Origin of the sequence: Methylobacterium sp. GC_Met_2 (assembly GCF_026540795.1) — a bacterium.
In the GTDB taxonomy this organism is placed as follows: domain Bacteria; phylum Pseudomonadota; class Alphaproteobacteria; order Rhizobiales; family Beijerinckiaceae; genus Methylobacterium.
Genome location: NZ_JALNUM010000019.1, coordinates 1 through 57,671 on the forward strand (window position 1 = coordinate 1; position 57,671 = coordinate 57,671).

A 57,671-nucleotide genomic window follows, 5' to 3' on the forward strand; every position below is an offset into this window, starting at 1 on the left:
CCGAGAATCGGCGCGGCTCAGGCCGCGCCCCTGACCTGACGTTCGGCGAGGCCGCTTCCGCAAGGGAGCGGCCTCTCCCGTCATGGCCCGCCGGCGAACGCGCCCGCAACGACCATGATCAGCGCCTCGATGTCGATCCGACCGTCGATCCGTGCGTAGCCCGACTCCGACAGGTCGATCGTCGGCGCGGGATCGTCCGCCTCCGATTGGCGTTTCAGTTCCGCCAGGATGGCGTCCCGCACGGTGGTGTTCAGATCCATCGAGTTGGCTCCCCGTCAGCCGCGTAGCGGAGAGCACAATCCTCTGGTGGTTCCGCCTGCGACACGCGGCTAACCGCCGGTTCGCAGGGGGCCGCTCAGGCCACCGAGGGTCGGCGGGCGCCCGAGCCCGGTTGCGAGGCGCGCCCCGGCACCAGCGACAGGCCGGCCGAAAGCAGGGCGAAGACCACCAGGGGCAGGAGGCTCAGGGTGAAGCTCCCGGTCCCATCCTTGATCGCGCCGATCAGGTAGGGCCCGAGGAAACCGCCGAGGTTCCCGACCGCGTTGATCGCCGCGATGCTCGCCGCCGCGGTGGCGGGGAGCATCTGCTCGGTGGCGAGCGCCCAGAACGGACCCTTGAGCATGTAGACGCCGACTGCCGCCACGGCCAGCGCCGCGACAACCGGGCCGAGGCCCGTCAGCACGGTGCCGCCCGCGAGCCCGAGCGCCAGGACCAGGAAGGAGAGCGCGAGGTGCCAGCGCCGCTCGGCCATCCGGTCGCTGTGCCGCCCCCAGAGGATCATGGCGACCGACGCGAAACCGTACGGGATGCTGTTCAACAGCCCGGTCTCGAAATTGCCCAGGCCGAAGCTCTTGACGATCTGCGGGGTCCAGAACGAGAGCCCGTAGCTGCTCGCCGTCGAGCCGAAATAGATCGCCGCGAACAGCGCGAGACGCCGGTCGCGCAGGATCTCCCACAGGGGCGGCTTGGCCGCCTGCCCGCGCTTCGTGTTGCGCGCCGTTTCGGCCTGGAGCTGCCGCTCCAGCCAGTCGCGCTCGGCCGCCGGGAGCCAGGCCGCGTCCCGCGGGCCGTCCGGCAGCAGCCACAGGACCGCGCCGGCCATCAGCACCGCCGGCAGCCCTTCGAGGATGAACAGCCACTGCCAACCGGCGAGCCCCAGACCGGTCACGTTGAGCAGCGCCCCGGAGATCGGAGACCCGAGGAACGACGAGATCGGGATCGAGATCATGAACACCCCGATGATCCGCGCCCGGTAGGCCGAGGGGAACCAGTAAGTGAGGTAGAGGATCACGCCTGGGAAGAACCCGGCCTCGGCCAGCCCCAGCAGGAATCGCAGGCCGACGAACGACCATGGCCCCTGCACGAGCGCCATGGCGGCGGAGATCACCCCCCAGGTCACCATGATCCGGGCGATCCACAGCCGCGCCCCGAAGCGTTCCAGCATCAGGTTGCTGGGGATCTCCATCAGGAAGTAACCGAGGAAGAAGATCCCGGCCCCCCAGCCGAACACGGTCGCCGAGAGGCCGACATCGTGGTTCATCTGAATCGCCGCGAAGCCGACATTCACGCGGTCGAGGAAGGAGATGAAGTAAGCGAGGATCAGAAACGGCACGAGCCGCCAGCTGATGCGTCGGATTGCCGAGCGTTCGAGGGCGGCCTCCTCGGGGGAGCCGGGTGTCGGGTCGGTGGTCGCAGAGCCAGTTATGGGGCCGGTCATGGGGCCTGTCCTCGTCGCGCGTCGCGGGGTCCGCGCGGATTCGAGGCAGGCCGAACAAAGCCGCGACGGCGGCGTGACGGACCTCTCGGGCTTCCTCGCGGGCCGGTCATCTCTGGCGGTGACCTGTGCCGGTCCTGCTTAACCCGATCCCGGCGCGGCTGGGAAGCGCGCGCGATACCGTAACAGATCGGATTTGTTGATGGTTTGAAGGTATTCGTAAGCCAGAAGAGCTTCGAAGATCGCGCAGGCTGAGCGTTTCCCGTCGCCAACGCGTACAGCGTTTCGCGGCAGGCCCTGTTCCGCCAAGGCTCTCCGGACCGCCCGCTCACACGGGCCATTCCGCCCTTCGCCGGATCCGCGGGGCAAGGCCTGAGGACCGATCGTGTCGCTGGCCTCGACAGCCAGCGTCGGTGATCTCATTCCTGATCGGGATGCGGATCGGATCTCCGGACCGTGATCTTTCCCGCATGCTCGCTATTCGGAACTGCAGCCCAGCCATAACGGGCGGCTGCGTCCGCCTGCTCGGGCGTGACAGCGAGTTCGCCATGGACGAGCCGATCACCCAGAACATCGAGCCAGAGATCACCGGACTGATCGGCGACGTCACCCGGCGTCACGATCGGGGCCTGAACCATCGGCGCGTCGAAACCCGGCGCCGTCGGAAAGCCCAGAGTTCCGAAATCGGGCGCTTCGATAATCTTCCGCGTCATCGCTTGTCCTCGCCTTTCGAGGGGCGACGTGCCCCACATCCGATACGCCACCCCCTGCGTACCGCAGGCCGCGCCCCGTCATACCGCGGTCTTGGCATGCGCCCGAACCGAACGCTGATCCTTCATCGGCAGGGCCCATCGTATCGATAAGTCGCGTCGGGGGAATCTCGCGCGTTTCGAGGGCCATCGCCGAGGGATCGGGGAACGCGCATCCGACCGGGCGGCAGCGGCGAGACGGAACGCCTCCCTCAACATACGGTCGGCCTGAAAGGATCCGAGCCCAGAAGCCGGTCGCTGCCAGGCCGGGATGACCCGGATCGGGCCCTAGCCCACGGCGCGGTACCGAGAGGCGACGCAGGCAGCCCGACCACAGCGGTGAGGCTGCAGCGGCGTGGCGTCCGTACCATGCCGAGGCGCGACGCACCGCCCAGAACGCTTCGTTAGTCGTAATCCCGGATTCGCAGTCCGCCGCCTCGGGCCGGCGGCCTTCATCAACCCGGATGATACGAAAAACTCCTAGTGGTTTTGTCGAAACTATTCAGTCTTTCGCCTGAATTCGTGCCGTGCCCATCACCGTGGATTCAGGTCCGCTGCCCGGCCCAATTAGGAAGTTGAGCATGCCCGAAAGCTTACGAGCGGGTGAGATGAGCGTCTCGCTGAAGCGCAGTTCCACCGCGTTTCTCGCGGTCGCCGCGATGAGCGGCCTGGTGAACCTGCTTACCCTGACCGGCTCCTTCTTCATGCTGGAGGTCTATGACCGCGTCATCCCCAGCCGGTCGATGCCGACGCTGGTCGGTCTGTGCATCCTGGCGCTGACGCTGTTCGCGGCCCAGGGCCTGCTCGAAGCCTCGCGCGCGCGCATCCTCTCGCGCATCGGCGCCGCCCTCGACCTCGACATCCGCGCGCGCATCTTCGGCCTGAGCCTGCGGGCGCCCCTGCGCGGCACGCGGGCCGAGGAAGCGGGGCAGCCCCTGCGCGATCTCGATCAGCTCCGCTCGTTCCTGGGTGGGTCCGGGCCGGCCGCTCTCTTCGACCTCCCCTGGTTGCCGGCCTATGTCGCCCTGTGCTTCCTGTTCCATCCCCTGATCGGCGCTGCGGCGGTCGGCGGGACTTTGCTGCTCGTCGCCCTGACCTGGATCACGGAAGCCAACACGCGGCGGCCGATCCGCGCGGCCTCCGCGCACGCGGCGCGGCGCCAAGCCCTGTCCGAGGCCGCGCGGCGGAACGCCGAGGTCGTCGCCGCGCTGGGCCTGCAGAGCGCCCTCGCGCGCCGCTGGGAGGAAAGCCATCAGGATTACATCGAGGCGCAGCTGCGTGTCTCCGATGTGTCGGGCGGTCTCGGCTCGATCCTGAAGGCCTGCCGGATGGCGCTCCAGTCAGGGGTTCTGGCGCTCGGCGCGTGGCTGGTGATCAACAACCAAGCCACCGGCGGCATCATGATCGCCTCGTCGATCCTGGTCGCCCGCGCCCTCGCACCGGCGGAACTCGCCATCGCCAACTGGAAGGGGTTCGTCGCCGCGCGTCAGAGCTGGGCGCGGCTCACGCTCGCCCTCGCCCAGCTGCCCCCCGAAGCCGAGACGCTGGCATTGCCGCCGCCGCGCGGAACCCTGGCGGTGGAGGCCCTCGACCTGATGCCGCCGGGCACGCGACGTCTGACGGTGCAAGACGTGAGCTTCCGCCTCGCGGCCGGTCAGGCCCTCGGCATCATCGGCCCGTCGGCGTCGGGCAAGTCGAGCCTGGTGCGCGCGCTCGTCCGCGTCTGGACCCCGGCACGGGGCGAGATCCGGCTCGACGGCGCCTCCCTCGACCAGTGGTCCGCGGAGCGGCTCGGCCCGCATATCGGCTATCTGCCGCAGGAGGCCGAGCTGTTCGCCGGGACGGTGGCCGAGAACATCGCCCGTTTCCAGAGCGGCACCGAGTCCGGGACGATCGTTGCGGCGGCCCAGGCCGCGGGGGCGCACGAGATGATCCTGCGCCTGCCGCAGGGCTATCAGACCCCGCTCGGCGACGGGGGTGCCGGCCTCTCGGCCGGCCAGCGCCAGCGCGTCGGTCTGGCCCGGGCGCTCTACGGCGATCCCTTCCTCGTGATCCTCGACGAGCCCAATGCCAACCTCGATGCCGATGGCGAGGCCGCACTGACGCGGGCGATCCAGGGGGTGCGAAGCCGCAGCGGGATCTGCATCGTCGTCGCCCACCGACCGAGCGCGCTGGCCGCCGTCGATTCCGTGCTCGTGATGGCGGACGGACGCCTGCAGGCGTTCGGCCCGAAGGATGACGTCCTCAAGCGTGTTCTGCGGCCCGTCGGGGCAGAGCGTGCCGATCAACAGAGGGTGAGCGCGTGATGTCGGCAGGATCCCCCATCCTCACCGGATCCGGCATGGATCTGACCGCACGCACGCGGCCGCGACGCCATCCGCGCGCCTCCATACGGCGCCAGCTCGTCTTCGCCGGCGTCCTCTCCGTGGCGCTGGTGCCGGGTCTGGCCGGCTGGGCCACCATGACCTCTTTCGCGGGCGCGATCATCGCCCCCGGCCAGCTCGTGGTCGAGTCCGAAATCAAGAAGGTCCAGCATCCGACCGGCGGCGTCGTCGGAGAATTGCTGGTCAAGGATGGCGACCATGTCAGGGCCGGCGACGTCCTGATCCGCCTCGACAAGACGCAGGTCCAGGCCAATCTCGACATCACGCTCAAGGCGCTGGACGAATTGGCGGCGCGCCGCGCCCGCGAAGAGGCCGAGCGGGACGGTTCCGCGGCGATCCTGTTTCCGCAGGATCTGGCGATGCGAAAGGGATCGAGCCCGGAAATCGCCGCCCTTCTGGACGGCGAAAGCCGGCTGTTCTCGGCCCGACTGGCCAGTCGGGATGGACAACGCGCGCAGATGTCGGAGCGCATCACGCAGCTCGAACAGGAGAGCGGCGGCTTGACCGAGCAAGCCTCCGCGAAGGCCCGGGAGATCAGACTGATCGGCGAGGAGCTGCAGGGCGTCCGCAGTCTGTACGCCAAGAACCTGGTCCCGGTCACCCGGGTGAGTGCGCTGGAGCGGGATGCGGCGCGCCTGGATGGCGAGCGGGGCCAACTCGTCGCCTCGATTGCCTCCGTGAAGGGCAAGATCTCGGAAATCCGATTGCAGATCCTGCAGGTCGACGCCGAGATGCGGACGGAAGTCGGCAAGGATCTGGCCGACATCCGAAGCAAGTGGTCCGAACTGGTCGAGAAGCGGATCGCGGCGGAGGATCAGCTGCGGCGCGTGGAGATGCGGGCGCCGCAGAACGGGGTCGTGCATCAGATGAGCGTGCATACGGTGGGCGGATTGGTGGTGCCCGCCGAACCCGCGATGCTGATCGTACCCGATGCGGACCGGCTGGCCGTGGAAGTGCGCATGCAGCCGCAGGACATCGACAGCGTGCAGCAGGGACAGGCTGCGGTCCTGCGCTTCCCGGCCTTCAACGTGCGGACCACGCCCGAGATCGAAGGCCGGATCTCGCGGCTGTCCGCCGACGTGACCAGCGATCCGAAGACCGGACAGAGCTTCTATACCGTGCGCGTCGAAATCCCGGCGGACCAGCTGGAGCGGCTGGGAACGGTGCGGCTGGTGCCCGGGATGCCGGTCGAGGCCAATCTCAAGCTCGGCGAACGTACGGTGATGAGCTACCTCCTCAAGCCGCTTCAGGATCAGGTGTCGAAGGCATGGCGTGAGCGCTAACGGATTTGCTCTGGCGAACCGCACGGTACACGATACAAGACCGAACGCCCCCGGCCGTCCCACCCGACGCCCTGATCCTGAGGCGTCGAAGCGCAGCGGAGGCCCCGAAGGAGGCCTCCGGGGCTCGTGCGGCTGGCTGGCACCCTCCTTCGAGGCTCTCGCTGCGCTCGGATCTCAGGATGAGGGAAATTGGGTGGGATCGCCGATGACCCGGCAACGGGATACTGTCGTGTATCGCGATCGGGCGCGGCCCGAAGAGCGCCCAAGAGCCGAAGCAAACGCCGAACGCGTGTCCGGCCTTTGACTGGCTCATACGGCCGCCGGAGATCAACCGTGCGTCCGCGCGGGCCCGGGTCGGCCTTCGAGCGTTGGAGGGTCCGATCACCGCCCACCCCATCGCCCGGCGGCAAACTTGCGCGGCGAAGGCAAAAATCGCTGCTCGTTCCAGCGACTTGGCGCACGTGTCATCAGCGACTTAGTACATAATCACTCAGCAGTTTTCTGTTCGATCTGAATATGAACGCGTTAGCGCGCGAAGAACGGCGGCAGACCTCTCTTTGTCTCGTCGCATACGCGACGGATGATCGGACGCCAGTAACTATTGATAAAAACGCGGAAATCAGCAGACGACGTGTCTGGATGCGATCACGCCAGCCTAAAAGCCGACGCCCAGACTGAAGACCTTATCCCAGACGCCTGCAAAGTGTCGGTATCGAGAAAAGAATTATAGCGCTCCACTTGAAACGGGCAGAGCCTCAATTCGCTCTAAAATATTATTACATACGAGCCGTCACCGCCATCAATTAGGTTTATTACTTGTGTCAAGCTTAACGCCGAGCTAAACGGCAAAGCTGTGGCAGCGCGCGGACTGGGACTCGGTTGGCTTCGCCGTCTTCAGGTACCCGGCGGCTACGCCCACCCAGCCGGATCTGTATAGGGGCTCATCGCATGAACGCTGCAGAACGCAGCTTGGCTGCGGACGAACCGTTGGCGCCCATGACGTCCGGCAGCCAGCAGCCAAGCGCGACTCTGCGAACCGGGTTGGATGTCGCTGCCGCGGCCTTGGCGCTGGTCCTGCTGGCGCCGCTTCTGGCGCTTGTCGCGCTGCTGGTGCGTCTGGACAGCCCGGGTCCGGCGCTGTTCCGTCAGACGCGGACCGGCCTGAACGGGCGCTCGTTCCTGATCTACAAGTTCCGGACCATGCACGTGCAGGAGGACGGGGCGGTGGTCTCGCAGGCGCGCCGGGGCGATGCCCGCCTGACCCGGCTCGGCGGGCTCCTGCGCAGCACGAGCCTGGACGAGCTGCCGCAGCTGATCAACGTGCTGCGTGGCGAGATGGCGCTGGTCGGCCCGCGTCCCCACGCACTGGCCCATGACCGCCATTACGGCGCGCTGCTGAGCGCCTATTCCGGCCGCTTCGCGGTGCGGCCCGGCATCACCGGCTGGGCTCAGGTCAACGGCTCGCGCGGCGGCACCCCGCAGCTGGCCGACATGCAGCGCCGGGTCGAGTTCGACCTGTGGTACATTGAGAACCAAAGTTTCGCTTTGGATCTCAAGATCCTGGCCGCCACGGCGCTTCACGTGCTCCCGGGCCGCTCCAACGCCTACTGATCCGATGCGCTGCGCGACGGCAAGTGTTGCGGGGCGGCCGTCAGCCCGGACAGAGCCGGATCCGACGGGTCATGCCGGGGAGCTTGAACGGTGTCCGATCCGTCGTCCTCAATGATCGGGGCGCTTAACGCCTCATTCAGGAAGTAACCGACGCATGCCAGCATCATGATGGCCCAGCCAAGCATGCGCCCCCCAATGGATCGGTTTGCCGTGGTGGTCCTGATGCCTCGAAGCAGCATGCACGGACAGATACCAAGTCGCACACCAAGCTGAAGCTATCATTAACTGCGGTCTCCTAACTGAGCGATCCCCTCTCTAGGCTCGATCGCGCGGCCGCGGTCTTTGAAACACCCGCTGTCGGATCTGCGTGTCTGTTGCACTGCGCCGGCCTGCGCACCTCGGATGCGAACGATGCCGCACGCCTGGATGGTCGCGATCGGTCCGGCTTGGAGCCAACATCCACGACTTGGCTCGCGCGGGTCGTTTCAGCTCAAGACCCCAGGCTCAGACACAGCGCGGGTTGGCGCAGGCGTTGAGCCGCGTCGGGGTCGATCATCCCAGATGAATTTCCGTTTGCGCGATCGCGAGGCGGCTGCGTTGCTTGGACGACGACCGACTCCGCTGATACGCCAGGAAAAACCCGATCGAAATCGCCAGGCCACCCGCTGCCAAGGAGCCGATCAGGATGGCGTAAGGGCCAAACCAGGGCCAAGTCCCGATAACGGCAAGTAGGCCACCGATCACGGCGGGCATGAGTACAGCGATCATCTGAGTGTTCCCTTGACGACAGATATGGATTTCAACGACCCTCACTGCACGATCGTCGCGACAGCGCGTGGGTCAAGCTGCCTTGATCAACCCTGCTCTTTCATCATGAACCGCAAACGACACGGGCTACTGTTTCAAATACTCTATAATATTTTATCAAATCGCAATATGAACAACCTGATCTAAACTTTCTTGGTCACTTGTCGAGGATCGAACGATCTGCAGGGCGCCGCCTTGAACGATCGATATGCGCAGCCGGCCCGGAACGGCATGCAAGAGCACTTTGCGCCGAAGTGAACTCCGGTTCGGCGCAAGACAGTACGTCCCGACAAAGGCTTGGAGCCGGGCACGCTTATATCTGTTGCAGGGCGCGGCGCGGCGCGGTCGTCGCCGACCCGGCGTCGAAACGCGATGGGGCGTTCAGGCCATCTGTCCTATCCGCAGGTTGAGCACGGCGATCGGACAATCAGCTTTCGTCAACGCGTCTATTGATTTCAATTCGCAATCTCAAGGAAGATCCATTCCGCTTCCCATTTCTCGAGTCATCTTGATCAACGACATCCGGATTTTGCACGACGTGTCGGAGACCACAAGGATGTGTTTTTACGCAGTCGCCCGATTAAGCAATTTTCTGACGTCATGAGATCTCGAAAATCTGCACATCCTGGCAAGCCAATAGATTTCCTTGAAGGCTAAAATGAATCTTCATGACCTCAAAAGATATGTTTTAATCGAAGAGCTTGAATAAAATTCTCTAATTCCATGATTGATTGATAGACAAAGGATGATCGGCGTTCACCGAGGCTAGACGTGAGAACTACGTCGCGTCACATCGATGGGCCCTGTGGCCTCACTTGGGCGGTGCTTGGATCGGAACGACGCTCGCAGGCAGGACTTAACCACGTTCCCGCGTTGTGGCGCCCGAGACCGGGACGTCTGAAGGCGAGGCCCCATCCTGCTCGGGCCCGCGCGCTCCACGGGACATCAGACCGAAAAACGCGCATGCGCCGGAACGCCGTGAGGGACGGATAGCCTCGATCGATATCGAGGCTTGCGATCGGGGGGCCGCCGAAACCCCGCATGATCATCAGGAACTGATCGCGAGACGCAAACTTGGACGACACGCCCCGCCCGTCGCCGTCACCCTCGGGACCGTGATCGCAGCCCTGCGCATCGTCAGCCTTGCCGGGCTGACTTGCCAAGTTGGCTTGCTAAGTTGGCTTTCTAAAACGCCGGCTAACCAGTTTGCAGAAACAAGGACGGACGCGTCACTCTATCCAGTTCAACACTGTCGACCCGATCCACCATGCGGCATAGCCCCAAGCGCCGATCACGGCCAGCGTGGCGGCGGCCAACACACCGACCGACAGCCACTCTGTCGGGCTTCGATAGCGCGGTCTGCTGGTCTTCTCTGGGATGCTCAACGGCTTCTCGTCACTGCCCATCTCTATAGAACCGAAACGAAATCTGGCTTCAGGGCAGGACTTGCTTCAACCTAAATCGAAATATTTTTGATTGATAAAGGAAACTCAAAACTTCACCAGCGGAATCTACTTAGGTAAATCCGGCAGAACGCTAGGGTTCAGCGCCAGGAGCGGATCTCTTGGATTGCGAGCAGACTGAAGCGTGACCAGACACGCAGTCGCTCATGAACACGGACAGGCGCAAGGGCTGGCCAGACCTTGTTCAGGGCCAAGTACGCCGTCGCAGCAGCAATAAGAACTGCTGCGATCACGCACAGACAGGCAACGATCGATGCGTCGCGCAGCTGGATCACGCCGGATTTTGCTTTTCGCCCTCTTTCCTGGATTTGGAGAGTGACGTGAGCTGTTTCCGCCATCGAGCCTTCCGGTTTCAACCGGGCGTGAACTACGCATATCCGGGATCCTATGTCGATGCGGCGAACCCCGGAGCGCCGTGTGATCGAGCGGCTGTGATGAGCCGCGTGCGTGCCGTGCGTCCCGGCCTGCGGCCGAGGAGGGCGACGCGCTGCAGCCCCGTCAGAGCGCATAGCCGATTCCGGACCATCCCTTGCAGAGACCGAATGGTCCAGGAACGGAGGGACGCGATGGCTGTTCAGAGCGGAACACTTTTGGCTCGGACCAAGACCCTGTGTCCCCGACGGGGGGGCCCGACCGATCTCCGTCTCGCACGATCCGCCCTGCGGATTGCCCTCCCCGCCTGCATTGCCGTCGCGAGCCTCGGCACCGCGCTGGCCAATCCCTCCCAGGTGCGGCCGGCTGCCGATGTGACCCGGATGGCCAGCGGCGCGACGTTACGCGCGAGATTGTCTCCTGCCGCTGCCTTTGCCCGCACGGAAGCCCTCGCCCGGCGCGCGCTCGGCTCGATCTGCGCGGGGTGCGGGTCCGGTCCAAGCCGGAGGGCCGGCCCTGTGCACGCCTCCTCCACGTCCGCCCGGTTCGGGACGTCGACCAGCAACCCGGCGATGGCCGCCCGCGAGCGAAACGTGATGGCGCGGTAAGGCACGCTCCGCACGAGCCGAGACCGGTCTGGCCGAGATCACGTCAAAACAAAGCCGCAGAGCCGTGGTCGATGGCTATGCGACCGAGCACGGGTCCAGCCATAGGGCGGTGGGAAGCCGGTGCGCGAGCTCTGCAACGCGCGTCTGCGCCCTGCGTATGCCCCGCTCCGCGGGTCGGGCCGATGGCCGGACGCTTGCGACAGCGATCCGGCCCACACCACCGTGCCCGGCATGATTCGAACATGGGGTAATCAATGATCAGAGGCGCTCGGCCGCTCATGATTGTGCTTGGAACGATGCTGCTCCATAGCTCCCTGCACGCGCAGGACGGTCGGGCACCCTTCCCGGCCGCTGTGACGACCGCCCCCACGGTCACGTCCAGGACGACCCCGTTCAGGACCGGTCCCGAGACCGCCTCCAGGAAGGCCGCGCCCAAGACGACCACATCCGGGGCGGTGCGGAAGGCCCACGGTTTCAGCTTCCGCAAAGCGGAGGCCGGCAACGCCCTCGCGATGCGCTGGACCTGTGTCGGGTGTACCGCCCAGAAGCACCCCCGCCCGGACTCGGACGATCGGTCCGGCCGACCCAACGTCCCCGACGAGCCGGTGATCTTGGACCCGGCACAGGCGCCCGTGATCGAATAGATGGGATCGACCGTGACGCGCACGGCACCCGGGGATCAGATGTAGCTTGAAGCCAGCGCCGGTGAGCCCTCCAGCGCGTGGGCGAGCATCTCCAGGCCGTTCGTGATCTGCTGCCGGGTCGAGGGCCCGCCGAGGCAGAGGCGGACCGCCTCCGGGGGCGTGCCCGTCACGCAGAACGGATCGCTGCCGACGACGCCGAGGCCGGCGGACCGCCCCTGGCTGGCGAAGGCCGAGCGGGTCCAGCCCGCCGGCAGGGTAATCCACGCATGGAAGGCGTGCGGATCGGCCGTGTAGGTCTCGGGTGGAAGCAGCGCCGCCGCGAGGCGCTGGCGGGCGGCCGATTCCGAGCGCACGAACTGCACGATCGCCTCCGCGGTCCCATCGTTGATCCAGCGCGTCGTCAGCGCCGTCGCGATCGGCGAGGCCATGACGGTGGCAGCTCGCAGGGCGCCGCCGAGCGGCAGGGCGGCCCGGGCGCTCGGGGCGACGAGGTAGGCGAGGCGCAGGCCAGCGCCCAGGCACTTGGCGAGGCCGGCCACGTAATAGGTAATCTCGGGGGCGAGTTCCGCGAAGCTCGGCGGGGGCGTCGGGCAGATGCGCGCGTAGGCATCATCCTCGATGATGGTTACGGCATACCGGCGCGCCACCGCGATGATCGCCTCGCGCCGCGACCGCGACAGGGTCGCGGTGGTCGGGTTCTGCAGCAGCGGATTGAGATAGAGCGCCCTCGGAGCGGCCTTGGTGCAGGCGGCCGCGAAGGCGTCGGGGTCGATCCCGTGTCGATCCATCGGCAGGCCGACGAGGCGCAGGCCCCGATGTGCCGCCAGCGTCCGGATGCCCGGATAGGTGATGCGCTCGGCGCAGATCGTGTCCCCCGCCTGGGCGACCTGCCCCAGCACGCCGAACAGGGCGCTGTGCCCGCCCGGGCAGATCAGCAGGCGCTCCCGGGTCGCCACGATCCCGCGGCCCCTCAGCCAGCGCAGGGCCGCCGCCTTGTCGTCGTCGGTCCCGCCAAAGCCCTGGTAGCGCAGCAGGTTGGTGAGATCCCCGGACAGCTCCGCGAACGACGACCGCATGCGGGCCTGCAGGGCCGGCTGATCGGGCTCAGGCGGCAGGTTCATGGTGAAGTCGACCGGCCCGACCCGGGGCGCCCGGGCGGCCCCGCTCGGCCGGGCCGCGCCCGCCGGATCGACCACGAAGGTCCCCTGGCCGACGCGCCCCTCGATCAGGCCGCGCTTGTGCGCCTCCACATAGCCGCGGGACACGGTGGTGAAGTTCAGGCCGATCGCCTCTGCCAGGGCGCGCTGCGTCGGCAGGCGCAGGCCCGGGCCGAGGCGTCCCGTCCGGATGTCGTCCGCCAGGGCCTCCGCGATGGCCAGATAATGGGGCTTGCCCCAGCGCTTGAGGTCGGGCGTCCAAGCATCCGCCGCGCCGGTTCGGCTGTCCGGCCACCCCTCCTGCTCCGTCGGCTTCATCGGTTCCGCGCCCAGGCCATCAAGATGCGATCAATGCCTGATTGTATGGCTTGCAAGCACCATACCGTGCGCGCGCTCCTGCATATCGTAGCATGGATCCATACAATTCATACAATCTCTGACGCGGCAGCAAGCAGTCCATGGGCACTCTAGGCGCACAGCATGCTGCTTGATTGAGCGATCGACCAACAATCATTTGCGCTGCATTGATCGCGCCTTTGTATGTATTTCTGATCGGCGCATTGCATGGACTGTTGATCGCTCTGAGCTGGCACGTCGCTTGCCATTACGGGATTCGATCGCACGCAGCCCCCCTCTGCCGCGGTCCAACCCATCGAGGAGCGTGTGCAATGCCTGCCGTGAACCGCGACCCCCACAAGAAGGGCGACTTTCTGGTCGATTATGAGGAGAAGGTCTTCGAGGATGTGAAGGCCGAGCCGGGCCAGAAAGCGCTCGTGACCTTCCACACCGTTGCGTTCGAAGGCTCGATCGGCCTCGTCAACCTGCTCCAGGCCACGCGCCTGCAGCGGAAAGGCTTCGAGACCTCGATTCTGCTCTACGGGCCGGGCATCACGCTCGGCGTCCAGCGTGGCTTTCCGCGGCTGGGTGACGAGGCCTTCCCGGGCCACCTCAACTTCAACAACCAGCTCGAGAAGTTCATGGCCGAGGGCGGCAAGGTCTATGCCTGCCGGTTCTCGACCCAGGCCCTGTACGGCCACGGCGAGGCCGCCTTCATCGAGGGCATCCGCATGATCAATCCCCTCGACGTGCTCGACTGCATGCTCCTGCACAAGCGCGACAACGCGGTGATCATCGACACCTGGACCGTTTGAGTCGCCTGGACCGTCTGACGCTCGTACCCGGCGGTCGCGCAAGCCGCGCAGCCGCTGGTCCAGCCGGAGGATCATCCATGTCAGAGTGCCGGCCAGAGACCCGAATCGTACGCGCGGCTGCCGTCCAGATCGCGCCGGACCTCGACCGGCCGGAGGGCACTCTGGAGCGCGTGCTCAACGCCATCGACGAAGCCGCCGCCAAGGGCGCGCACTTTATGGTCTTCCCCGAGACCTTTGTGCCCTACTACCCCTACTTCTCCTTCGTCCTGCCGCCCGCGCTGCAGGGGGCGGAGCACCTGAAGCTCTACGAGCGCGCGGTGGCGGTGCCGGGGCCGGTGACCCAGGCGGTCTCGGCCGCCGCACGCCGCCACGGCGTGGTGATCGTGCTCGGCGTCAACGAGCGCGACCACGGCTCGCTCTACAACGCGCAGCTGATCTTCGATTCCGACGGGGCGCTGAAGCTGAAGCGCCGCAAGATCACCCCGACCTACCACGAGCGCATGATCTGGGGTCAGGGCGATGGTGCCGGCCTCACCGTCGTCGAGACGGCCGTCGGCCGGGTCGGAGCGCTGGCCTGCTGGGAGCACTACAACCCGCTCGCCCGCTACGCCCTGATGGCGCGCCACGAGGAGATCCACGCCGCGCAATTCCCGGGCTCGCTGGTCGGCCAGATCTTTGCCGACCAAATGGAGGTCACGATCCGCCACCATGCCCTGGAGGCGGCCTGCTTCGTGGTCAACGCCACCGGCTGGCTCACCGACGCGCAGGTAGCGCAGGTCTGTCCGGACGAGCGCCTGCGCGGCGCCTGCCAGGGTGGCAATTGCACCGCCATCGTGTCGCCCGAGGGCAAGCACCTCGCCGATCCGCTTGGGCCCGGCGAGGGCATCCTGATCGCCGACATGGACCTCGCGCTGGTGACCAAGCGCAAGCGGATGATGGACTCGGTCGGCCACTACGCCCGGCCCGAGCTTCTCAGCCTCTTCCACGACGACCGCCCGGCCGCGTTCGTCCACCCGCCAGCCCGTTCGCAGCCCGCCCCCCGGAGCCTCGACCATGAGCAGCAGCCCGCTTCCGACGAGTCTGTCCCCCACGGCGCCGGTCACGACGGGCCTGATCGGGATGCCGACGGAGCGCCTGATCAACGCGTTGCAATCCTACGGCGTTAGGCTGGCCGACAGCCGCGCCGGGGCCCCGAGCCGCCGCGGCGGTGCCGGCCCCTCGGACCACAAGGCCATGACCATCGCGGGCCGCACCGTGATGGTGCCGGTCCACACCGAGACCGCCTTCGACTCGCCCTTCCTCGTGCGCCGGCCGGATGCGGACGGGATCGCGGTGATCGAGCACGAGGGCGTCGTGATCGGACGCGCCACCTTCCCGGGCAAACCGCGTTTCTACGGGCTCTCGACCTTCGACGGCGTGCCCTACTCCAAGATCGCCGTGCTGCACGGGCGCGACGTCCTCGCCACCACAGTGCTGCAGACCTGCATCCGGTACGCGAGCCGCACCAAGACCTGCCAGTTCTGCGCGATCGGCCAGTCGCTGGCGGCCGGACGCACCGTGGCGCGCAAGACGCCGGAGCAACTCGCCGAGGTCGCCCGCGCCGCGGTGCTGCTCGACGGGGTCAAGCACATGGTGATGACCACCGGCACGCCGAACGCCACCGACCGCGGCGCCGCGATCCTGTGCGAGAGCGCCTTCGCGGTGAAGGCCGCTGTCGATCTGCCGATCCAGGCCCAGTGCGAGCCCCCCGACGACGACCGCTGGTTCGAGCGGATGAAGGCCTCGGGCATCGATGCGCTCGGCATGCATCTCGAGGCCGTCACCCCCGAGGTCCGCGCCCGCATCATGCCCGGCAAGGCCAGCGTGCCGCTGGAACGCTACTTCGACGCCTTCACGGCCGCCGTCCCAGTCTTCGGCCGCGGCCAGGTCTCGACCTACATCCTCGCCGGCCTCGGTGATACGCCGGAGGCAGTCCTGGCGATGGCCGAGCGCCTGATCGGGATGGGCGTCTACCCGTTCGTGGTGCCGTTCGTGCCGATCTCCGGCACGCCGCTGGAGAGCCACCCGGCCCCCGGGCCCGATTTCATGCACGCCATCCTGAAGCCCCTCGCGGAGATGCTGGCCACCGCAAACCTGCGTTCCACCGACATCAAGGCCGGCTGCGGGCGCTGCGGCGCCTGCTCGGCGCTCTCCGCCTACGAGCGGACGGGGGCAGCCTGATGTTCGACCCCGTTCCACCCTACCGGCCCAATAGTTTTCACGTGAAATTAGCGATTGCGTGCTGGGAGCGTCGCGCCTGCGCGGCCCTGCGCCGCCAGGTCTTCTGCGCCGAGCAGGGCCTGTTCTCCGGTGATGACCGGGATGCGGTCGACGCCCACGCCATACCGATCTGCGCCCTCTCGACGCTCGGCGGCGAGGCCGATGCCGTGGTCGGCACCGTGCGCATCCATGCGGTGCCGGAGCGGCCCGGCGAGTGGTGGGGCTCGCGCCTCGCGGTCGCCAAACCGTTCCGGAGCGCAGCCGCGCTCGGCACCGGTCTCATCCGGGTCGCGGTCTCGGCAGCCCATGCCAGGGGCTGCACCCGCTTCCTCGCGCATGTGCAAGAGGCGAATGCCGCACTGTTCGAGAGCCTGCACTGGACGAGCCTCGACGCGCTGGACCTCCACGGACGCCCGCATCGCCTGATGGAAGCCGACCTCGCGGCCTACCCGCCGATGCACGATCCCGAGCACGGCCTCATCACGCTGCGCAGGGCCGCGTGAGCACCGCCCCCGACATCCAGGCGCTCGCCCGCCACATCCGCGAGGCCCGCGGGGTCGGCCACAAGCGCGACATCGACGCCGTCGTTGCGCGGCTCGGTCTCGCGGGTCGGCACGCCGCGATCCCGGTCGGCGACGATTGCGCGGCGATCCCCGACGGCGACGGACACCTGCTGCTGGCCATCGAGGGCTTCCTCGACGGCTTTGTGGCCGAGGATCCATATTTCGCGGGCTATTGCGGGATCATGGTCAACCTGAGCGACGTCGCCGCCATGGGTGGGCGCCCGATCGCGGTGGTCGACGCCCTGTGGAGCCGGGATGCCGGGGCCGCGGACCCGATCCTGGCCGGCCTGTCGGATGCGGCAGCGCTCTACGGCGTGCCGGTGGTGGGCGGCCACACCAACACCCGTGCGGCCACCGGCAATTTGGCGGTCGCCGTGCTGGGGCGAGCGGGTCCGCGCCTCCTGACGAGCTTCGACGCCGCGCCTGGCGACGACCTCATCGCCGCCATCGACCTGCGCGGGCGTTTCCGCGAGCCGCACCCCTACTGGGACGCCTCGACCGGCGCGCCGGGGGACCGGCTGCGCGGCGACCTGGCCCTGCTGCCGGGCCTTGCCGAGGATGGCCTGGCCCGCGCCGCCAAGGACATCAGCATGGCGGGCATCGTCGGCACGGCGCTGATGCTGCTCGAATGCTCGGGTGTCGGCGGCACCATCGACCTCGATGCGATCCCGCGCCCCGCCGACGTCCCGCTGGCGCGCTGGCTGACGGCCTTCCCGAGCTTCGGCTACCTCGTGAGCGTCCGCCCCGACCGGACGCCGGCCGTCACCGCGCGCTTCGCCGAGCGCGGCATCGCGACCGCCCCGATCGGGCATCTCGACGCCAGCCGGGTCGCCCGGGTGCGGGATTCCGTGGGGGCCGAGGCCGTGGTCTGGGATTTCGCGGCCGGCCCGCTGATCGGCTGCGGCCGGGACGACCCGGGGGCTGCCCCGTGAGAACCCTGCGCATCGCCATCCTGACCCATTCCACCAACCCGCGGGGCGGCGTCGCGCATTGTCTGGCGCTGGCCGAGGCCCTGTGCGCGCTGGGCCACGAGGCCGTGGTCCACGCCCCCGACCCGTCCGGACGCGGCTTCTTCCGGGCGGCGGCCTGCCCCACCGTGGCGGTGGCGGCCCAACCGGTCGCCGGCTCGACGGTCGATCTCGTGCACGCCCGCATCGACGACTACCTGCGCCACTTCGAAGACGCGGCGGCCCGCGATTTCGAAGTGTTTCACGCTCATGACGGGATCGGCGGCAACGCGCTGGCAAACCTGACGCACCGGCGCCTGATCCCAGGCTTCGTGCGCACCGTCCACCATGTCGATCACTTCGCCGACCCGGTGCTGGCCGACTGGCAGGCGCGTTCGATCCGCGAGGCCGGTCGCCTGCTCTGCGTCAGCCGCCTTTGGGCGGACTGGATCCGGAACGAGATCGGCGCGAAAGCCGAGATCGTCGGGAACGGGGTCGATCTGTCGGTCTATGGCGACGCGCCGACCGGGGTGGATGCCGCCCTGCGCGAGCGCTGGGGGCTCGGCCCGGGGCCTGTGGTCCTGAGCGTCGGCGGCTTCGAAGCGCGCAAGAACACGCTGGGCATCATCGCGGGTTTCGCCCGGCTGCGGGCCCGCCACCGACAAGCGCAGCTCGTCATCGCCGGGGGTGCCTCACTCCTCGACCATGCGGCCTACCGCGCCCGCTGCCAAGCAGCCCTGGATTCCGAGAGGCTCGCGGTTGGCCGGGGCGCGGCGGTCATCGAGACGGGCCCCGTCCCGCAGGCCGAGATGCCGGCGCTCTACCGGGCCGCGGATCTCCTGGCCTTCCCCTCGTGGACCGAGGGGTTCGGCCTGTGCGTGCTGGAGGCCATGGCGTGCGGCACCCCCGCGATCGTCTCCGACCGGCCGCCGTTCACCGCCTATCTGGCGCCGGCCGACGCGCTGTTCGTCGATCCCGCCGACCCGGACGCCCTCGCCGACGCCATGGCGGCGGCACTCGTACCGCAGATCCGGGCCCGGCTGCGGGCGGCCGGCCGCGGGCGCGCCGCCGCCCTGTCCTGGCGCGCCTGCGCCGAGCGCCACGACGCGACCTACCGGGCCTGCGCCCGGCGGACGCCGATCCCCGCCTGAACAGCCCATCCGCCCGAACCCGCGCAGGAGTTGGCGCCATGACCGCCCCGATCCCTCACAGTCCCGTCGTCATCGTGGGCGGCGGTCAGGCCGGCCTCTCGGTCAGCCACCACCTCACGCAGCGCGGCATCGACCACCGCGTGTTCGAGAAGCACACAGCCGCCCACACCTGGGCGACGCAGCGCTGGGACACGTTCTGCCTCGTCACGCCGAACTGGCAATGCGACCTGCCGGGGCACCCTTACGACGGGCCGGACCCGGACGGGTTCATGAAGAAGGACGAGATCGTCGCCTATCTCCAGGCCTTCGTGGCGAAGGTGAAGCCGCCGATCCGCGAAGGCGTCGCGGTCACGCGCGTGGCGCGGCGGGACGACGGCCTGTTCGCGGTGCAGACCTCGGATGGGGACTACACGGCCGACGAGATCGTCGTCGCCGCGGGCGGCTACCACACCCCGATCATTCCGCGCATGGCCGAGAGGCTGCCGGGCACGATCACACAGATCCATTCCAACCAGTACCGCAACCCAGCCCAGCTGCCGGACGGCGCCGTGCTGGTCGTGGGCTCCGGGCAATCGGGCGCGCAGATCGCGGAGGATCTGCACCTTGCCGGGCGCCAAGTGCATCTGGCGGTGGGCGATGCGCCCCGCTGCGCCCGCTTCTACCGCGGCCGCGACGTCGTCACATGGCTCGCCGACATGGGCTATTACGACATGACCGTCGAGAACCACCCGCTGCGCGACGGCGTCCGCGACAACACCAACCACTACGTGACCGGGCGCGACGGGGGCCGCGACATCGACCTGCGCCGCTTCGCGACCGAGGGCATGCAGCTCTACGGCGTGCTGGAGGATTACGCCGACGGAGCCTTCCGCTTCCGCGACAATCTCAAGCGCTCGCTCGATCAGGCCGACCGGACCTACAACAGCATCAACGCGGCCATCGACACCCACATCGCCAAGGCCGGCATCGCGGCGCCGGCGCAGGCGCCCTACGCCCCCGTCTGGGAGCCGGGCGCGCCCGTCACCGCGCTCCCCCTCGAAGGCTCCGGCATCACCAGCATCCTCTGGTGCATCGGCTTCACGCCGGATTTCCGGTGGCTCGACGCCTCCGTGTTCAACGGCGCGGGCCATCCCAAGCACCGGCGCGGCGTGACCGCCGAGGCCGGCATCTCCTTCATCGGCCTGCCCTGGCTGAACACCTGGGGCTCGGGCCGCTTCGGTGCGGTCGGCCGCGATGCCGAATACCTCGCGCAGGTCATCGCGGCGCGCCTCGGCACCGGGGACGCGGCCATGAGGGTCGCGGTCTGAGGGTCGCGGTCTGAGATCGATCGTCGCGCGCGGAGATCTTGTTTTCAGCGGATCACGATTTGCGCGCGGCCCGAACGAACTTAGGAGGACACCAAAATATCTGACATTTAAAATTACTTTCTTTCCAATATCAATACTGGCGATTCCGCAGCCTCAGCTGTCGATTTGCCTTTTCAGGAAAGGGTAAATTTACTAGACGCTGCGCATTGCTGCGCTGCGCCGAACTCGGATCGGTGCGACGCGGCTGAAACCGCTGCAGATCCTTGTGGTTCCGCCATGCCCTTGCCGTTCCGTACGGGCCCTGGCGGGTAAGGGGCGTATGGCCGATGTCGTGCTCGCGAGTTGTACGGTCCCTCGGGATCCTCGACGGGCGGATGCGGCCCTCCGCATGGCTTCTGGCGACGGTCAGCCTGATCGCCCTGCAGGGCCTCGCCGGGCCGGCGCGCGCCGCCGAGCGCCCCCAGCCCCAGGTGGTCACCGGCGCGAATGGCCAGGACGGGAAAGTCTTCATCCTGCAGCGGAACACCCCGGCGACGCCCGGCGGGGATGGCGGCGACCTGAGCCTGATCGATGTCGATACCGCAGCCGCCGGGCGTGACCCCGCGGCGACGATCCAGATCGGCTCGCAGGGCGGGCGCGGCGGACGGGGCGACGATTACGGCACGGGTTCGGTCTTCGGCGCCAAGGGCGGTCGTGGCGGCGCCGTGTCGGTGCTGCTGTCGGAGGACGTGACCGGGCAGGGCGACCAGACCGACCCGGCCGGGCAGGCGGCGTTCAGGCCGGCGCCCCGATTCTGGGTCTATTCCATGGGCGGACCAGGCGGTGACGCCCTGACGAATTTCGGCGGCGGCGGCGATGCCGGCCCGGTCGCCCTGACCCTGTCGTCCGCGGTCTCGACCGTGGGGCAGGCCTTCCTGGCCGTGCGGGTCAGCGCAACCGGGGGTGACGCCGGTTCGGGGGGCACGGCCGCCGACCAGACCGCGTTCAGGACGGGCGGGGCCGGCGGCGCGGCCTCGCTCACGGTGACGCCCTCCGGCCGGGTCGGCACCGACGGCGTCGGTGCCACCGCGGTGATCGTCGAATCCCTCGGCGGCGCGGGCGGTGACCGCGCACGGATGGGCACTGCCTACAGCAAACCCCAGGTGACCCAGGGGGGTGCGGGCGCGCTCGCGAAGCTCGACATGGCCGGGACGATCCGGACGGCCGGCGACTACGCCTTCGGCGCCCTCGTCCAGAGTGTCGGCGGCCGGGGCGGAGACCAGGGCGATTCCGGCGGACGCGACGGCACCCGGGGTGGGGACGGCGGCACCGTCACGGTGACCCAGCGCGGCACGGTCGTCACGCAGGGCGAGTACGCCCTGGGCGTCGTGGCGCAATCGGTCGGCGGCCCCGGCGGCAAGGGCGGCGGCGGCGTCTTCGGCGGCGGCACCGGCGGCGATGCCGCCACGGTCGGATCGGTGACGCTGACCAACAGCGGCACCGTGATGACCGCGGGCACGGGGGCGATCGGCCTGGTGGCGCAGAGCATCGGCGGCGGCAGCGCCGATGCGGCCCTGCCCCTCTCGCCGCTCGCCGTGCGGTCCACGACGAAGGGCGGCGGTGCCGGGGGCGAGACGCTGTGGTTCTCCAGCGGCGGCACCGGCGGAACGGGGGGCTTCGGCGGCACCGCCGAGATCATCAACGCCGGCGGCCGGATCGCCACGAGCGGCGAGGCCGCCTACGGGGCCCTGGTCCAGAGCATCGGCGGCAGCGGCGGCAGCGGCGGGCGCGCCTTCACGGCGGGCGCGTTCATCGCGGTCGGCCTCGGCGGCAGCGGCGGGGGCGGGGGCGATGGCGCCCTCGCCACGTTCACCGGCCTCGGCGGTACGATCGAGACCGGCGGCGACGGCGCGACGGGCGTCCTGGTCCAGAGCATCGGCGGCGGCGGCGGCGCCGGCGGGGACGCCAAGAGCAAGGCCGTGGGCTTCGCGCTCGCGGCCTCCTGGGCGATCGGCGGGAGCGGCGGCCGGGGCGGACAGGGCGGCACCGCCGCCATCGAGAGCACGACCACCGTGACGACCCTCGGGCTCGGCGCCGACGGTCTCACGGCGCTCAGCATCGGCGGCGGCGGCGGCGTGGGCGGTCTCGCCGACGCGACGGCGATCGCGTTGCCCTTCGTGACACCGACCGGCAACACGCTGCCGAGCTTCGCGTTCTCCACCGCGATCGGCGGGTCCGGCGGGGATGGCGGCGCGGGCGGTACGGCGCGCATCACCAACGGCGGCGCGGTCACCACCTATGGCGACGGGGCGGCCGGCCTGCGCGCCCTCAGCGTCGGCGGCGGCGGCGGCATCGGCGGCGACGCGGCGGCCTACGCGCTGGCCGTCGCACCGCCGGGGCAGATGGCCGTGGCGGCCACCACGACCCTCGGAGGCACGGGCGGCGGCGGCGGCAACGGCGGCAGCGCCCGCGTCACCAACAACGGCACCGTGCGGACCTCCGGCGATAGCGCATCCGGCATCGAAGCCGTGAGCATCGGCGGCGGTGGCGGCTCCGGGGGCGGCGCGACCGCGACGACCAACACCCTGAGCCTGCGCCAGAACATCGCCATCACCCGGGGCATCGGCGGGAAGAACCGCGACCAGAGCGGCGGGACCGGCGGCGGCGGCGGCAGCGGCGGCGAGGTCTCCGTCACGCAGGCGGGCCGCGTCACCACCGGGGGCGACGCCGCGATCGGCGTCCTGGCCCTCAGTGTCGGCGGTGGCGGCGGCAATGCCGGCCCGGCCTCCGCGATCGCGACCTCCGGGATCTCCTTCGATAAGACCCTCAACGACATCGTCGGCAAGCTCCCGATCGCCGATACCCTGACGGGTATCCGACACCGTCGGCGGCTCGGGCGGCACCGGCAATCGCGGCGGCCTCGTCGGGGTGACGAACGAAGGCGCGATCGCGACCGGCGGCTCGAACGCCACCGGCATCCAGGCCCAGAGCATCGGCGGCGGCGGCGGCAATGGCGGCGATGTGTCGAGCACCGCCACGGGCAAGCTCACGATCACCCGAAAGCTCGGCGGGACCGGCGGGACCGGCAGCACGGGCGGGTCCGTGACCGTCACCAACGACGCGGCCGGCACGATCACGACCGCGGGCGCCGGCGCGCACGGCATCCTGGCCCAGAGCATCGGCGGGGGCGGCGGCACGGGCGGCAGCCTCGCGGCCGGGACCGAGGTCTCGCCCGATGCCGTGGGCGAGATCTGGCAGCAAATCAAGCAGGCGATCGGCGTCGAGGCCTACCAGAAATGGGCCGCCGACAAGGCCAACACGGACGACAAGAAGGCCCTCGACCAGTTCCTCAAGGACATCAAGTCGAGCGACACCTACAAGGGCCTCGCCGACACGCTGAAGAACTCGGATTTCGCCAAGGCGCTGAAATCCTACGCGACCAACATCGGGTCCTATCTGGAGGCGCAGAAGAAGACCGCGACCAAACTGCCCGACGTCTCGGCGACCCTGGCCCTCGGGGGCGACGGAGCGAACGGCGGCACCGGCGGCGAGGTCAACGTCAAGAACCTCGGGACGATCACCACCTTCGGCGCCTCCGCGCACGGGATCATGGCGCAGAGCATCGGCGGCGGCGGCGGCCAGGGGGGCGTGTCCTTCGCCGAGGCCACCAACCGGACCAACCTCACGGCGACGGTCGGCGGTTCGGGCGGCACGGGCAATCAAGGCGGCTTCGTCGGGATCATCAACGCCGGCACGGTCGCCACGCAGGGTGACGCCGCCTACGGCCTCTCCGCGCAGAGCATCGGCGGCGGCGGCGGCACCGGCGTCGGGGCGAGCGTCAACAGCATGGCCGGCAAGGGGATCACCCTCAACCTGAACGTCGGTGGCAGCGGCGGGTCCGGGGCGCAGGGCGGCGCCGTCACGGTGGAGAACCGCGGCACCGTGACGACGACCGGGGTCGAGGCGCATGCCCTGGTCGCCCAGAGCATCGGCGGCGGCGGCGGCAGCTTCGCCGCGCCGGCCGGCGACGACGCGGCGGCCGAGTCCGGGACTTCGGACGGGAAGACGGACGGCTCCGGGAGCGACGCCAGGGCGCTGGCGAACGCGCTGCTCGCGGCGCTCGACATCGTGCAGATCGCGCCGCCGGAGGATCCCGCCTCCGTCTCGGCGAAATCGGGCAGCCTGACGCTCGGCGGCTCCGGCGCCGTGGCGGGCGATGGCGGTTTCGTGAAGATCGTGCAGGACGGCACGGTCGCCACCAGCGGCTTCGGCGCCGTCGGCATCCTGGCCCAGAGCATCGGCGGCGGCGGCGGTCTCGCCTCCGTGGCGGCGGGGCCGGGCGGCCACCGGTACACGTTCGGGCTGGGCGGCTCGGGCGGCGCCGCGGGTGACGGCGGCACGATCCAGGTCAGGATAGGTTCAAGCGCGCAGGTCTCGACCACCGGCGACGCCGCGCCGGCCCTGCTGCTGCAATCGATCGGCGGCGGTGGCGGCTACGGCGGCGCCCATCAGGCGATGGGCTACGCGATTCCCTACGCGCTGCGGGACGGCAGCCGCGGCGACGGCGGGACGATCGCGGTCGCCCTGGAGAAGGGCTCCGTGATCCGCACCACCGGCACGGAATCCCACGGCCTCCTGGCGCAGAGCCTCGGCGGCGGCGGCGGCCTGCTCGTCGGCCTGTCGGGCGAGACGGCGACGGATCCCGTGCGCAGCCGCGCCGTGACCGGAAACGGCGGCGCCATCACCATCGACGCGTCCGGATCGATCATCGCCTCGGGCCTGGATGCCCACGCGATCTACGCCCAGTCGGGCGTCCAGCGCACCGACGGCAGCCTCGAGCCCGACCCAGGCCGCGGCGGCCGGATCGTCATCCGGGTGGACGGCGTCGTCACCGGCGGCAGCGGCACCGGCGCGGCGTTGCGCGTCGAGGGCGGCCGCGACAACCGGATCGCCATCGAACAGGGCGGCGTGGTCGGCGCGGCCTCGGGCCGCGCGATCACCGGCGCCTTCACCACCGGCACGATCACCAACCGCGGCACCGTGACCGGCGATATCGACGTGACCGGCGGCGGGCAGGCCGGGCGCGTCGTGTTCGACAACGGGTTCGACGGCACGGCGTCGGCGATCCTGCGCACCGGGCCCGAGGGCATCGTCGCGCTGGGCCGCGACGGGCTGCTGCGCAACGGCGCGATCCTCGATATCGGCGGCGTCGGCACGGTGGCGCAGGCGACCGTCACCGGCAACTTCGTGCAGAATGCGGCCGGCCGCCTGCTGGTCGACATCGCGCCGCTGGCCCCCGCGGGCGCGCCGCGCAACGACCTCCTGACGGTCAGCGGCACCGCGACCCTGGGCGGCGTGGTCGAGCCCCACATCGTCAGCGGCCTGCTGCCGGGGCGCTACACCTTCCTGAGGGCCGGGCAGGTCCAGGCCGTCACCGCCACCACGACCGACAGCGTCCTGCATTCCGGCGCGGTTCCGATCTCGTGGGCGCTGGCCTCGACCGCCGACGCCGTCGCGCTCAGCCCGCAGGCGCATTTCACGACGCCGGTGGGGATCACGCTCATTACCGACCAGCGCAACGTCGCGCAGGGCCTGCAGGATGCCTGGGACGGCAACACCACGCGGCTCGGCAACCTCTACGCCCGCTTCCTGTCGGTCGACAGCCAGAAGGGCTATGCCGCCGCGCTCGACGAGCTGAAGCCCGAATCCAACCAGGACACGCTGACCGACCGGACGCTCGACACCCGCAAGGGCCTGCAGCGGGCCATGAGCTGCCCCGCCTTCGTGGGCACCGGCACGCTGCTGCGCGAAGGCGAGTGCGTCTGGGGCCGCATCACCGGCACCAACACGCGGTACTTCTCGACCCCCGACGACGGCGGCTATCACCAGAACGCCCTGAGCTACCAGACCGGCCTCCAGACCGAGTTCGCGCCGGATTGGTTCTTCGGCCTGACCGGCGCCTACACCCGCGCGATCCAGAGCGATCCCGACCGGATCACCGGCACGACGAGCGATGCCGGCGACGTCTCGGCCGCGCTCAAGCATCAGGTCGGCCCCTGGCTGTTCGCGGCCTCGGCCAACGTCGGCTACGCCTGGGCCGACAACAAGCGCCTGATCGACTTCGCGGGGGCCCGCGCCACGGCGCGCAGCCGGTCCGAGATCCTCAGCGCCGGCGGGCGCCTGCGGGCGAGCTATCAGGTCCTGTTCGGCGACTGGTACATCAAGCCCTACGCGGATCTCGACCTGCTCTACAGCTACAGCCCGGCCTATTCCGAGTCGGGCGCGGGGGATTTCAACCTCGACGTCCGCCCCCTGGCCAAGACGCTCGTGGCGTTCAGCCCGAACGTGGAGATCGGCGGCCGGATCGATCTGGAGGGCGGGCGCTGGATCCGGCCCTACGGCACGCTGGGCATGATGGTCCTGTCGGACGACCACTTCACCGGCCGGGCGAGCTTCCAGGGCACCGGCGCGCTCGGGCGGTTCGCGACGGACTCGTCGATCCCCGACCGCCTCGGCGAAGCCGGGCTGGGGCTTCAGATCAGTCTCGGCAACGGCGTGGAGGTGACGGGCGAGTATCAGGCACAGGTCGGCGACCAATTCGTCGCGCAATCCGGGACCGCGCGCCTGCAATTGCGCTTCTGATACTTGGGTGCGGCCTGAAACCGCATCCACGATGGTTTTGCTGCGGAGACGAAGCCCCTGAAGACGCGCCGAGACCCATTCGCATGCGATCGGGCGGCCGATTGACTGCTTGATGTGACCACAATTTAGTCGTGTGCTATCTCTAGTTGAAACCAGACTGATTTGGGGGGAATCGAGCCGATGCGAATGTCGGGAGGCGTGAGCGCCCATCCGGGGCACGAGGAGCTGCAGGCCGTTCTCGACGATGCCGATGCTGTGGGCCGCTGGCAGATCGACGTGCGCCGGGGCGTCGTGATGGCCGATCCCATCGTGGCCCAGCTGTTCGGCTTCACACCCGAGTTCGGCGCGGCGGGCATCCCGTTCGAGACCTTCAACAACGGCGTCCATCCGGATGACCGCGCCCACGTCATGGAGCACATCCTCGGATGCGCGGAGGTCGGCGGGTGGTTCATCGCCGAGCACCGGGTCTGCTCGGCCGACGGCCAGATGCGCCGGATCCTGGCCCGCGGGAAGTTCGATCCGGACGAGACCGGCACCGTGGTGGCGGGCCGCGGCATCGTGGTGGATATCACGCAGAGCGACGCCTGCGACGATCCGCTCGTCGCCTCAAGGATATCCCAGGCGACGCCGCCGCTGGAGCAGGTCGTGGACCTCGTTCTGGCGAGCTACCGCACCCTCAAGGATCTGGGGGAGCCGAAGGCTGTGGCCCTGACGGAGGCGCTGCTGATGGAACTCGGCTTCTGCCTCGCCCGCGCGCAGGTGCGCGGCAGGCTCGCCCACCTGCATTGACCGGCCCACCTGCATTGACCGGATCGGCCGCCCGGCCCCGAAGCGTCACGCCGTGCCGACCCGGTATTGCCGGGGCGGCGTCGCGCCCGTGATGGCGAAGGCGCCGACGATCCGGTCCCGGTAGATCCGCGGATTGTGGGACGCGATGGTCCGCGCGTTGCGCCAGTGGCGGTCGAGCGCGAGCCCGGCCTTCACCGCGGAGGCGCCGAGGGCGTCGAACAGCGTCGTCGTCGCCTGCAGCACGAGATCGGTCACCACGCTCACCGCCTGGTTGACCTCGACATCGGCGAGCGTCGCGGCCCGGTCGGCCGCCGGGCCGTCCCCGGCCTGGTGGGCCGCGTAGGCCCGTTCGAGCGCTTCGGCGGCCTTCAGCACGATGGCGCCGGCCGCGTAGGCGTTGCCCCGGACCCGGCCGACCACCGCCTGGATCTGCGGATCGTCCGCGGTGCGCCCGGCATTGCCGTGGCTGTAGACCCGCGTGCGCTCGGCCACCAGCCGGGCCACGTCCTCGGCGGCCGCCCGGCCGATGCCGGCCAGCGTGGCGAGGTGCACGAGCTGGAAATACGCCATCGCGTAGGGGAAGCGGGGGGCATCCGGCTTGATCAGGTCCGGATCGAGCACGACGCCCGCGAAGGTCGCGGTGCCGCTGGCGGTCAGCGCCTGCCCGAACCCGTCCCAATCGTCCACGATGGTCACGCCGGGGGCCCGCACCGGCACCGCCGCGGTCACGGCCGCCCCGGATTCATCCTCGGCCGCCAGATGGATGTAGTCGGCAAATAAAGAGCCGGTGGTGTAGAATTTCCGGCCGTCGACCACGGGGTGCCCGTCCCGGTGGCGCACCAGCGTGTCGAACGCACCGACCTTGGCGGGGCCGGTCTCCGAGACGCCGCTGCCGATCGTCGCCCCGGCGGCGATCCGCGCGATCCAGGCGGCGCGCCATGCGGGCGACGACGAGCAGAGCGCGTCCTCGGTGAAGCCGAAATGCGCCCGCAGCGCGTTGGTGACGTTGGAATCGGCGCTCGACAGCTCGATCAGCAGGGCGAACAATTCGGGCAGGCTGGCGCCGTGGCCGCCCTCCGCCTCGGCGAGCCGCAGGGTCGTGAAATGCGCCTCCCGCAGCCAGCCGATCTCGGCATGGGGCAGGCCGCGGGTGCGATCCCGTTCCGCCGCGGTGGCCCGGATCTCGGCAAAGACCGGGCGGAAGCGCTCGGCCAGCGCCTCGTAGCGCGCGCTCGGACCCGCGCCCCAGCCCGCTTCCGTCTGCGACATGGCACCCATTCCCAATTCCAAGCCCGCCCAATTCCACGGCCACCCAATGGCAAGGCCGGCCAATTCCAAGCCCGGCCAATTCCAAGCCCGGCCAATTCCAAGCCCGCCCGATGGGCAGACCCATGGAATCGCGAAGTTCTTTTCCGATCTCAAGAGCGAACCGGCGTTCGGTCGCGCCTTTGGAAGGGTTATTTTTCCGTAGACGCCATCGGAATACTTTCATCTTGCGCGCGGCGGGGTGAGGGGAAAAACGGTTTCCCGTGTTCGGCGCAGTCGTTTCCGGTTGCAGCACCGATGACGCTGGCTCATCCGGGGCACGCGCGATCATTGTCGGCGCACGTTGTCGCCTACCAATCGGAACAGCATCGCTGCCGTTACGATCCGATGCAGGATCGACTTCCACGAGCGGCGGAAAGATCGAAAAACTGTTTCCTTGATCCTGGAATCGACCTCGGCCACCAATGGAGGCGGTCGCGATGGGGCGAAAAGCTTCGCCGACTCAGCGCCGAGTCCACGTCTCCGGCTCCTCATCCCACCTGACCCGATGCCCCCCGAGCGCCCGATGACCGACGAAACCCTGTCCCGGCGCCGGCTCCTGCGCGCCGGTCTCGGCGGAGCCGCCGCCGTGGCGCTCGGCGCGCCTTCCGTGCACGCGGCGCCGCGCGAGGTGAAGATCAGTCTGCAGCGCTCCTCGGTGCTGTTCACCGTGCTCAAGGTGAAGGGCACGCTGGCCGAGCGCCTCGCGCCGCTGGGCTTCGCGCCGAGCTGGCACCTGTTCACCAGTGTGATCGAGCCGATGACGGCGGGCGCGGTCGACATCCATGCCGACGTCGCCGACGCGGTGCCGATCTTCACGCAGGCGGCCCGGGCGCCCCTGACCTTCTACGCCCGCGAGCGCGGCGCACCCGCCGCCGAGGCGATCATCGTGCCCGCGGACTCGCCGGTCCGCACGGTGGCGGACCTCAAGGGCCGCACGGTCGGCGTGTCCCGAGGCTCGGGCAGCCACTACGTGCTGGCCGCCGCGCTCAAGCGTGCCGGGCTGACCTTCGCCGACATCAAGCCGGCCTATCTCCAGGCCCCCGAGGGCGCGGCCGCCTTCGAGCAGGGCAGCCTCGACGCGTGGTCGATCTGGGACCCGTTCCTCGCCTTCGCGGAGGCCAAGCGCCCGGTGCGGGTCATCGCCGACGCCGCCGGGCTGACGAGCTACCACCGCTACTACCTCGCCAACGACAGCTTCGTCGCCGCCCAGCCGGAGGTGGTGGCCACGATCTACCGGTCGCTGGTCGAGGCCGGCGCCTGGATGCGGGCGAACCCGCAGGCGGCCGTGGCGCTCCTGGCCCCGATCTGGGGCGACCTGCCGCCGCCCGTCGTGGCCGCAGCCAACAGCCGCCGCACCTACGCGGTCGAGCCGGTGGAGCGCGGCCAGCTCGGCGAGCAGCAGGCCATCGCCGACGTGTTCCACGAGGCCAAGCTCATCCCCCGCCGGATCGACGCCACCGCCGTGCCGATCTGGCAGCCGCCGGCCGGGCGGGGCTGAGCCGATGGCCGGCCCCGTCACCGCGCCCCGCTTCGGCATCTGGGCGGCCGTCCACGGCTCCCGGGCCGCGCACCACGATCCCGACGAGCCGGACGACGCCAGCTGGGCGCGCAACCGCGCCCTGGTGCTGGAGGCCGAGGCCCTGGGCTTCGAGTCCGTGCTGGTCGCCCAGCACACGATGAACCCCTACGACGCCGAGCGGGACCAGCTGGAGGCCTGGACCGCCGCGGCGGCGCTCGCGGCGCTGACCCGCCGCATCGAGATCATCGCGGCGATCAAGCCGGGGCTCTACCATCCGGTGGTGCTCGCCAAGATGGCGCTGCAGATCGAGCACATCAGCGGCGGCCGCTTCGCCCTGAACCTCGTGAATGCCTGGAACCGCGCCGAGTTCGAGCGGGCCGGCCTCCCCTTCCCCGCCCATGACGATCGCTACGCCTACGGGCGGGAATGGATCGGCCTCGTGGACCGGCTGATGCGCGGCGAGCGGGTCACTTTCGCGGGCGCGCATTTCGAGGTCGCGGATTACCAGCTTCGCCCCGCCGGTACCGTCCGGCCCCGGCCGACCCTCTATGTCGGCGGCGAGTCGGAGCCCGCCCGGGCGCTGGCGGCCGACCACGCCGATGTCTGGTTCATCAACGGCCAGCCGCTCGCCGACGTCGCGGCGCTGATCGCCGACGTGGCGCGGCGGCCCGCGGCCAACGGCCCGCTGCGCTACGGCCTCTCGGCCTTCGTGATCGCCCGGGACACCGACGCGGAGGCGCAGGCCGAGCACGCGCGGCTCCTCGCCCTGGCACAGCGCGACGCGGACCTGCGCGCCGACACCCGCGCCCGCACCGACACGGCCAGCGTGATGTTCGCCAAGACCGACGCGGCGGCCACCCGGCATGTCGGCACCAACGGCGGCACCGCGGCCGGGCTGGTCGGCAGCTACGAGACCGTAGCGGAGCGGATCCGCGCGTTCCACGCCGCCGGGATCGACCTGTTCATGCTGCAGTTCCAGCCGTTCGAGGCGGAGATGCGCCGCTTCGCCGGGCAGGTTCTGCCGCGCGTCCGCTGACCCGGAGCCCACCGATGACCGGCCGCACCCTGCATCTCAACGTCAACCTGCTGCATTCCGGCGTCTACCCGTCCGCGTGGCGGCTGCCGGGGAGCCGGCCGGACGCCTTCGTGGACATCGACCACTTCATCCGCGTCGCCCGCGTCGCCGAGCGGGGCAAGCTCGACGCGATCTTTCTGGCCGACACCCCGGCGATCAACGACCGGATCGACTACCGGCCGTTCAACGCCCTCGAACCCACGGTGGTGCTGGCGAGCATCGCGGCGGTGACGCGCCATGTCGGCCTCGTGGCCACCGCCTCGACCACCTACAACGCGCCGTTCAACCTCGCCCGCCGTTTCGCGAGCCTCGACCTCGTGAGCCGCGGCCGGGTGGGCTGGAACGTGGTGACCACCGCGGACGCCGCCGCGGGCCGCAATTTCGGCTTCGCGGGCGCCTCCGAGCACGGGGCGCGCTACGCAAGGGCGCGGGAATTCACCGACCTCGTCCACGCCCTGTGGGACAGTTGGGAGGACGACGCGTTCCTCGGCGACACGGCGCGCGGCCGGTTCATCGATCCCGCCAAGGTGCATGCGGTGAACCATCGCGGCGCGCACTACACCGTCGAAGGGCCGCTCACGGTGCCGCGCAGCCCGCAAGGGCGCCCGGTGACCTTCCAGGCGGGCGGCTCGGAGGACGGGCGCGAACTCGCCGCCGCCACTGCGGACGCGGTGTTCTCGCTCGCGCAGACCATCGCGGACGGGGTGGCGTATGCCCGGGACCTGCGGGCGCGGGCGGCGCGCTACGGGCGCGGGCCGGACGCGCTGGTGATCCTGCCCGGCCTCGCCACGGTGATCGGCTCCACGGAGGCCGAGGCGCGGCGGCGGCAGGACGAACTCTGGGATCTCGTGCCCCTGGAATACAGCCTCGCCCGGCTCGCCGGGACGCTGCGGATCGACCCCACGCGGCTCGAGCTCGACAAGCCTTTGCCCGACCCGCTGCCCCTGCCGCCGGACGCCAACCACACGATGTTCTCAGGCACGGTCGCGCTCGCCCGGCGCGAGGGTCTGACGGTGCGCCAGCTCCTGCGGGCGCTGGGCGGCGGCGTCGGCCACCGCATCATGGCGGGCACCCCGGAGGCGATCGCCGACGATATCGAGGCGTGGTTCCGGGCGGGCGCGGCGGACGGCTTCAACCTGATGCCCGACGTGCTGCCGGACGGGCTGGAGACCTTCGTGGACGCGGTCGTGCCGATCCTGCAGCGGCGCGGCCTGTTCCGCCGCGACTACGCGGGCGCGACCCTGCGCGACCATCTCGGGCTGGCACGGCCGCCGAGCCGCTATGCCAGCGGTGGGGCTTCGCTTTCTGCTTGAGGTTGCCAAGGCGTGGCACGCGGGATTATGGAGCGCCGCGCCCTCTTCGGAGCGGGCTTGCGGATGCACAAAACGTCATCGGACAGGGCTGACGGGCAGCCGCGCGTCTCCCTCCCCCCTCTGCGGGCTACGGGCTACACAGGTTTGCTGTCTCAGAAGGCTCAGTCGCTGGCTTGAAAGGGCGCGGGTCCCCTCTCCCGAGCGGGAGAGGGACAGGGTGAGGGATCAGGTCTTTCAGGATCGAGCGCATCGGTAACGCACCGTCAGGTGCGCGCCTCGTCCGGATAGTTCTCATCCCTCACCCCAACCCTCTCCCGCTCGGGAGAGGGGGCCGGTCGCGCTCTGTCATCAGTCTCGAGCCCGAACCCTGTGCAGCCCGTAGCTCTGCAGGGGCGGGAGACGCGCGGAAACGTCTCTGCCCCATCCGCCTCACGCCAACGACATGCGCAGCGGCGGCTCGACCTCCGGGGGCAGCGGCGAGACGTAGCCGGCCGCGCCCCGCCGCCGGGCGAGATCCGCCCGGGCGGCGTCCCGCAGGGCCGCATCGGTCAGCGCCAGGGTGCCGGTGGCCGCCATCGCCTTGGCGACCTGCACCATCGCCTTGTGGGCCGCCGGGGTCTTTCCCTGCGCCACCACCTGCCACGTATGGAACGGCGTGCCGATCGCCACGGTCGGGGCGTGCGCCTGCACGGTCGGCACCACCCAGCTCACGTCGCCCACATCGGTCGAGCCGATCGCGGGGTTGCGCGGGGCGTCGAGCGGCACGAGGAAATCCGCGAGCGGCGCCGCGGTCCGCGGCATCCCGATGGCACGGAACACGGCGTCGATGTCGCCGTCGCTGAGCGTCGCGCGGATTCGTTCGGCGAAATCCCGGTCGGCATCGTCGAAGGGCGGCGGCCCCAGCTCCTCCATCACCCCGTGGAGCGCCTGCTCCAGCGGCGTGTTGCCCAGGAGGTTCGACACGGCGCTGACGATCCGCACCTCGACCGCGGTCTCGGTCATCAGCGCGGCGCCCTGCGCCACCTTTTTCACCCGCTCCACCAGGGCCAGCATGCCGGGCAGATCGCGGGCGCGGATCGAGTAGCGCACGCGCGCCCCCGCCTGCACGACGTTCGGCGCGATGCCGCCCGCGTCGAGATAGGCGTAGTGCACCCTTGCATCCGAGGGCATGTGCTCGCGCATGTAGTTCACGCCGACGCTCATCAGCTCCACGGCGTCGAGCGCCGAGCGTCCGAGATGCGGAGCCGCCGCGGCGTGGGCGGTCCGCCCGGTGAAGGTGAAGTCCGCCCGCGTGTTGGCCAGCGCGGCCGGCGGCGCCACCTCCCAGAAGCTGCCCGGGTGCCAGGAGATCGCGATGTCGGCATCCGCGAAGGCGCCGGCGCGGACCATGAAGGCCTTGGCGGCCCCGCCCTCCTCGGCCGGGCAGCCGTAATAGCGCACGCGGCCGGGGGTGCCGGTCTCGGCGAGCCAGTCCTTGACGGCTGTGGCGGCCAGCAGAGCCGCCGAGCCGAGGAGGTTGTGGCCGCAGCCATGGCCGTGCCCGCCCGGCTCGATCGGCCGGGGCTCGGCCACGCCCGCCTCCTGCGACAGGCCGGGCAGCGCGTCGTACTCGCCGAGGAACGCGATGACCGGCCCGCCCTCCCCGGCCTCGCCCATCACCGCGGTGGGGATGCCGGCGACCGCTTCCGTGATCCGGAAGCCCTGGTGGCGCAATTCGGCGACGTGCTCGGCGCAGGAGCGCGTTTCCGTGTAGCAGACCTCCGGCATGCCCCAGACCCGCTCCGACAGGGCGATCAGCCGCGCCTTCCGGGCGTCGACATGGCGCCACACGGTGCTGCGGTTATCCATCGTGTCGTCTCCCGGTGTGGTCCCGATCGAACCCGCGCCACCCTGGCGGGCGTTCGTGCATGCAGGGCCGGGGCCAGGAAGGCGTCCGGCATGCCGGATCGTCAACACGTTTCGATTGAAGCGTCACTGGCCCGCCCCTTGCCAACACCGCATTCGGAATGGTGCTGTGCCCATCACGGCGGCAATCAGGAATGATCATGGACGAGCGGGATCTGCGCGGCCTCATCGGACGTGTGAAGGACGGCCGCCTGTCGCGGCGCGCCTTCGTGCAGCGGATGGTGGCGGTCGGCCTCAGCGCGCCGATGGCCGGGCTGATGCTGGCCGGCAACGGCGTGGCGATGGCGGCCGGTATCCGGGCCGGCTACAAGCCGACCAAGGCCGGCGGCGGCGGCGCGCTCAAGCTCCTGTGGTGGCAGGCGCCGACGCTGATCAACCCGCATTTCGCGGTCGGCACCAAGGATCAGGACGCCTCGCGGATCTTCTACGAGCCGCTCGCCGCCTGGGACCCGGACGGCAACCTCGTGCCGGTGCTGGCCGCCACGATCCCGTCCAAGGAGAACGGGGCGCTGGCCGCCGACGGCCGCTCGGTGGTCTGGACGCTCAAGCCGGGCGTCAAATGGCACGATGGCAAGCCGCTCACCGCCGACGACCTCGTGTTCACCTGGGCGTATGCCCGCGATCCCGCCACTGCGGCGGTGACGGCCGGCTCCTACAAGGATTGCACGGTCGAGAAGATCGACGACCTCAGCGTCCGGGTCCTGTTCGACAAGCCGACACCGTTCTGGTGCGACGCCTTCGTGGGCATCGTCGGGATGGTGCTGCCGCAGCACCTGTTCGGCCCCTATAGCGGCGCGAAATCGCGCGACGCGCCGCAGAACCTCGCCCCCGTGGGCACCGGCCCGTACCGGTTCGTGGAGTTCCGGCCCGGCGACATCGTCCGCGGCGCGCGCAACCCGGATTACCACCTGCCGAACCGGCCGTATTTCGACACGATCGAGATGAAGGGCGGCGGCGATGCGGTCTCGGCCGCCCGCGCCGTGCTCCAGACCGGCGAGTACGACTACGCCTGGAACATGCTGATCGAGGACGAGGTGCTGAAGCGCCTGGAGACCGGCGGCAAGGGCCGGGTCGACGTGGTCTACGGCGGCAAGCTGGAATTCCTGCTGCTGAATGCCACCGACCCGAACGTCGAGGTCGACGGCGAGCGGTCCTCGATCACCACCAAGCACCCCGCCTTCTCGGACCCGAAGGTAGCCCGAGCGATGAACCTGCTGGTCGACCGCAAGTCGATCCAGACCTACATCTACGGCCGCACCGGCAAGGCCACCGCCAACACGGTGAACGGCCCCGAGCGCTTCGTCTCGAAGGATACCAGCTTCGCCTTCGACCCGGCACGCGCCAACGCGCTCCTCGACGAGGCCGGCTGGACCAAGGGCTCGGACGGGATCCGCGCCAAGGACGGCAAGACGCTCAAGCTGGTCTTCCAGACCTCGATCAACGCCCCGCGCCAGAAGACCCAGGCGATCATCAAGCAGGCGGCCGCCAAGGCCGGCATCGCGATCGAGCTGAAATCGGTCACCGGCTCGGTGTTCTTCTCCTCCGATCCGGCCAACCCCGACACCTGCACGCATTTCTACGCCGACATGGAGATGTACGCCTACAGCATGACCCAGGCCGATCCGGCGATCTGGCTCTTGATGTACGCCTCCTGGGAGGTCGCCCAGAAGGCCAACAAGTGGCAGGGCCGCAACGTCGTGCGCTGGCGCAACGACGCCTACGACAAGGCCTACACCGCCGCCCAGAGCGAGCTCGACCCGGTCAAGCGCGCAGCGCTGCTGATCACCTGCAACGACCTCGCGGTCTCCGAGAACGTGCTGCCGCTGATCCACCGGGCCGAGGTCTCGGCGGTGGGCGCCACGCTCACGGCGCCCCGCAGCGGCTGGGACAACGACCTGTCGTTCCTGCCCGACTGGTACCGGGAGGCCTGAGCGGGAGCGCGGCGCCAAGAAGGGGCACACCAATGGGCGCCTACATCCTGCGACGGCTCCTGATCGCGATCCCGAGCCTGCTCGGCATCAGCCTGATCCTGTTCACCGTCCTGGCGCTCGCGCCGGGCGACCCGTTCGGCGAACTCGCCAGCAACCCGAACGTGCCCCCGGAGGTGCGGGCGGCCCTGCGGGTGAAGTTCGGCCTCGATGACCCGATCTTCACCCGCTACCTGCACTGGCTCACCGCCATGCTGCACGGCGACTGGGGCTTCTCGTTCGCCAGCCGGGTCAACGTCGATGCGCTGATCCTGCAGCGGCTGCCGACGACCCTGTTCATCGTCGGCTCCTCCCAGGTGCTGGCGCTGCTGATCGCGGTGCCGGTCGGTCTCTACGCCGCGCGCCGGCCCTACTCGCTGGCCGATCAGGTCGCCAACACCTTGGCCTTCGTGGGCTTCTCGCTGCCGACCTTCTTCACCGGCCTGCTGTTCATCCTGCTGTTCTCGATCAAGCTCGGCTGGCTGCCCTTCGTCTACCAGGCCGACCTGCCGGGCTCCGGCCTCCCCTGGATGTGGGCCAACATCCGGCAGGCGATCATGCCGGTGGCGGTGTTGGGCTTCTTCCAGGCCGCCTCCTACACCCGGTACGTGCGCGCCTCGGCGCTGAACGTCGCCCGGCTCGACTACGTCACCACGGCCCGCGCCAAGGGCCTCTCCGAGGGCACGGTGACCCGCCGGCACATCGCCCGCAACGCCCTGATCCCGGTGGTGACGCTGGTCGCCCTCCAGATCCCGGCGGTGTTCGGCGGCGCCATCGTCACCGAGCAGATCTTCCGGATCCCCGGCATCGGCTCGCTGCTGATCGACGCGATGCTGGCCAACGACACGCCGGTGGTGATGGCGGTGACCTTCGTGTTCGCCGGCCTCGTCATCCTGTTCAACCTCGTCGCGGACCTGCTCTATGGCTGGCTCGACCCTCGCATCGCCCTCCGATGAGGCGATGGCCCCTGCCCGCGTGCCGGCCTCGCCGGGGCGGGAGACGTGGCGGCGCTTCCGGCGGCACCGGCTGGCGCTGGCGAGCGTCGGCGTGCTGGCCGTACTGGTCGCCGGCGTGGTGTTCGGCGGCCTGCTCTGGCCGGTCGCCATCGACGACATCGATTTCGCCGCCCAGCTCCAGGGCCCGTCCTGGGACCATCCGTTCGGCACCGACGATCTCGGCCAGGATCTCTTGTCCCGGATGATCCATGGCGGCCGGATCTCCCTCGCCGTGGGCTTCGCCGCCATGGCGGTGGCGAGCCTGATCGGGGTGCTGGTCGGGGCGCTGGCCGGCATGTCGCGCCGCCTCCTCGACCCCCTGCTGATGTGGCTGACCGACCTGTTCCTGTCGCTGCCGCAACTGCCGCTGCTGCTGCTGGTGATCTACCTGTTCCGCGACAGCCTGAAGGCCGTGTTCGGCACGCAGGGCGGCGTGTTCCTGATGATCGTCGCGGTGATCGGGGGCCTGCGCTGGATGCCGGTCGCCCGGCTGGTGCGGGCGCAGTTCCTGACGCTCCGGGAGAAGGAGTTCGTGGAGGCGGCCCGTTCGCAGGGGGCGACCACCGGGCACCTCGTGCGCCGCCACATCCTGCCGAACGCGCTGGGGCCGGTGATCGTGGCCGCCTCGATCGAGGTCTCGGCGGCGATCATCGCGGAATCGACGCTCTCGTTCCTGGGGCTCGGTTTCCCGCCCGACATCCCGACTTGGGGGCGGCTGCTGTTCGACGCCAAGGACCACTTGGACGTCGCGCCCCACTGGGCGCTGTTCCCGGGGGGCGCGATTTTTTTGACCGTGCTGTCGATCAACTTCATCGGCGACGGCCTGCGCGATGCGCTCGATCCGCGGCGGGTTCTGTGACCGGACCGTCTGAACGGCAGGCGCTGTTCCCCTCTCCGGCGGGGGCTACGGTATGCACACATCGCGCGCTGCGCCGACGAAAGCACCAGCAAACCCCTCGCCCCGCTTGCGGGGAGAGGGCTCCGGCGACCTTGTCGTCGCCGGAGCGAGGCGGCAGCCGAAGGTGAGGGGGCTTGAACGGAGGAGTCTCTTCCGGAATCACCGCCGCTCCGGCTTCGCCTCTCGCTTCCCGCACGGACGACGAGGTCCGTGCGGGCCTCTCCCCGCAAGCGGGGAGAGGGGGGCGTCGCGACCTTCAAGACCCGATGCGTGAACATCGCAGGCTCGCGGCGTGAGAGGGCGCGCGCTCTACACCGAGCAGCACCCGCTTTCTCCAGCCTCAGCCCACCTGCCGCAGATGGCCGCCGCGCGCGGCCGGCACCGCCTGCATGGCGCGGATGAAGGCCGCGATCCGCGGGGCGATCACCGTGCGGTAGCGCGAGCCGTTGAACACCCCGTAATGCCCCACCCCGGCCTGGAGGTGATAGGCCTTGCGCGCATCGGGCAGGTTCGGCGTCAGGTCGAGCGCCGCCTTGGTCTGGCCGACGCCGGAGATGTCGTCGTTCTCGCCCTCGACCGCCAGGATCGCGCAGCGGCGGATCGCCCCGAGATCGACCGGAACGCCCCGGTGCTGCATCTCACCCTTCGGCAAGGCGTGGTTCACGAACACGGTCTGCACCGTCTGGAGGTAGTACTCGGCGGTGAGGTCCATCACCGCGAGGTACTCGTCGTAGAAGTCCCGGTGCTTCTCGGCCGAGTCGCCGTCGCCGCCCACCAGATGGTCGAACATGTCCGAATGGGCGGTGACGTGCCGGTCGAGGTTCATCGCCATGAAGCCGGAGAGCTGCAGGAAGCCCGGATAGACCCGGCGCCACGCCCCCGGGTAGATCGGCGGCACGAGGCTGATCGTGTTCTGCTCGAACCACTTCTGGCCGCGCTCCTGCGCGAGGCAGTTCACCGCGGTGGGCGAGCGGCGCGTGTCGATCGGGCCGCCCATCAGGGTCATGGAACTCGGCACGGCGGGCTCGTCGGCCGCCTCCATCAGCGCCACCGCGGCCAAGACCGGCACCGCCGGCTGGCACACCGCCATGACGTGCAGATCCGGCCCCAGGAATGCGAAGATCTCCTGGAGGGTGTCGATGTAGTCGTCGAGGTCGAAGCGGCCGGCCAGCAGCGGCACCATCCGGGCGTCGGTCCAGTCGGTGATGAACACCCGGTGGTTCGGCAGCATCGCCTCCACGGTGCCGCGCAGCAGCGTGGCGTAATGGCCCGACATCGGCGCGACGATCAGGAGCTTCGGCTGCGCCTCGGTGGGCGGCGTCGGGAAGGCGCGGTCGAAGGCGATCAGGCGGCAGAACGGCCGCTCCCACACCACCCGCTCGCTGACCGGCACCGCTTGCCCGTCGACCATCGTCTCGGTGAAGCCGAAGGCCGGCTTGCCGTATTGGCGGGTGACGCGCTCGAACATCTCGCAGCCCGCGCTGACCGCCCGCGCGTAGGGCCCGTAGGCCAGCGGATTGCCGGGAATCTGGAGGCCGTAGCGCGTGAGATCGGCGGCGACCCGGGCCGGCGTCATCAGGGCGCGGGCGCCCTCGTACATCGAATAGGCCAGGAGCATCGTTACCTCACGGTCTGCCGCCGGCCTTCGGTGTTGCGGGCCAACCGGCACCGAACGCCCCCCGACCGGAATTGGCAGGATAATGTTCCACCCTGAACGATAATGGAACATCCCCAGATGGGGACGATTTCCCCTGTGACGATGGCGCCTGTGACGATTCGGCCCGGATGAGTTGCCCCGGATGACTTGCCCCGGAAGACTTGCCCCGGAAGACTTGCCCCGGAAAATTTGCCGGCCTCCCGCATCCGCGACATCGCCGGACTTGAACGTCGCCGGCTGTCGCGAAACTTTCGTACCGGCTCAGTCCGCCCGACGCCCCACCGAAGCAGTGCATGCCCGATTCCGATCTGAACGGCCTCGTCCGCGACGCGCGACACCTGCGGCTCGACACCTTCGTCCGCCTGCGCTGGCTCGCCATCACCGGCCAGAGCGCCGCCGTGGTCGGGGCGCAGTTCGGCCTCGGTCTGCCGCTGCCCTTCGGCTGGTGCTTCCTGGTGATCGCCACCTCGTCCTGGCTGAACCTCGCGCTGCGCATCCGCTTCCCCGCGAGCTACCGGCTCAGCGACGATTCCGCGGCCCTGCTGCTCGCGTTCGACATCGTGCAGCTCGCCGCCCTGCTGTTCCTGACGGGCGGGCTGCAGAACCCGTTCTCGCTGCTGTTCCTCGCCCCCGTGCTGATCTCGGCGACCGCCTTGCCGCCGGAGCGGACGCTGGCGCTGGGCCTGCTGGCCGTGGGGCTCGCGACCCTGCTGGCCCTGGTCCACCGGCCGCTCCCCTGGTTCGCGGACGGGCGGATCGAATTGCCGTTCCTGTACGTCTCGGGCGTCTGGACCGCGATCCTGCTCGGCACCGCGTTCACGGGCGTCTACGCGTGGCGGGTGGCGGAGGAGACGCGGCTCCTCGCCCAGGCGCTGGCCGCCACCGAGCTCGTGCTCGCCCGGGAGCAGCACCTGTCCCAGCTCGACGGGCTGGCAGCCGCGGCCGCCCACGAGTTGGGCACCCCCCTCGGCACCATCATGCTGGTCACCAAGGAGCTGATCCGCCAGCTCGGCCCCACCGCCTCGCCCGCGGTGGCGGAGGATCTGAACCTGCTGCGCGAGCAGGTCGACCGCTGCCGCGGCATCCTGGGCAAGCTCACCTCGCTCGACGGCGACGGCGCCGGCGCCGGCTTCCTGGAGACGGTCACGTTCAGCCACCTCGTCGAGGAGCTGGTGGCTCCGCAGCGGGCGCTCGGCACCGCGCTCGACATCACGAGCCTCGGGGACGGGCCGGAGCCGGCCTGCCGCCGCAACCCGGGGGTGATGTTCGGCCTCGCCAATATCCTCGACAACGCCGCGGACTTCGCCGAGGCGCGGGTGTCCGTGGAGGGGCGCTGGAGCCAGGAGCGGGTCTGGCTCGAGATCCGGGACGACGGTCCGGGCTTCTCCAGCGAGGTTCTGCTGCGGGCCGGCGAGCCCTACGTCACCACCCGCAGTCAGGACCGGCCGCAATCGGGCGGGACCGTCGGGGCGGGGCTGGGGCTCGGGCTGTTCATCGCCAAGACCCTGATCGAGCGCTCAGGCGCCCAGCTCGTGCTGATGAACGTGCCCACGCCGGAGGCCCACGGGGCAGTGGTGCGCGTGTCCTGGGCCCGCCACATCTTCGAGCGCGGGGCAGCGCCGCGTCATTCGCCGGAACTCAATATCCAACACCCCCTGCCCCCGCGCGATGTCGTCCCTATATAAGGGACAGACCAAGAACCGACGATGAAAACCTGAAAGGAACGCCCGATGCTTACGCAGCCCGGGACCGCGGCGGCGACCGACGCTGCCGTGCTCAGCGACGCCGATCCACTGGCCGCCTTCTCCGACCGCAGCCTGCTGATCGTCGATGACGACAAGCCCTTCCAGACCCGTCTCGCCCGCGCCATGGAGAGCCGTGGGTATCACGTGCAGGTGGCCGACAGCGTCGCGGACGGCGTCTCGGCCGTGGAAGCCCGGGCCCCGGCCTTCGCGGTGATCGACATGCGCCTCGGCGACGGCAACGGCCTCGACGTGATCGCCCGTCTGAAGGAGCGCCGCCCGGAAGCACGCGGCGTGATCCTGACCGGCTACGGCAACATCGCAACCGCGGTCACCGCGGTAAAGCTCGGCGCCTTCGACTATCTCGCCAAGCCCGCCGATGCCGACGAGATCCACGGCACGCTGATGGCCCAGCCGGGTGAGCGGGCCGATCCGCCCGAGAACCCGATGTCGGCCGACCGGGTCCGGTGGGAGCACATCCAGCGGGTCTACGAGCTGTGCGGCCGCAATGTCAGCGAGACGGCCCGGCGCCTGAACATGCACCGGCGGACGCTGCAGCGGATCCTGGCGAAGCGCGCGCCGCGCTAACAGCGGTGCGCTTGGTTGCATCGGCGGCCCTGCCGGGCTAGCTGCGCGGGTCTCGGACGGTTTTCGTCCAGGACCCGTCCTATTTTCAGGGGTCGATCGCGTGAACGGGCGCAACGCCATCACCATCGTGAGCATGATGGTCCTCGTCGGCACCGAGGTGTTCGCTGTCGCCATCGCGGCCGGCTGGGCGCTGGCGGGCCTGTTCGATCTCGGGGACCGGGTCGGCCATGTCCTGATGGGTCTGTTCAGCCTGTTCGCGGCCTGGATCATGCTGCAGCTCTGGCGGCGGGCGATCAGCATCGAGCCGCTGCGCGCGGGCACCGCCGCGCCCCGTCGATAACGCGACCCGCGTTCGACAGGCCGGCGGCCTTCCTGCTACAGAGAACTGCGGCAGCCTGTGAAACGTTGCCGCAGGTGAGACCCTCGTCCCGGCGACGCGCGAGACCCGAAAATCCATGAAAGCCCGTATTATCGTCACCCTGAAGACCGGCGTGCTGGACCCGCAGGGCAAGGCGATCGAGGCCGCGCTCAAGTCGCTGGCGATCCAGGGGGTCGAGGGCGTGCGGCAGGGCAAGGTGTTCGACATCGAGGTGGCGGCCACCGACGCTGCCGCCGCCGAGGCGACGCTGCGCACCGCCTGCGAGAAGCTCCTGGCCAACACGGTGGTCGAGAACTACGCGATCGAGATCCTCTGATGCACGCCGCGGTCATCGTCTTCCCCGGCTCGAACCGCGAGAGCGATGTCGTCCGGGCGTTGCGCCGGTCGGGCGCGCGGGTGAGCCTCGTCTGGCACGCGGACCACGACCTGCCGGCCGGCACCGATCTCGCCGTCCTGCCGGGCGGCTTCTCGTACGGCGACTATCTGCGCTGCGGGGCGATCGCCGGACGGGCCGCCGCCATGGATGCGGTGCGGGCGCATGTGGGTCGGGGCGGCCTCGTGCTCGGCATCTGCAACGGCTTCCAGATCCTGTGCGAATCCGGCCTGCTGCCGGGCGTGCTGATGCGCAACGTGAACCGGCGCTTCATCTGCCACCGGCAGACGCTCCGGGTCGAGCGCACCGATACCCGCTTCACCAGTGCCTACCGGCAGGGTCAGGTCATCGACGTCTGCGTCGCCCACGGCGAGGGCAACTATTTCGCCGATCCCGAGACCCTGGCGCGGATCGAGGCCGAGGGTCGGGTGGCCTTCCGGTACTGCGACGCGGCGGGGACCGTCACCGTCGAGGCCAACCGCAACGGCTCGCTCAACGCGATCGCGGGCGTCCTCTCGGAGAACCGGACTGTGCTCGGCATGATGCCGCACCCGGAAAACTTCGTCGAGGATCTGATCGGCGGCACCGACGGGCGCGGGCTGTTCGACAGTCTGGCGGCATGATCGCTCGCGGAGACTGGTATTTACTATGTGTTAAGGTTCTTAACTGATAAACAGGCATCCAGTTTTCTGGATGTGGAGTTGGACCTTCTCGTCCGCTCTGTTTGATGCCTCCCTGAAGACTCCTCCAAGCCGCTCCCTCCGGGGCGGCTTTTTTCTGTGCGGATGGCGTGCGGGCGATCATCATACGCGGGCCCCCTCCCCCCGCAGAGGGGGGAGGGAGGGCGCGTGGCACGTTGGGATTGCCAAGCCTATCGACGGCACACTGAGCCCAGACCTGATGTGTGAATCCCAAAGGCCCTCTGTGGGGGAGAGTGGAACGCGGCGCCGGCTCTTTCTCAAGAGCGCGCCGCGCTGCCTCTCATCTCAATAAAGCCCACCCGCCTGCGCGGCCCGATCGGGATCCGCCGGCACCGCCGCCGCGGGGGCCGGCGCCTGGCTGCCGCCGGACGGGGCCACGTAGGAATCCGGCGGCGCCGTGCCGGGCTTGAACGCCTCCAGGATCGTCCCCGCCCCCTCGCTCGAGCCGGCGCGGGTGCCGCTGGCGAGGTTGATGCGGATCAGCTTGATGCCCGGTGGCACGCGGAACGGGGTCGGCGGCTTGTCCTTGAGGGCGGTCTTGAGGAATTCCAGGGCGATCGGCGCGGCCAGCCCGCCGCCGGTGGCGCGGTCGCCGAGCGAGCGGGGCTTGTCGAAGCCGAGATAGATGCCCACCGCCAGATCCGGCGAGAAGCCCACGAACCACGCGTCCTTGGCGTCGTTGGTGGTGCCGGTCTTGCCGGCGAGCGGCTTGCCGATCTGCTTCAGCAGGGTCGCGGTGCCGCGCTGGACCACGCCCTCCATGATCGAGACCATCTGGTAGGCGGTCAGCGGGTCGAGCACCTGCTCGGAATCGTCCACCAGCTTCGGCTCGTCCTGGCCCGACCACTTCTCGGCGTCGCAGCCGATGCACTTGCGGTTGTCGTGACGGTAGATCGTCTCGCCGATGCGGTCCTGGATCCGGTCGATCAGGGTCGGCCGGATGCGCCGGCCGCCATTGGCCAGCATCGAGTAGGCGGTGACCATGCGCATCACCGTGGTCTCGCCCGCGCCCAGCGACATCGGCAGCACCGGCAGCATGTCGTCATAGACGCCGAACCGGCGGGCATACTCGGCGATGAGCGGCATGCCGACATCCTTGGCGAGCCGCACCGTCATCAGGTTCTTCGAGTGCTCGATCCCGTAGCGCAGGGTGTGCGGGCCGCCGGACTTGCCGTCGTAGTTCGAAGGCGTCCAGGCCTCCTGGCCGGGGCCGCCCTCGATGGTGATCGGCGAATCCTGCACGATCGAGGCGGGGGTGTAGCCGTTGTCCAGAGCCGCCGAGTAGACGATCGGCTTGAACGAGGAGCCGGGCTGGCGCATCGCCTGGGTGGCGCGGTTGAACTCGGATTCGTCGTACGAGAAGCCGCCGACCATCGCGTGGACGCGGCCGGTATTCGGGTCCATGGCCACGATGGCGCCGGAGACCTCGGGCTTCTGGCGCAGGCGGAACTGGCCCTTCCCGCCCTCGATCGCCTCGACATAGACCATGTCGCCGGCCTGGAGATTGGCACGGCCGGCCCAGCGCATCCCGTCCGGGGTGATCACGCCGGTCTCGCGGTCCTTGCCGACCTGGCCCGACGCCTCGCGCTTGGGCTGGAGGCCGACCTGCACGCCGCCGCCGCCGTTGCCCAGCACCACGGCGAGCCGCCAGGGCGCCACGTCGCCGAGCGCCGGCACCTCGGCCGCCGCCATGCCCCAGTCCCGCCCGGTCAGGTCGACCCGGGTGACGGCACCGCGCCAGCCATGGGCCTGATCGTAGCGCACGAGGCCGTCGACCAGGGCCTTGCGGGCCCAGGCCTGCATCTTCGGATCCAGCGTCGAGCGCACCGAGAGGCCACCCTCGTAGAGCTTCTTCTCGCCGTAGCGCTCGGAGATCTCGCGACGGACCTCCTCGGTGAAGTAGTTGGCGTTGGCGGCGTTCGGGAAGGCGACGCGCGGGTTGACGCCGAGCGGCATCTTCTTGGCGGCGTCCGCCTCGTCCTTGGTGATGTAGTTGTTCTCCGCCATCAGGCGGATGATCTCGTTGCGGCGGTCGAGCGCCGCCTGGGTCTTGCGGTAGGGGTGGTAGTTGTTGGGCCCCTTCGGCAGGGCGGCGAGGTAGGCCGCCTCGTTGATGGTCAATTCGTGGACCGACTTGCCGAAATAGTCGAGCGCCGCCGCGGCAACCCCGTGCAGGTTGCGGCCCGGGACGATCGTGCCCAGGAAGATCTCGTTGAGGTAGAGTTCGAGGATCTTGTCCTTGGAGTAGGCCGACTCGATCCGGAGGGCCAGCAGCGCCTCCTTGACCTTACGGTCGTAGGTCTGCTCGGAGGACAGCAGGAAGTTCTTGGCGACCTGCTGGGTGATGGTCGAGGCGCCCTGGCGCTTGCCCGACTTGGCGTTGGTCAGGAAGGCGCGCACGATCCCCTCGGGGTCGATGCCGCCGTGCTTGTAGAAGTTCTTGTCCTCGGCCGACAGGAAAGCCGCGACCACGATCTTCGGCATCGCCTGGATCGGCAGGTAGAGCCGGCGCTCGCGGGCATATTCGGCCAGCAGCGAGCCGTCGGCCGCGTGGATGCGGGTCATCACCGGCGGCTCGTAATTCGCGAGCGCGGCGTGGTCGGGCAGGTCCTGGCTGTACTTCCAGTAGAAGTAACCGCCCGCCGCCGCGCCGATCACGAACAGCACCGCGGCGGCGCTGAACAGGATCCCGAAGAAACGAAGGATCAGACGCATCCGGTGTTCCGCTCGTCGCTGGCCCGGCCGCATGCCGGAATCGGCTCACCCGGCGCGCAGCTCCGCTCACGATGCGGTCGGCCCCCGGATGGTCACCTGAGGCCCCCTCGGATTGCCGGTTGCGACGGCTGCGAGCGGGCGTTCGGACAGCCCGTATCGACACTTACTCTATGGTAAAACTGGGGCGACGGCGGCCGAGCGACGCGTCATCACCGGCCGCCCCAGGCTGGCACGATTGGTGAAGAACATGTCGATCGCCTTGGCCATCGAGCCGGTGACCCCGGCGCGCCACTCCGGCGATTGCAGCATCTCCAGGTCGCGCTTGCTCGACAGGTAGCCCAGTTCCACCAGCACGCTCGGCACATCGGGGGAGCGCAGCACCACGAACCGCGCCTCCCGGTGAGGCTTGGAACTCATCTCCATCACCGGACCGAGCTGGCCCATCAAGGTCCGGGCGAAGCCCGACGAGAAGCCGCGCGTCTCCCGCAGGGTGAGTTCCTGAAGGATGTCGGCGATGTCCGGCGGCGCCTCGGCGGACTCGGCGCCCGCGGCGGCGTCGGCCCGGTTTTCGCGCTCGGCGAGCTTGGCGGATTCGAGATCGGTCGCCTTCTCGGCGTTGGTGTAGATCGTCGCGCCGCGCACCTGCGGGGCCGCCGAGATCGAATCGGCGTGGATCGACACGAACAGGTCGGCCCTGGCCTCGCGGGCGAGGCGGACGCGGTCGGCCAGCGGCACGAACACGTCCCGGTCGCGCGTCATCCGGACCCGGTAGCGGCCTCCTGCCTCCAGCTTCTCGACGAGCGCCTGGGCGAAGCCGAACACGATGTCCTTCTCGAACACGCCGCCCACCGCGATGGCGCCGGGATCGGTGCCGCCATGGCCGGCATCGACCATGATCAGCGGGCGCTGGTCGGTGGGTTCGGGCGCTGCGGCCCGGGCCTGCGCGGGGGCGGGATCGGCCGCGGCGGCCGCCTTGCGGAAGGCGTCGCGGTCGGCGCGCTGCAGCGGGATCGTGAGCAGCACGGCGCCGTCCTTGGCCCGGGTTGCGGTCTCGATCTTGCCCACGGTGGCGGGGCTCGCGAGGTCGATCACGATGCGCGAGCGTCCGGGGGCGAACAGGCCGTAGCGGAAGGATTGCACGAGGCCGTCCCGGCGGCTGCCGGTGCCCGATTCGAGCTGGAAGTTGACCTCGGGCAGGTCGATCACCGCCCGGTCGGGCCGCTCCATCACGAAGCCGCGGGCCTCCACGGCCCGGGACAGGGTCAGGGTGAGGCGGGTCGTGCCGCCCTGGCTGGCGAGATCGGCCCCGATGGCGATGGCGGGCTTGTCACCGTTCTGCGCGGCCGCGGGCGGACCCGCCAGCGCCGGAATGAGCGCGAGGGCGAGGCAGAAGCAGGCGGATCGGATCAGACGTGCGCAGTTCGGCATTGGTGCGGTTTGGTTTCCCGTACCCTCCGATACGGCATGGGACCGGCTTGGTTAACGGAGCGTTGTCGCACCCGGTTCGATCCGGCCATCCGTTTTGCGCGGGGGCGACACGTCCGGCCTCAACGGAACGCGACGACGCGGCTCGCCTTGCCCATCACCGTGACCCAGCAGGTCAGGGAGGCGTCGGCGGCGCGCTGGGCCTCGCCGACCTGGAGACGGATCAGATCGGCCGGCGTACGGACATCCGAGAGAGCCCGGAAATGCTCCAGGGCGGCCGTGCCCTCGCCCTGCATGTAGCGGGCGATGGTCGAGCCGATCTCGATCATGTCGATCCGGTCCGGTGCGAACGCGAACCGGTTCAGCGGCGCGGGCTCCGCGGCGTGCAGCATCGCGGCGGGGACGAGATCCGGCGGCGGGGCGGCGGCGAACGCCGTCTCCGGCTCCGCGCGGTCGGGCGCATGACGATCATCGTGGGAGTCCTGATCGGCCTCTTCGTCGCGATCCGCCTCGGGGGGATTCACGGCGTGGGCAACGCTGTCAGGGATCTCGGTTTCGGGCGCGAGGCGGGGTTCGACCCGCGCTGCCTGCGCCACCAACTCGGCCGGGGTGATGGGGTCTATCGCCGGAGCTGACGCCAAGACCGGCGCGTCATCCGCGAACCCGGCGCGTGACAGGGCCACGACGGACACATCCGACTCGTCTACCGAGGCCTCGGACAAGGACGCGAGCGGAGCAGGCATCCCCGTATTCAGGGGCGGCTTCGGCTGCCAGTTGGAAAGGCCCACTCGTGGCCGACGCGGCTTTCCCATCGCGCGATCTCCTCCTGTCCGCTCCCGACCCGCAGAAGCGACGGTCGGCCTGTCGGCGCCGTCCGGGGTCGAACCCGGGACGCTCGGGCGTCGAATCGTTGAATCCGGCCGGCCCGAAGCGGCCGCCCGGATCTTTTGGAACACCCCCGATCCATGCGGGCCGGCAGGTAGACCCGTCCTTAGAGCCGTGCCCGATCGCATTGCACACCGCCCACGACACTTGTCAGCCGCCTGGGTCGGCAAGCGCAACCTGCCCCCTCTCCCGTGCGGGAGAGGGGACCCGCGCCCTATTCGGCAACGGTGGCGTCACTGTCGTGTACCGATCGCATTGCAATCGGGCACGGCTCTAAACCCTTATTTTAACGCGCTCTCTCTTGCGCCGAACCGGCGTCCACTTCGGCGGAGAGCGCTCTAGCGGGCGACGTTCTGGACCAGGGCGCCGTAATCCTTGGCTTGAGCCTGGAACGCCGCGAACTGGCTCCGGACGAACTCGGACTGGAGCTCGAAGGCCTCGCGCAGGTCCTTCGTGCGCGCAAGCTTCTGCGCGAAGTCGAAGGTCGCGTTGGCATTGGCCTGGGCGTGGTCGAAGCCCTTCGCGAGGGCCGCGCTGACGGTCGACTGGAAGGTCTGGCCCGAGACCTGGGCCTGCTCGGTGACCTTGACGGCATTGGCCATCAGGGTGCCGACGGCGTTGCGGGCCTGGTCGACGCTCTTCTCGGCGAAGTCGCGCATCTCGGTCGGCATCTCGAAATTCGGGGTCTGCATCTGTGTCTCCAGAACGATCATTGGAGCGGGACGCCAGCTGCGTCCGCCGTGACGCGCCTCTATATGTTGCACTGCAACAAGAAGTCAAGTGCATAATGCGGAGCTGGATACACCCTCGGGAGGATCGATAAAATGCCGAATCCAGGATCTCAGAAGGTTTTTCTCCGGACCCGGGCCGATACACCAGACCATCGGCAAAGCTTTGCCGTTTATAGAGGCTACCTGGATTGGCGATTTGGAGCGCGCATCCGTTTACAAGAAATCGTCCTGTTGTCCAGAGGGTCGGAACGGGTCGTGTATCCTGAATACATATTGCGGTGTGATGGACCTCACGGGCGTTCCAGCAGAGCCGGCAAAGGGCGATGCTGCACCGCACCCGTATCGCGTGCGAGCTGGCCGTACAGCGTCCGGAGTGCGGCCGCATGGGTCGCCAGCGTCATCGGCGCAGCGCGGGCTTCGGCATAGGCCCGCGCGCCGAGGCCTCCGGCGCAGGCATCGTCCCGCAGAGCCGTGAAGGCGGCCGTCAGGGCCCCGACCGCCGGGGCGACCACGAAGCCGGTCTGCCCGTGGCGGACCTTCTCGGCGGCCCCGGACCGGTCGGAGGCGACCACCGGGATTCCGGCGGCCAGCGCCTCGTAGACCGTGAGCGGCCCGGTCTCGTACCAGCGTGACGGCGCGGCGAGCGCCCGGGCCCGGCGGCGCAGGATCTCCCAGACCGCGGCGGGGCTCTGCCAGCCGATGATCTCCACGCCGTCCCGGGCGCACAGTTCGGCCTCCAGGGGCCCGGCGCCGATGAACAGGGCCGGCAGGCCCGCCGCACGGGCGGCCTCGGCGACCAGATCGGCGCCCTTTTCGCGGGTCAGGCGCCCGACATACGCAATCGCATCGCCGCGGTGGGGCTCGGCCGGCGGTCCCTCGGCGACCCGGACCGGGTTGTCGATCCGGTGGTGGGTGAGGGCGTCGGCGCCGAGAAGGTCGCCCATCCGCCGCCGGCTGGCGTCGCTGACATGGACCACGTGGAGCGGCAGCCCCCGCATCGCCTGCCGCAGCGCCACGGTCCGGGCGACGCGCACCAGCTTGTGGGCGCGGCTGCGCGCATCGCAGGGCGCCGCGATGCAGGCGGCCGACAGGGGCTTGAGTCCGCAGGGCTCAGCCCGGTCGAAGCGGTAATAGACCCCGTTCGGGCAGGCCAGGGCGTAGTCGTGCAGGGTGACGATGACGGGCACGCCCGCCCCCGACAGGACCGGGAAGATCGCCGGCGACAGGGCGCGGGTCCATTGGTGCAGGTGGATGCAGTCCGGCCGCTCCGGTAGCGCGGCGAGCGCCGCGGCGAGGCTGCGCGCCGCCGCCGCGTGCCAGATCCCGGCCGCCGCGGCCTTCGCGCCGCCGAGCGACCAGATGTCCGGCAAGCCGAGCACCACCCGCCGGATGTTTGCGTGATCGAGCAACGGGTCGGCCGCGCCCGCAACCGCCTGGAGGTAGGTGACCGAGACGCCGGCCTCCGCGAGCCCCCGGGCCGATTCCAGCGCGACCTTCTCGGCCCCGCCGCTGGCGGACGCGAACTCGGCCAGGATCACGACGTGCATGCAAACGGCCCCGGTCTCGACAGCCGGGATCATGGCGAAAACCAGTTTACGGGGGATCAACCGCGGGTCGTTACAACGCTCAATCCGGAATTAGAGCGTCGGAAACCCGACCATGCACGTCGTCCTCGTCGCAGACCACGCCTCGATCAATGGCGGACAGGCCAAGGTGGCGATCGAATCCGCCCTGGGGCTCGCCGCCCGCGGGGTCCGGGTGAGCCTGTTCGCCGCCGTCGGCCCGGTGGATCCGCGGCTCGCACCCGCCGGCATCCGCGTCGTCTGCCTGGAGCAGGACGATATCGCGACGACGCGCAACAAGCTGGCGTTTGCCGCACAGGCGATCTGGAACGGCACGGCGCGCCGGGCGCTCGCGCGGGAACTCGCCGCCTGCGACCCGCGCGACACCGTGGTCCATGTCCACGCCTTCGCCAAGGCGCTCTCGCCGTCGATCGGCCCGGCGCTCCGGGCCTCGGGGCTGCCCTGCCTGTACACGATGCACGAGTTCTTCCTGGTCTGCCCGACCGGCGGCTTCTACGCCTATCCGGAGCAGAAGATCTGCCACCGCACGCCGATGTCGGCCTCCTGCATCGTGGCGAATTGCGACGCGCGCAGCTACCCGCGCAAGGTCGCCCGGATGGTCCGCCATGTCGGGCTCGCGCAGGTGGCCCGGCTGCCGGAGCTGTTTTCCCACGTCATCACGATCAGCGACCTGCAGGAGCGGGTCGTGCGGCCGCTGATGCCCCCGGGAACCGCATTCCACCGGGTCGACAACCCGATCGCCGTGACGCAGGCGCCGCTGCGGGATGGGCCGCCGGGCGATGTCCTGTTCGTCGGGCGGATCTCCACCGAGAAGGGCGCGCCGATCTTCGCCGAGGCGGCCCGGCGGGCGGGGGCGCGGGCGGTCTTCGTCGGCGACGGGCCCGAGCGGGCCGCGCTCGCTGCACGCTATCCCGAGGCCGTCATGCTGGGCTGGCGCGATGCCGCCGGCGTGCAGGCCCTGATGCGGCAGGCCCGGGCGCTGGTCTTCCCGAGCGTCTGGTACGAGGGCCAGCCGCTGACCGTCTACGAGGCGCTGGCCTGCGGCGCGCCGGTGATCGTCAGCGATGCCTGCGCGGGCCGGGAGGCGGTGGTCGACGGCGAGACCGGGTTCTGGTTCCGCTCGGGCGACCCGGAATCGCTGGCGACGCATCTGCGCAGCCTGTCGGACGATGGGCTCGCCACCCGGATGGGCCGGGCCGCCTACGCGCGCTACTGGGCGGCGCCGCTCAGCCTCGACGCCCATCTCGACCGTCTGGCGCGGGTCTACGAGACCGTGATGCGCGGCGCCGATGCCCGTGATCCGGTCGCCGCCGCGGCGGCCGAGCGGTCGATCCCGGCGACGTGAGCGAACGGGGGCCGGATTGCCGCGCGGTGCCCGAAAGATCGGAAACACCCGCCGCCGCCCGCGTTGATGCGCACCGGCACCTTGCGTGCCCCCGTCACGGACGAGCGACCACCATGGCCGACGAGCAGAAGCAGAACGAGACCAAGCCGGGCTTCCAGCAGGGCAGCGCCAAGCCGGGCGACAACGCGCATCCCGACAACAAGCAGGAGAAGCTCAACGAGCGCCTGGACGACGCCCTGGAGGAAACCTTCCCGTCGAGCGACCCGGTCTCGGTGAAGATCACCAAGTAGATTTGGGTTTCCAAAGGGCCTGGGGCCCTTTGGCGGGGTGTCGGGGCAGAGCCCCGACGATGCCGGGCGGCCGCGTAGCCGCCCGGTCCCTCACGCGGCTTCGAGCAGCCGGCGGGCGATCACCTGGGCCTGGATCTCGGCCGCACCCTCGAAGATCGAGAGAATGCGCGCGTCGCACAGGATCCGGCTGACCGCGTATTCCAGCGCGAAGCCGTTGCCGCCGTGGATCTGCAGGGCGTTGTCGGCCGCCGCCCAGGCGACGCGGGCGCCGAGCAGCTTGGCCATCCCGGCCTCGAGATCGCAGCGCTTGCCCTCGTCCTTCTCGCGGGCCGAGAAGTAGGTGAGCTGGCGGGCGATGTTGATCTCCACCGCCATCATGGCGAGCTTGTCGGCCACCCGCGGGAAGCTGACCAGCGGCTTGCCGAACTGCACCCGCTCCTCGGCATAGCGCAGGCCGACATCGAGGGCCGACTGGGCGACGCCGACGGCGCGCGCCGCGGTCTGGATGCGGGCCGACTCGAAGGTCTGCATCAGCTGGGCAAAACCCTTGCCCTCAACCTCGCCGAGCAGGTTCGCGGCCGGGACCTCGAAGCCCTCGAAGGCCAGCTCGTATTCCTTCATGCCGCGGTAGCCGAGCACCTCGATCTCGCCACCCGACAGGCCCTCGACCGGGAACGGATCCGCGTCGGTGCCGCGGGGCTTCTCGGCGATCAGCATGGAGAGGCCCTTGTGGCCCTTCTCCTCGGGCTTGGTGCGCACCAGCACCGTCATGATGTCGGCCCGGACCGGATGGGTGATCCAGGTCTTGTTGCCGCTGATCTTCCAGGTGTCGCCGTCCTTGACGGCCCGGGTACGCAGCGAGGCCAGATCCGAACCCGTGTTCGGCTCGGTGAAGACGGCAGTCGGCAAAATATCGCCCGAGGCGATTTTCGGCAGGAAGCGCTGCTTCTGCTCCTCGGTGCCGCCGCACAGGATCAGCTCGGCGGCGATCTCCGAGCGGGTGCCGAGCGAGCCGACGCCGATATAGGCCCGGGACAGCTCCTCCGAGACCACGCACATGGCGGTCTTGGGCAGGCCCATGCCGCCGTATTCCTCGGGGATCGTCAGGCCGAAGACGCCGAGCTCGGCCATCTTGGTCACGATCTCCATCGGGATGTAGGCGTTCTTCAGGTGCCACTCATGCGCCTGATCGACCACCTCGGCCTTGCCGAAGCGGCGCATCTCGGAGCGGATCGCCTCCATGTCCTCGTCGAGGCCCGAGGCGCCGACGGTCGCCGCGCCGCTGCCGTCGCGCATCTGGGCGACCAGGGCGGCACGGTTCTCGAGGGTATTGCCCTCGGCGATCAGGGTCTCGACCGCATCGGTGCGGTACTGCGCCACCTCCTTGGCGGTGAGGCCGAGCGAGCCGATCGGGCGGACCATCTCGCCCTGGCTCATCGGGATGCCGGAGAACAGCTGATCGAGATACTCGCCCGCGCCGATCCGCACGAGGAGCGACTCGGTCTCGCCGAACCGGCCCTCGGCCTGCAGGCGCTCGGCGTAGCTGCCGAGTTCGCGGACTGCCTCCGCGTAGGTGGCGAGCCACGCGAGGCCGTGGGCGGCGTGCTGCTGGCCTTCGAGCTTGGCCGCGTCGATCCGCCCATCCGTCCCGAGGATCCGCGTGCGGACCCGGCGGGTGGCCTCGGCGGCCAGCGCCTTGGCGCTCTCGCCGGCGGCTTTGGTGAGGGCCACGAGATCCTGCGGCTCGGTCTGGATGGCGGGGGATGCGGACATGGTTTTTTTGCTCGCGTGGCGTTTCTCTGGATCGTGTCTTTTAACCTGTCTGCGGCGCAAGCCGAAGCAGATTTCGTTTGTCGCGTCTTGAACTGAAGTTGAAGAGCGGGGGACTTCGAACACAATCCGGCCGATGCGGGCGGCCTGATCGTGTCAGGCTTTACGCAACGATCCTTGGAAACCGGACGGCGTCAGACCCGGGCTTCTCCCTCCCCCCTCTGCGGGGGGCTAAGCAGGTTTCGCAAAAGTGGCCACCGGTTTTGTGACAAAAACCTGTGACATAACAAAGAGCTAAGCAGATGAAGCGTTGGCTTGCCAACGCAAGTCTGCTTAGTGGATTCACACTTCGCAGTCCGACACCAACGCTCTGAAAAAGAGAGCGCTTTTCCCCTCCCCCTTGCGGCGAGGGGCCAGGGGTGGGGGTGGTTCAGGATGAGGCGCAGCGGTACCGTCTGCACCAACCCCCACCTCCAACGCCTCCCCGCAAGCTTGAGCGATCCCGGGCAAGCCCGGGGTCGCCAGGGGAGGAGAGAGCGCCGGCGCAGCTGTGTGAACATTGTAGCCCGCAGCGGGGAGAGGGAGGGCGCGCGGCAGGCTCGGTCCCTCAGGTTCTAGAAATTCCCGCCGAAGCTCAGCGCTTCTGCTCGCAGCGCGTCTTCAGGTAGGCGCCATCCTCGCCCTTGAAGCCGGCATTGGCGGCGAGCACCGGGCCCTGGATCAGGCATTCCTGGAGGGTGTGGGCCGGGCCCGTGACCACGTCGATGGCGGTGTCGCGCGAGCAGTCCGGAGCCTGGACCGAGGCTGCGCAGATGAGGGCGACGACGAGGATCTGGTTCATGGGGCCTCCCGGCTCGGCCCGGCTTGTCGGACGGCGGGCAGCGTCAACCGAAAGGCACAGGTGGGCGCGCCGGTTCCATCACACCTGTGCGGCCAAATCGGCACCGCCCGCGATCGCCTCCGGGCTCGGCACCCGGCCTTCGCCCAGCAGGTGCAGGAACGCCGTGAACGGCGTGTTGCGGCCGATGCTGCAGGCCGCCACTGCGCGGCCCTCCCGGATATAGAAGGCGATGAAGTCGAGGGCGGCCGGATCGCCCTGCAGGATGATCCGCTCGAAATCCGGCGCGTAGCCGCCATAGTCGAGGCGCTTGTCGCCCTGGTTGCTCCAGAAGAACGGCGCGCCGGAGAAATCGCCCTGCGCGCCCAGGATCGCCCGGGCCGCGTGCGTGCCATGCTGCTGGGCGAGCCGCCAGTGCTCGATCCGCGCGGTCATCCCGCTGCCCTGCTCCGGGAAGGCCGCGATGTCGCCCGCGACCCAGACCCGGTCGGCGAGCATGAGGTCCGCACCGACCCGAAGGCCTCCGGTCTCGTCCGGCTCCACCCCGGCGACGATCCCGGTCTCCGGCGCGGCCCCGGCGCCGATCAGGACGAGGTCGGCCGGCAGGTTTTCGCCCGCCTCGGTCTCGACCGCGGTGACGCGGCCATCGCCGGCGATCCGGGCGACGCTGCCGGTCACGAAGGTCACGCCGTTGCCCGCGTGGTACTGCTTCAGCGCCGCCCCCACGGCCTCGCCGAAGCGCTTGGCGAAGGGGATCTCCTCCCGGGACAGGACCGTCACCGACAGACCGCGCTTGGTCAGGAAGGCCGCGGCCTCCAAACCGATGAAGCCCGCCCCGATCACCACCACGCGCTTGGCGTGCTCGGCAGCCTCGCTGAGCCGCACGGCGTCGTCGAGGCTGCGCAGGGTCATCACGCCGTCGAGGTCCTTGCCCTCGAAATCCGGCACCGCTGCGCGGCTTCCGGTGGCGATCAGCAGGGCGTCGCCGGTGAGGGTGCGCCCGTCCGCCAGGGTGACGCTGCGGGTCGCCGGATCGACCCGGGTGGCCTCGGCCGCGATCCGCTCGACCCCGTGGGCCGAGGAAAAGTCCGGCTCCAGCAGGGTCTTCTCCGGCGGCGTCGGCTTGGCCAGGAACTGCTTGGACAGCTTGGTCCGGTCGTAGGGCGGATGCGCCTCGCGGCCGACCATGGTGATCCGGCCTGAAAACCCCTCGCGCCGCAGGGTCGTCACGCAGGCGGCCGCCGCCGCCCCGGTGCCGACGATCAGGACGGTCTCGATGGAGGTGGCAGGGCGCTTGGCCGGGGCCGGTTCGGGCGTGAGCGTCGCCACCGCCTCGCCGCCCTCGATCCGCACGGGATAGCGGGTCAGGGGCTCGAGGGCCGGCGGCTCCTCCAGGCTGCCGTCGGCGACCGAGAAGGCGGCCTTGTGCCAGGGGCAGTAGAGCCGTCCGCCGCAGATCTCGCCCTTGGCGAGCGGCGCGCCGAGATGCGGGCACTTGGCCTGGAAGGCGCGCACGCCGTCGGCGTCGCGCACGAACAGGACCGCGTCGTCGCCCGCCTTGCCCTCGGCCTTGCCGCCGAGGGGGATCGCGTCGAGGGCGAGGCGGATCTCGCGGGGCTTGTCCTGATCCATGCGCGCCTCGCTCGGTCCCGATTCGGGCCGCTGCGGCCCGCGCGCATCAAACCGCGAGGCGGCGAAGGGTTTCCGGGCCCTGCGGTCGCAGGGGAAGCGCCACCTCGTGGTTTCGAAAGGTCGAGACCTTTCGCGGGTCCGGGGCGGAGCCTTGGTCATCATCTCAGGGCTCTGCCCTGAGCACCCGCCAAAGGGCTGAAGCCCTTTGGAAACCCGGGACCCGGGCCGAAGGCTCTCAGCCCCGGCTGGCTACCGCGACCCCCAGGGCGGCCAGCGCCATTCCGGCGCCCTGGAGCGGCGTCAGCACCTCGCCGAACAGGAGGTAGCCGAGCACGGCCGCCACCGGCGGGACGAGGAAGAACAGCGCCGCCACCCCCGCCACCGCCCCCCGCCGGATCAGCGCCAGCAGCAGCAGGATGCCGGCCACCGAATTGATCAGGACCGCCCAGGCGAGCCC

General features: G+C 69.7%; 46 protein-coding genes (1 of these 46 running past the window's edge). 27 read left to right on the forward strand and 19 right to left on the reverse strand.

Annotation, left to right across the window (positions count from 1 at the left end; all coding sequences use genetic code 11):
- Positions 1-80: 80 nt before the first annotated feature.
- The 3 genes from OXS49_RS09455 to OXS49_RS09465 all read right to left on the reverse strand — a co-directional run bounded on the left by OXS49_RS09455 (position 81) and on the right by OXS49_RS09465 (position 2,427).
- Positions 81-260 carry a hypothetical protein gene (locus OXS49_RS09455; protein ID WP_244000475.1) on the reverse strand — a complete coding sequence of 60 codons (180 nt, stop codon included), beginning with the start codon at positions 258-260 and terminating at the stop codon, positions 81-83.
- A 95-nt stretch (positions 261-355) separates the two neighbouring features.
- Positions 356-1,717, reverse strand: coding sequence for an MFS transporter (locus OXS49_RS09460; RefSeq protein WP_267423755.1), 1,362 nt, complete (start codon positions 1,715-1,717; stop codon positions 356-358).
- Between the two features lie 416 nt (positions 1,718-2,133).
- Positions 2,134-2,427, reverse strand: coding sequence for a hypothetical protein (locus OXS49_RS09465; protein ID WP_267423756.1), 294 nt, complete (start codon positions 2,425-2,427; stop codon positions 2,134-2,136).
- A 644-nt stretch (positions 2,428-3,071) separates the two neighbouring features.
- Here OXS49_RS09465 and OXS49_RS09470 point away from each other — a divergent pair.
- The 3 genes from OXS49_RS09470 (at position 3,072) to OXS49_RS09480 (ending at position 7,741) form a co-directional block, all read left to right on the forward strand.
- Positions 3,072-4,769: a type I secretion system permease/ATPase gene (locus OXS49_RS09470; protein WP_267423757.1), complete on the forward strand. Its 1,698-nt coding sequence runs from the start codon at positions 3,072-3,074 to the stop codon at positions 4,767-4,769.
- A 35-nt stretch (positions 4,770-4,804) separates the two neighbouring features.
- The gene (locus tag OXS49_RS09475) at positions 4,805-6,130 is read left to right on the forward strand and encodes an HlyD family type I secretion periplasmic adaptor subunit (protein WP_244000468.1); all 1,326 of its coding nucleotides are present in this window, start codon (positions 4,805-4,807) and stop codon (positions 6,128-6,130) included.
- A 1,041-nt stretch (positions 6,131-7,171) separates the two neighbouring features.
- Complete coding sequence (locus tag OXS49_RS09480) at positions 7,172-7,741, forward strand: sugar transferase (protein ID WP_267423758.1); 570 nt, start codon at positions 7,172-7,174, stop codon at positions 7,739-7,741.
- Positions 7,742-8,293: 552 nt separating this feature from the next.
- Here OXS49_RS09480 and OXS49_RS09485 read toward each other — a convergent pair.
- The 3 genes from OXS49_RS09485 to OXS49_RS09495 form a co-directional block, all read right to left on the reverse strand.
- Complete coding sequence (locus tag OXS49_RS09485; protein ID WP_244007238.1) at positions 8,294-8,509, reverse strand: hypothetical protein; 216 nt, start codon at positions 8,507-8,509, stop codon at positions 8,294-8,296.
- Positions 8,510-9,777: 1,268 nt separating this feature from the next.
- A complete protein-coding gene (locus OXS49_RS09490) occupies positions 9,778-9,954 on the reverse strand; it encodes a hypothetical protein (RefSeq protein ID WP_244007240.1) in 177 nt (58 codons plus the stop codon).
- A gap of 137 nt (positions 9,955-10,091) precedes the next feature.
- A complete protein-coding gene (locus OXS49_RS09495; protein WP_244007242.1) occupies positions 10,092-10,349 on the reverse strand; it encodes a hypothetical protein in 258 nt (85 codons plus the stop codon).
- A gap of 938 nt (positions 10,350-11,287) precedes the next feature.
- Here OXS49_RS09495 and OXS49_RS09500 point away from each other — a divergent pair.
- On the forward strand, positions 11,288-11,635 hold the full coding sequence (locus OXS49_RS09500) for a hypothetical protein (protein WP_244007243.1): 348 nt from the start codon (positions 11,288-11,290) through the stop codon (positions 11,633-11,635).
- Between the two features lie 35 nt (positions 11,636-11,670).
- Here OXS49_RS09500 and OXS49_RS09505 read toward each other — a convergent pair whose 3' ends face one another.
- Positions 11,671-13,110 carry a PLP-dependent aminotransferase family protein gene (locus tag OXS49_RS09505; protein ID WP_244007245.1) on the reverse strand — a complete coding sequence of 480 codons (1,440 nt, stop codon included), beginning with the start codon at positions 13,108-13,110 and terminating at the stop codon, positions 11,671-11,673.
- Between the two features lie 350 nt (positions 13,111-13,460).
- Between OXS49_RS09505 and OXS49_RS09510 the strand changes: the two genes are divergently transcribed.
- From OXS49_RS09510 to OXS49_RS09555, 10 genes are all read left to right on the forward strand, one after another.
- Positions 13,461-13,943 (forward strand): MSMEG_0572/Sll0783 family nitrogen starvation response protein, encoded by a 483-nt coding sequence (locus tag OXS49_RS09510; RefSeq protein ID WP_244007247.1) that lies wholly within the window; start codon positions 13,461-13,463, stop codon positions 13,941-13,943.
- 77 nt (positions 13,944-14,020) lie between these two features.
- A complete protein-coding gene (locus tag OXS49_RS09515) occupies positions 14,021-15,109 on the forward strand; it encodes a Nit6803 family nitrilase (RefSeq protein ID WP_244007249.1) in 1,089 nt (362 codons plus the stop codon).
- Positions 15,063-16,163, forward strand: a complete 1,101-nt coding sequence (locus OXS49_RS09520; RefSeq protein ID WP_244007298.1) for an MSMEG_0568 family radical SAM protein — start codon at positions 15,063-15,065, stop codon at positions 16,161-16,163. Before OXS49_RS09515 ends, OXS49_RS09520 begins: the two co-directional genes overlap by 47 nt.
- Complete coding sequence (locus OXS49_RS09525; RefSeq protein WP_244007300.1) at positions 16,160-16,705, forward strand: MSMEG_0567/Sll0786 family nitrogen starvation N-acetyltransferase; 546 nt, start codon at positions 16,160-16,162, stop codon at positions 16,703-16,705. Before OXS49_RS09520 ends, OXS49_RS09525 begins: the two co-directional genes overlap by 4 nt.
- On the forward strand, positions 16,702-17,697 hold the full coding sequence (locus OXS49_RS09530; RefSeq protein ID WP_244007251.1) for a sll0787 family AIR synthase-like protein: 996 nt from the start codon (positions 16,702-16,704) through the stop codon (positions 17,695-17,697). The genes OXS49_RS09525 and OXS49_RS09530 overlap by 4 nt, the downstream gene beginning before the upstream one ends.
- Complete coding sequence (locus tag OXS49_RS09535) at positions 17,694-18,863, forward strand: MSMEG_0565 family glycosyltransferase (protein ID WP_267423759.1); 1,170 nt, start codon at positions 17,694-17,696, stop codon at positions 18,861-18,863. The genes OXS49_RS09530 and OXS49_RS09535 overlap by 4 nt, the downstream gene beginning before the upstream one ends.
- 38 nt (positions 18,864-18,901) lie before the next feature.
- The gene (locus OXS49_RS09540; protein WP_267423760.1) at positions 18,902-20,170 is read left to right on the forward strand and encodes an MSMEG_0569 family flavin-dependent oxidoreductase; all 1,269 of its coding nucleotides are present in this window, start codon (positions 18,902-18,904) and stop codon (positions 20,168-20,170) included.
- 374 nt (positions 20,171-20,544) lie between these two features.
- Positions 20,545-23,922 carry a hypothetical protein gene (locus OXS49_RS09545; RefSeq protein WP_267423761.1) on the forward strand — a complete coding sequence of 1,126 codons (3,378 nt, stop codon included), beginning with the start codon at positions 20,545-20,547 and terminating at the stop codon, positions 23,920-23,922.
- Positions 23,923-25,915: 1,993 nt separating this feature from the next.
- Positions 25,916-26,791, forward strand: coding sequence for an autotransporter outer membrane beta-barrel domain-containing protein (locus OXS49_RS09550; protein ID WP_267423777.1), 876 nt, complete (start codon positions 25,916-25,918; stop codon positions 26,789-26,791).
- Between the two features lie 180 nt (positions 26,792-26,971).
- Entirely contained in the window at positions 26,972-27,580 is a 609-nt protein-coding gene (locus OXS49_RS09555; RefSeq protein WP_244007259.1) for a PAS domain-containing protein, read from the forward strand.
- Positions 27,581-27,625: 45 nt separating this feature from the next.
- Here OXS49_RS09555 and OXS49_RS09560 read toward each other — a convergent pair whose 3' ends face one another.
- Positions 27,626-28,849: an acyl-CoA dehydrogenase family protein gene (locus tag OXS49_RS09560; RefSeq protein WP_244007261.1), complete on the reverse strand. Its 1,224-nt coding sequence runs from the start codon at positions 28,847-28,849 to the stop codon at positions 27,626-27,628.
- A gap of 562 nt (positions 28,850-29,411) precedes the next feature.
- Here OXS49_RS09560 and OXS49_RS09565 point away from each other — a divergent pair.
- Genes OXS49_RS09565 through OXS49_RS09575 form a run of 3 tightly spaced genes read left to right on the forward strand, consistent with a single transcriptional unit; the run spans position 29,412 to position 32,795 of the window.
- The gene (locus OXS49_RS09565) at positions 29,412-30,386 is read left to right on the forward strand and encodes an ABC transporter substrate-binding protein (RefSeq protein ID WP_267423762.1); all 975 of its coding nucleotides are present in this window, start codon (positions 29,412-29,414) and stop codon (positions 30,384-30,386) included.
- A gap of 4 nt (positions 30,387-30,390) precedes the next feature.
- Complete coding sequence (locus OXS49_RS09570; protein WP_267423763.1) at positions 30,391-31,443, forward strand: LLM class flavin-dependent oxidoreductase; 1,053 nt, start codon at positions 30,391-30,393, stop codon at positions 31,441-31,443.
- Positions 31,444-31,457: 14 nt separating this feature from the next.
- Positions 31,458-32,795, forward strand: a complete 1,338-nt coding sequence (locus OXS49_RS09575) for an LLM class flavin-dependent oxidoreductase (protein ID WP_267423764.1) — start codon at positions 31,458-31,460, stop codon at positions 32,793-32,795.
- 429 nt (positions 32,796-33,224) lie between these two features.
- Here the strand turns inward: OXS49_RS09575 and OXS49_RS09580 are convergent, their stop codons facing one another.
- Positions 33,225-34,643, reverse strand: a complete 1,419-nt coding sequence (locus tag OXS49_RS09580; RefSeq protein WP_267423765.1) for a M20 family metallopeptidase — start codon at positions 34,641-34,643, stop codon at positions 33,225-33,227.
- 197 nt (positions 34,644-34,840) lie between these two features.
- Here OXS49_RS09580 and OXS49_RS09585 point away from each other — a divergent pair, with 197 nt between their 5' ends.
- From OXS49_RS09585 to OXS49_RS09595, 3 genes are read left to right on the forward strand one after another with little or no spacing between them, the layout of a single operon-like run.
- Positions 34,841-36,631, forward strand: a complete 1,791-nt coding sequence (locus tag OXS49_RS09585) for a peptide ABC transporter substrate-binding protein (protein ID WP_267423766.1) — start codon at positions 34,841-34,843, stop codon at positions 36,629-36,631.
- 32 nt (positions 36,632-36,663) lie between these two features.
- Entirely contained in the window at positions 36,664-37,623 is a 960-nt protein-coding gene (locus OXS49_RS09590; protein WP_267423767.1) for an ABC transporter permease, read from the forward strand.
- Positions 37,589-38,521 (forward strand): ABC transporter permease, encoded by a 933-nt coding sequence (locus OXS49_RS09595; RefSeq protein ID WP_267423768.1) that lies wholly within the window; start codon positions 37,589-37,591, stop codon positions 38,519-38,521. The genes OXS49_RS09590 and OXS49_RS09595 overlap by 35 nt, the downstream gene beginning before the upstream one ends.
- A gap of 379 nt (positions 38,522-38,900) precedes the next feature.
- Here the strand turns inward: OXS49_RS09595 and phaZ are convergent, their stop codons facing one another.
- Positions 38,901-40,178, reverse strand: a complete 1,278-nt coding sequence (gene phaZ / locus OXS49_RS09600; RefSeq protein ID WP_276081630.1) for a polyhydroxyalkanoate depolymerase — start codon at positions 40,176-40,178, stop codon at positions 38,901-38,903.
- A 332-nt stretch (positions 40,179-40,510) separates the two neighbouring features.
- On the opposite strand from phaZ, the gene OXS49_RS09605 reads away from it, so the two are divergent.
- From OXS49_RS09605 to purQ, 5 genes are all read left to right on the forward strand, one after another.
- Positions 40,511-41,902, forward strand: a complete 1,392-nt coding sequence (locus tag OXS49_RS09605; protein ID WP_244007276.1) for an ActS/PrrB/RegB family redox-sensitive histidine kinase — start codon at positions 40,511-40,513, stop codon at positions 41,900-41,902.
- 45 nt (positions 41,903-41,947) lie between these two features.
- Positions 41,948-42,547 (forward strand): ActR/PrrA/RegA family redox response regulator transcription factor, encoded by a 600-nt coding sequence (locus OXS49_RS09610; RefSeq protein WP_243917671.1) that lies wholly within the window; start codon positions 41,948-41,950, stop codon positions 42,545-42,547.
- A gap of 100 nt (positions 42,548-42,647) precedes the next feature.
- Positions 42,648-42,887, forward strand: coding sequence for a hypothetical protein (locus OXS49_RS09615; protein WP_244007278.1), 240 nt, complete (start codon positions 42,648-42,650; stop codon positions 42,885-42,887).
- Positions 42,888-43,002: 115 nt separating this feature from the next.
- Positions 43,003-43,242: a phosphoribosylformylglycinamidine synthase subunit PurS gene (gene purS, locus OXS49_RS09620; RefSeq protein WP_244007280.1), complete on the forward strand. Its 240-nt coding sequence runs from the start codon at positions 43,003-43,005 to the stop codon at positions 43,240-43,242.
- On the forward strand, positions 43,242-43,922 hold the full coding sequence (purQ, locus tag OXS49_RS09625) for a phosphoribosylformylglycinamidine synthase subunit PurQ (protein WP_267423769.1): 681 nt from the start codon (positions 43,242-43,244) through the stop codon (positions 43,920-43,922). The genes purS and purQ overlap by 1 nt, the downstream gene beginning before the upstream one ends.
- Before the next feature lie 363 nt (positions 43,923-44,285).
- Here purQ and OXS49_RS09630 read toward each other — a convergent pair whose 3' ends face one another.
- The 5 genes from OXS49_RS09630 to OXS49_RS09650 all read right to left on the reverse strand — a co-directional run bounded on the left by OXS49_RS09630 (position 44,286) and on the right by OXS49_RS09650 (position 51,303).
- Entirely contained in the window at positions 44,286-46,715 is a 2,430-nt protein-coding gene (locus tag OXS49_RS09630) for a penicillin-binding protein 1A (RefSeq protein ID WP_244007284.1), read from the reverse strand.
- 168 nt (positions 46,716-46,883) lie between these two features.
- On the reverse strand, positions 46,884-48,143 hold the full coding sequence (locus OXS49_RS09635) for an N-acetylmuramoyl-L-alanine amidase (protein ID WP_244007286.1): 1,260 nt from the start codon (positions 48,141-48,143) through the stop codon (positions 46,884-46,886).
- Between the two features lie 119 nt (positions 48,144-48,262).
- Positions 48,263-48,823 carry a hypothetical protein gene (locus OXS49_RS09640; protein ID WP_267423770.1) on the reverse strand — a complete coding sequence of 187 codons (561 nt, stop codon included), beginning with the start codon at positions 48,821-48,823 and terminating at the stop codon, positions 48,263-48,265.
- A gap of 540 nt (positions 48,824-49,363) precedes the next feature.
- Positions 49,364-49,717, reverse strand: coding sequence for a phasin (locus OXS49_RS09645; RefSeq protein ID WP_243917650.1), 354 nt, complete (start codon positions 49,715-49,717; stop codon positions 49,364-49,366).
- Between the two features lie 329 nt (positions 49,718-50,046).
- The gene (locus OXS49_RS09650; RefSeq protein WP_267423779.1) at positions 50,047-51,303 is read right to left on the reverse strand and encodes a glycosyltransferase; all 1,257 of its coding nucleotides are present in this window, start codon (positions 51,301-51,303) and stop codon (positions 50,047-50,049) included.
- 112 nt (positions 51,304-51,415) lie between these two features.
- Between OXS49_RS09650 and OXS49_RS09655 the strand changes: the two genes are divergently transcribed.
- On the forward strand, positions 51,416-52,684 hold the full coding sequence (locus OXS49_RS09655; protein ID WP_267423771.1) for a glycosyltransferase family 4 protein: 1,269 nt from the start codon (positions 51,416-51,418) through the stop codon (positions 52,682-52,684).
- A 113-nt stretch (positions 52,685-52,797) separates the two neighbouring features.
- Entirely contained in the window at positions 52,798-52,974 is a 177-nt protein-coding gene (locus OXS49_RS09660; RefSeq protein WP_244007293.1) for a hypothetical protein, read from the forward strand.
- A 90-nt stretch (positions 52,975-53,064) separates the two neighbouring features.
- Here the strand turns inward: OXS49_RS09660 and OXS49_RS09665 are convergent, their stop codons facing one another.
- The 4 genes from OXS49_RS09665 to OXS49_RS09680 form a co-directional block, all read right to left on the reverse strand.
- Entirely contained in the window at positions 53,065-54,747 is a 1,683-nt protein-coding gene (locus OXS49_RS09665; protein WP_267423772.1) for an acyl-CoA dehydrogenase family protein, read from the reverse strand.
- A 631-nt stretch (positions 54,748-55,378) separates the two neighbouring features.
- Positions 55,379-55,585, reverse strand: coding sequence for a hypothetical protein (locus OXS49_RS09670; RefSeq protein WP_243917642.1), 207 nt, complete (start codon positions 55,583-55,585; stop codon positions 55,379-55,381).
- A gap of 78 nt (positions 55,586-55,663) precedes the next feature.
- Positions 55,664-57,214: an FAD-dependent oxidoreductase gene (locus OXS49_RS09675; RefSeq protein WP_244003451.1), complete on the reverse strand. Its 1,551-nt coding sequence runs from the start codon at positions 57,212-57,214 to the stop codon at positions 55,664-55,666.
- Positions 57,215-57,449: 235 nt separating this feature from the next.
- A protein-coding gene (locus OXS49_RS09680; RefSeq protein ID WP_244003449.1) for a DMT family transporter crosses the window boundary here: on the reverse strand, positions 57,450-57,671 show its 3' end. Its footprint extends 669 nt past the window's final position; the window shows 222 of its 891 coding nt (coding positions 670-891); its start codon lies beyond the right edge, outside the window; the stop codon is at positions 57,450-57,452.

Excerpts from the sequence above, each read along its gene's own strand:
- OXS49_RS09610 (WP_243917671.1), top strand. The coding sequence starts at position 41,948 with ATGCTTACGCAGCCCGGGACCGCGGCGGCGACCGACGCTGCCGTGCTC.
- OXS49_RS09565 (WP_267423762.1), top strand. The coding sequence starts at position 29,412 with ATGACCGACGAAACCCTGTCCCGGCGCCGGCTCCTGCGCGCCGGTCTC.
- OXS49_RS09470 (WP_267423757.1), top strand. The coding sequence starts at position 3,072 with ATGAGCGTCTCGCTGAAGCGCAGTTCCACCGCGTTTCTCGCGGTCGCC.
- OXS49_RS09510 (WP_244007247.1), top strand. The coding sequence starts at position 13,461 with ATGCCTGCCGTGAACCGCGACCCCCACAAGAAGGGCGACTTTCTGGTC.
- OXS49_RS09475 (WP_244000468.1), top strand. The coding sequence starts at position 4,805 with ATGGATCTGACCGCACGCACGCGGCCGCGACGCCATCCGCGCGCCTCC.
- OXS49_RS09580 (WP_267423765.1), bottom strand. The coding sequence starts at position 34,643 with ATGGATAACCGCAGCACCGTGTGGCGCCATGTCGACGCCCGGAAGGCG.
- OXS49_RS09675 (WP_244003451.1), bottom strand. The coding sequence starts at position 57,214 with ATGGATCAGGACAAGCCCCGCGAGATCCGCCTCGCCCTCGACGCGATC.
- purS (WP_244007280.1), top strand. The coding sequence starts at position 43,003 with ATGAAAGCCCGTATTATCGTCACCCTGAAGACCGGCGTGCTGGACCCG.
- OXS49_RS09570 (WP_267423763.1), top strand. The coding sequence starts at position 30,391 with ATGGCCGGCCCCGTCACCGCGCCCCGCTTCGGCATCTGGGCGGCCGTC.
- OXS49_RS09545 (WP_267423761.1), top strand. The coding sequence starts at position 20,545 with ATGCGGCCCTCCGCATGGCTTCTGGCGACGGTCAGCCTGATCGCCCTG.
- OXS49_RS09605 (WP_244007276.1), top strand. The coding sequence starts at position 40,511 with ATGCCCGATTCCGATCTGAACGGCCTCGTCCGCGACGCGCGACACCTG.
- OXS49_RS09630 (WP_244007284.1), bottom strand. The coding sequence starts at position 46,715 with ATGCGTCTGATCCTTCGTTTCTTCGGGATCCTGTTCAGCGCCGCCGCG.
- OXS49_RS09650 (WP_267423779.1), bottom strand. The coding sequence starts at position 51,303 with ATGCACGTCGTGATCCTGGCCGAGTTCGCGTCCGCCAGCGGCGGGGCC.
- OXS49_RS09465 (WP_267423756.1), bottom strand. The coding sequence starts at position 2,427 with ATGACGCGGAAGATTATCGAAGCGCCCGATTTCGGAACTCTGGGCTTT.
- phaZ (WP_276081630.1), bottom strand. The coding sequence starts at position 40,178 with ATGCTCCTGGCCTATTCGATGTACGAGGGCGCCCGCGCCCTGATGACG.
- OXS49_RS09655 (WP_267423771.1), top strand. The coding sequence starts at position 51,416 with ATGCACGTCGTCCTCGTCGCAGACCACGCCTCGATCAATGGCGGACAG.
- OXS49_RS09590 (WP_267423767.1), top strand. The coding sequence starts at position 36,664 with ATGGGCGCCTACATCCTGCGACGGCTCCTGATCGCGATCCCGAGCCTG.
- OXS49_RS09635 (WP_244007286.1), bottom strand. The coding sequence starts at position 48,143 with ATGCCGAACTGCGCACGTCTGATCCGATCCGCCTGCTTCTGCCTCGCC.
- OXS49_RS09665 (WP_267423772.1), bottom strand. The coding sequence starts at position 54,747 with ATGTCCGCATCCCCCGCCATCCAGACCGAGCCGCAGGATCTCGTGGCC.
- OXS49_RS09555 (WP_244007259.1), top strand. The coding sequence starts at position 26,972 with ATGCGAATGTCGGGAGGCGTGAGCGCCCATCCGGGGCACGAGGAGCTG.
- OXS49_RS09455 (WP_244000475.1), bottom strand. The coding sequence starts at position 260 with ATGGATCTGAACACCACCGTGCGGGACGCCATCCTGGCGGAACTGAAA.
- OXS49_RS09560 (WP_244007261.1), bottom strand. The coding sequence starts at position 28,849 with ATGTCGCAGACGGAAGCGGGCTGGGGCGCGGGTCCGAGCGCGCGCTAC.
- OXS49_RS09460 (WP_267423755.1), bottom strand. The coding sequence starts at position 1,717 with ATGACCGGCCCCATAACTGGCTCTGCGACCACCGACCCGACACCCGGC.
- OXS49_RS09575 (WP_267423764.1), top strand. The coding sequence starts at position 31,458 with ATGACCGGCCGCACCCTGCATCTCAACGTCAACCTGCTGCATTCCGGC.
- OXS49_RS09515 (WP_244007249.1), top strand. The coding sequence starts at position 14,021 with ATGTCAGAGTGCCGGCCAGAGACCCGAATCGTACGCGCGGCTGCCGTC.
- OXS49_RS09490 (WP_244007240.1), bottom strand. The coding sequence starts at position 9,954 with ATGGGCAGTGACGAGAAGCCGTTGAGCATCCCAGAGAAGACCAGCAGA.
- OXS49_RS09540 (WP_267423760.1), top strand. The coding sequence starts at position 18,902 with ATGACCGCCCCGATCCCTCACAGTCCCGTCGTCATCGTGGGCGGCGGT.
- OXS49_RS09520 (WP_244007298.1), top strand. The coding sequence starts at position 15,063 with ATGCCGACGGAGCGCCTGATCAACGCGTTGCAATCCTACGGCGTTAGG.
- OXS49_RS09485 (WP_244007238.1), bottom strand. The coding sequence starts at position 8,509 with ATGATCGCTGTACTCATGCCCGCCGTGATCGGTGGCCTACTTGCCGTT.
- purQ (WP_267423769.1), top strand. The coding sequence starts at position 43,242 with ATGCACGCCGCGGTCATCGTCTTCCCCGGCTCGAACCGCGAGAGCGAT.
- OXS49_RS09505 (WP_244007245.1), bottom strand. The coding sequence starts at position 13,110 with ATGAAGCCGACGGAGCAGGAGGGGTGGCCGGACAGCCGAACCGGCGCG.
- OXS49_RS09645 (WP_243917650.1), bottom strand. The coding sequence starts at position 49,717 with ATGCAGACCCCGAATTTCGAGATGCCGACCGAGATGCGCGACTTCGCC.
- OXS49_RS09500 (WP_244007243.1), top strand. The coding sequence starts at position 11,288 with ATGCTGCTCCATAGCTCCCTGCACGCGCAGGACGGTCGGGCACCCTTC.
- OXS49_RS09550 (WP_267423777.1), top strand. The coding sequence starts at position 25,916 with ATGAGCTGCCCCGCCTTCGTGGGCACCGGCACGCTGCTGCGCGAAGGC.
- OXS49_RS09670 (WP_243917642.1), bottom strand. The coding sequence starts at position 55,585 with ATGAACCAGATCCTCGTCGTCGCCCTCATCTGCGCAGCCTCGGTCCAG.
- OXS49_RS09495 (WP_244007242.1), bottom strand. The coding sequence starts at position 10,349 with ATGGCGGAAACAGCTCACGTCACTCTCCAAATCCAGGAAAGAGGGCGA.
- OXS49_RS09585 (WP_267423766.1), top strand. The coding sequence starts at position 34,841 with ATGGACGAGCGGGATCTGCGCGGCCTCATCGGACGTGTGAAGGACGGC.
- OXS49_RS09660 (WP_244007293.1), top strand. The coding sequence starts at position 52,798 with ATGGCCGACGAGCAGAAGCAGAACGAGACCAAGCCGGGCTTCCAGCAG.
- OXS49_RS09595 (WP_267423768.1), top strand. The coding sequence starts at position 37,589 with ATGGCTGGCTCGACCCTCGCATCGCCCTCCGATGAGGCGATGGCCCCT.